This is a genomic window from Paenarthrobacter sp. TE3676, from assembly GCF_056279165.1.
This window is the reverse complement of the sequence record NZ_JBWBQU010000002.1, coordinates 1-57671: the sequence shown is the minus strand read 5'-3', so window position 1 is coordinate 57671 and position 57671 is coordinate 1. Positions and strand designations below refer to the sequence as shown.

Annotated in this window: 42 protein-coding genes, 3 tRNA genes and 1 riboswitch (1 of these 46 running past the window's edge); of the genes, 30 read left to right on the top strand and 15 right to left on the bottom strand. The window is 62.4% G+C overall.

Translation table 11 applies throughout. The features are described from left to right. Positions 1-1778 carry the 3' portion of a RecQ family ATP-dependent DNA helicase gene (locus tag ACZ881_RS04110; RefSeq protein WP_476112735.1) on the top strand. It extends 388 nt beyond the left edge of the window, so only the last 1778 of its 2166 coding nucleotides appear in the window; its start codon lies off the left edge, out of view; its stop codon occupies positions 1776-1778. Positions 1779-1920: 142 nt separating this feature from the next. Then, on the top strand, positions 1921-3351 hold the full coding sequence (locus ACZ881_RS04105; RefSeq protein WP_476112733.1) for an MFS transporter: 1431 nt from the start codon (positions 1921-1923) through the stop codon (positions 3349-3351). Between the two features lie 37 nt (positions 3352-3388). Here the strand turns inward: ACZ881_RS04105 and ACZ881_RS04100 are convergent. Further along, a tRNA-Ser gene (locus tag ACZ881_RS04100) sits at positions 3389-3476 on the bottom strand. 64 nt (positions 3477-3540) lie between these two features. Further along, entirely contained in the window at positions 3541-5751 is a 2211-nt protein-coding gene (locus tag ACZ881_RS04095) for a prolyl oligopeptidase family serine peptidase (protein WP_476112731.1), read from the bottom strand. Between the two features lie 59 nt (positions 5752-5810). Here ACZ881_RS04095 and ACZ881_RS04090 point away from each other — a divergent pair, with 59 nt between their 5' ends. Further along, positions 5811-7760, top strand: coding sequence for an FAD/NAD(P)-binding protein (locus tag ACZ881_RS04090; RefSeq protein ID WP_476112729.1), 1950 nt, complete (start codon positions 5811-5813; stop codon positions 7758-7760). Between the two features lie 74 nt (positions 7761-7834). After that, positions 7835-7933: riboswitch (glycine riboswitch) on the top strand. Between the two features lie 151 nt (positions 7934-8084). After that, positions 8085-9551: a D-serine/D-alanine/glycine transporter gene (cycA, locus tag ACZ881_RS04085; RefSeq protein WP_476112727.1), complete on the top strand. Its 1467-nt coding sequence runs from the start codon at positions 8085-8087 to the stop codon at positions 9549-9551. 89 nt (positions 9552-9640) lie between these two features. On the opposite strand, the gene ACZ881_RS04080 is transcribed toward cycA, so the two are convergent. From ACZ881_RS04080 to ACZ881_RS04070, 3 genes are all read right to left on the bottom strand, one after another. Then, a complete protein-coding gene (locus ACZ881_RS04080) occupies positions 9641-14161 on the bottom strand; it encodes an ExeM/NucH family extracellular endonuclease (RefSeq protein WP_476113841.1) in 4521 nt (1506 codons plus the stop codon). Between the two features lie 199 nt (positions 14162-14360). Then, positions 14361-15146, bottom strand: a complete 786-nt coding sequence (locus ACZ881_RS04075) for a VOC family protein (protein WP_476112725.1) — start codon at positions 15144-15146, stop codon at positions 14361-14363. 215 nt (positions 15147-15361) lie between these two features. Further along, positions 15362-15449: transfer RNA gene (locus ACZ881_RS04070), tRNA-Ser, on the bottom strand. A 101-nt stretch (positions 15450-15550) separates the two neighbouring features. On the opposite strand from ACZ881_RS04070, the gene ACZ881_RS04065 reads away from it, so the two are divergent. The 8 genes from ACZ881_RS04065 (at position 15551) to ACZ881_RS04030 (ending at position 22716) form a co-directional block, all read left to right on the top strand. Beyond that, complete coding sequence (locus ACZ881_RS04065) at positions 15551-16534, top strand: NAD(P)H-quinone oxidoreductase (RefSeq protein ID WP_054808554.1); 984 nt, start codon at positions 15551-15553, stop codon at positions 16532-16534. Positions 16535-16582: 48 nt separating this feature from the next. Next, the gene (locus ACZ881_RS04060; RefSeq protein WP_476112723.1) at positions 16583-17131 is read left to right on the top strand and encodes a PadR family transcriptional regulator; all 549 of its coding nucleotides are present in this window, start codon (positions 16583-16585) and stop codon (positions 17129-17131) included. 146 nt (positions 17132-17277) lie between these two features. Next, positions 17278-19548: a carbon starvation CstA family protein gene (locus ACZ881_RS04055; protein WP_476112721.1), complete on the top strand. Its 2271-nt coding sequence runs from the start codon at positions 17278-17280 to the stop codon at positions 19546-19548. Between the two features lie 15 nt (positions 19549-19563). Next, the gene (locus ACZ881_RS04050) at positions 19564-19755 is read left to right on the top strand and encodes a YbdD/YjiX family protein (RefSeq protein ID WP_091465449.1); all 192 of its coding nucleotides are present in this window, start codon (positions 19564-19566) and stop codon (positions 19753-19755) included. 91 nt (positions 19756-19846) lie between these two features. Beyond that, positions 19847-20500: a bacterial proteasome activator family protein gene (locus ACZ881_RS04045; RefSeq protein ID WP_476112719.1), complete on the top strand. Its 654-nt coding sequence runs from the start codon at positions 19847-19849 to the stop codon at positions 20498-20500. Between the two features lie 8 nt (positions 20501-20508). Further along, complete coding sequence (locus tag ACZ881_RS04040) at positions 20509-20949, top strand: hypothetical protein (RefSeq protein ID WP_091465453.1); 441 nt, start codon at positions 20509-20511, stop codon at positions 20947-20949. A gap of 138 nt (positions 20950-21087) precedes the next feature. Continuing rightward, the gene (locus ACZ881_RS04035) at positions 21088-21927 is read left to right on the top strand and encodes an aldo/keto reductase (RefSeq protein WP_178993401.1); all 840 of its coding nucleotides are present in this window, start codon (positions 21088-21090) and stop codon (positions 21925-21927) included. A gap of 357 nt (positions 21928-22284) precedes the next feature. After that, positions 22285-22716, top strand: a complete 432-nt coding sequence (locus ACZ881_RS04030) for a DUF3592 domain-containing protein (RefSeq protein ID WP_476112717.1) — start codon at positions 22285-22287, stop codon at positions 22714-22716. On the opposite strand, the gene ACZ881_RS04025 is transcribed toward ACZ881_RS04030, so the two are convergent. Beyond that, positions 22691-24001: an APC family permease gene (locus ACZ881_RS04025; protein ID WP_476112715.1), complete on the bottom strand. Its 1311-nt coding sequence runs from the start codon at positions 23999-24001 to the stop codon at positions 22691-22693. The genes ACZ881_RS04030 and ACZ881_RS04025 overlap by 26 nt on opposite strands. Before the next feature lie 145 nt (positions 24002-24146). After that, positions 24147-24219: transfer RNA gene (locus tag ACZ881_RS04020), tRNA-Thr, on the bottom strand. A gap of 233 nt (positions 24220-24452) precedes the next feature. Between ACZ881_RS04020 and ACZ881_RS04015 the strand changes: the two genes are divergently transcribed. Next, a complete protein-coding gene (locus ACZ881_RS04015; protein ID WP_476112713.1) occupies positions 24453-25199 on the top strand; it encodes an HAD family hydrolase in 747 nt (248 codons plus the stop codon). Here ACZ881_RS04015 and ACZ881_RS04010 read toward each other — a convergent pair. The 3 genes from ACZ881_RS04010 to tmk are packed head-to-tail and all read right to left on the bottom strand — an operon-like array spanning position 25196 to position 28688. Beyond that, positions 25196-26833: an alpha/beta hydrolase gene (locus ACZ881_RS04010; RefSeq protein ID WP_476112711.1), complete on the bottom strand. Its 1638-nt coding sequence runs from the start codon at positions 26831-26833 to the stop codon at positions 25196-25198. The two genes, ACZ881_RS04015 and ACZ881_RS04010, sit on opposite strands and share 4 nt — an antisense overlap. A gap of 8 nt (positions 26834-26841) precedes the next feature. After that, a complete protein-coding gene (locus ACZ881_RS04005) occupies positions 26842-27993 on the bottom strand; it encodes a DNA polymerase III subunit delta' (protein ID WP_429331302.1) in 1152 nt (383 codons plus the stop codon). Next, complete coding sequence (gene tmk, locus ACZ881_RS04000; protein ID WP_476112709.1) at positions 27990-28688, bottom strand: dTMP kinase; 699 nt, start codon at positions 28686-28688, stop codon at positions 27990-27992. Before tmk ends, ACZ881_RS04005 begins: the two co-directional genes overlap by 4 nt. Positions 28689-28761: 73 nt before the next feature. Between tmk and ACZ881_RS03995 the strand changes: the two genes are divergently transcribed. Together ACZ881_RS03995 and ACZ881_RS03990 are read left to right on the top strand one after the other, a co-directional pair. Then, entirely contained in the window at positions 28762-29946 is a 1185-nt protein-coding gene (locus ACZ881_RS03995) for a trans-sulfuration enzyme family protein (protein ID WP_476112707.1), read from the top strand. A 10-nt stretch (positions 29947-29956) separates the two neighbouring features. Further along, complete coding sequence (locus ACZ881_RS03990) at positions 29957-30298, top strand: DUF2516 family protein (RefSeq protein ID WP_476112705.1); 342 nt, start codon at positions 29957-29959, stop codon at positions 30296-30298. A gap of 22 nt (positions 30299-30320) precedes the next feature. Here ACZ881_RS03990 and ACZ881_RS03985 read toward each other — a convergent pair whose 3' ends face one another. Then, complete coding sequence (locus ACZ881_RS03985; protein WP_476112703.1) at positions 30321-31142, bottom strand: class I SAM-dependent methyltransferase; 822 nt, start codon at positions 31140-31142, stop codon at positions 30321-30323. A 110-nt stretch (positions 31143-31252) separates the two neighbouring features. On the opposite strand from ACZ881_RS03985, the gene ACZ881_RS03980 reads away from it, so the two are divergent. Then, positions 31253-31999 carry a phosphoglyceromutase gene (locus tag ACZ881_RS03980; RefSeq protein ID WP_476112701.1) on the top strand — a complete coding sequence of 249 codons (747 nt, stop codon included), beginning with the start codon at positions 31253-31255 and terminating at the stop codon, positions 31997-31999. A gap of 144 nt (positions 32000-32143) precedes the next feature. Here the strand turns inward: ACZ881_RS03980 and phoU are convergent, their stop codons facing one another. Continuing rightward, positions 32144-32797: a phosphate signaling complex protein PhoU gene (phoU, locus tag ACZ881_RS03975; protein ID WP_017198057.1), complete on the bottom strand. Its 654-nt coding sequence runs from the start codon at positions 32795-32797 to the stop codon at positions 32144-32146. 199 nt (positions 32798-32996) lie between these two features. Between phoU and ACZ881_RS03970 the strand changes: the two genes are divergently transcribed. Further along, the gene (locus ACZ881_RS03970) at positions 32997-34274 is read left to right on the top strand and encodes a sensor histidine kinase (protein ID WP_476113839.1); all 1278 of its coding nucleotides are present in this window, start codon (positions 32997-32999) and stop codon (positions 34272-34274) included. Then, positions 34271-34951: a response regulator transcription factor gene (locus ACZ881_RS03965; protein ID WP_091465482.1), complete on the top strand. Its 681-nt coding sequence runs from the start codon at positions 34271-34273 to the stop codon at positions 34949-34951. The genes ACZ881_RS03970 and ACZ881_RS03965 overlap by 4 nt, the downstream gene beginning before the upstream one ends. 162 nt (positions 34952-35113) lie before the next feature. Here the strand turns inward: ACZ881_RS03965 and ACZ881_RS03960 are convergent, their stop codons facing one another. Next, positions 35114-35656, bottom strand: a complete 543-nt coding sequence (locus ACZ881_RS03960) for a hypothetical protein (RefSeq protein WP_091465484.1) — start codon at positions 35654-35656, stop codon at positions 35114-35116. 293 nt (positions 35657-35949) lie between these two features. Between ACZ881_RS03960 and ACZ881_RS03955 the strand changes: the two genes are divergently transcribed. From ACZ881_RS03955 to rlmB, 6 genes are all read left to right on the top strand, one after another. Further along, positions 35950-36432, top strand: a complete 483-nt coding sequence (locus tag ACZ881_RS03955) for a CarD family transcriptional regulator (RefSeq protein ID WP_011690592.1) — start codon at positions 35950-35952, stop codon at positions 36430-36432. A 121-nt stretch (positions 36433-36553) separates the two neighbouring features. Next, complete coding sequence (ispD, locus tag ACZ881_RS03950) at positions 36554-37336, top strand: 2-C-methyl-D-erythritol 4-phosphate cytidylyltransferase (protein ID WP_364307967.1); 783 nt, start codon at positions 36554-36556, stop codon at positions 37334-37336. Beyond that, complete coding sequence (gene ispF / locus ACZ881_RS03945) at positions 37336-37893, top strand: 2-C-methyl-D-erythritol 2,4-cyclodiphosphate synthase (RefSeq protein ID WP_476112699.1); 558 nt, start codon at positions 37336-37338, stop codon at positions 37891-37893. The genes ispD and ispF overlap by 1 nt, the downstream gene beginning before the upstream one ends. Next, positions 37886-38239 carry a hypothetical protein gene (locus ACZ881_RS03940; protein WP_476112697.1) on the top strand — a complete coding sequence of 118 codons (354 nt, stop codon included), beginning with the start codon at positions 37886-37888 and terminating at the stop codon, positions 38237-38239. The genes ispF and ACZ881_RS03940 overlap by 8 nt, the downstream gene beginning before the upstream one ends. 35 nt (positions 38240-38274) lie before the next feature. Further along, on the top strand, positions 38275-39729 hold the full coding sequence (cysS, locus tag ACZ881_RS03935) for a cysteine--tRNA ligase (protein ID WP_476112695.1): 1455 nt from the start codon (positions 38275-38277) through the stop codon (positions 39727-39729). Between the two features lie 80 nt (positions 39730-39809). Continuing rightward, positions 39810-40799 (top strand): 23S rRNA (guanosine(2251)-2'-O)-methyltransferase RlmB, encoded by a 990-nt coding sequence (gene rlmB, locus ACZ881_RS03930; protein ID WP_091465492.1) that lies wholly within the window; start codon positions 39810-39812, stop codon positions 40797-40799. A gap of 747 nt (positions 40800-41546) precedes the next feature. Here the strand turns inward: rlmB and ACZ881_RS03925 are convergent. After that, positions 41547-42356 carry a carbon-nitrogen hydrolase family protein gene (locus ACZ881_RS03925; protein ID WP_420180209.1) on the bottom strand — a complete coding sequence of 270 codons (810 nt, stop codon included), beginning with the start codon at positions 42354-42356 and terminating at the stop codon, positions 41547-41549. 239 nt (positions 42357-42595) lie between these two features. Here ACZ881_RS03925 and glgX point away from each other — a divergent pair, with 239 nt between their 5' ends. The 3 genes from glgX to ACZ881_RS03910 are packed head-to-tail and all read left to right on the top strand — an operon-like array spanning position 42596 to position 45581. Beyond that, complete coding sequence (gene glgX, locus ACZ881_RS03920) at positions 42596-44710, top strand: glycogen debranching protein GlgX (protein WP_476112693.1); 2115 nt, start codon at positions 42596-42598, stop codon at positions 44708-44710. Between the two features lie 29 nt (positions 44711-44739). After that, on the top strand, positions 44740-45213 hold the full coding sequence (locus tag ACZ881_RS03915; RefSeq protein WP_476112691.1) for a guanyl-specific ribonuclease: 474 nt from the start codon (positions 44740-44742) through the stop codon (positions 45211-45213). A gap of 8 nt (positions 45214-45221) precedes the next feature. Next, entirely contained in the window at positions 45222-45581 is a 360-nt protein-coding gene (locus ACZ881_RS03910) for a barstar family protein (protein ID WP_309076129.1), read from the top strand. A gap of 1378 nt (positions 45582-46959) precedes the next feature. Here the strand turns inward: ACZ881_RS03910 and glgP are convergent. After that, the gene (gene glgP / locus ACZ881_RS03905) at positions 46960-49584 is read right to left on the bottom strand and encodes an alpha-glucan family phosphorylase (RefSeq protein ID WP_476112689.1); all 2625 of its coding nucleotides are present in this window, start codon (positions 49582-49584) and stop codon (positions 46960-46962) included. A gap of 125 nt (positions 49585-49709) precedes the next feature. Between glgP and ACZ881_RS03900 the strand changes: the two genes are divergently transcribed. From ACZ881_RS03900 to ACZ881_RS03890, 3 genes are read left to right on the top strand one after another with little or no spacing between them, the layout of a single operon-like run. After that, positions 49710-51794 (top strand): alpha-1,4-glucan--maltose-1-phosphate maltosyltransferase, encoded by a 2085-nt coding sequence (locus ACZ881_RS03900; RefSeq protein ID WP_420181122.1) that lies wholly within the window; start codon positions 49710-49712, stop codon positions 51792-51794. Then, positions 51794-53590: a maltose alpha-D-glucosyltransferase gene (gene treS, locus ACZ881_RS03895; RefSeq protein WP_178993423.1), complete on the top strand. Its 1797-nt coding sequence runs from the start codon at positions 51794-51796 to the stop codon at positions 53588-53590. The genes ACZ881_RS03900 and treS overlap by 1 nt, the downstream gene beginning before the upstream one ends. A gap of 1 nt (position 53591) precedes the next feature. After that, positions 53592-57254, top strand: coding sequence for a 1,4-alpha-glucan branching enzyme (locus ACZ881_RS03890; RefSeq protein ID WP_476112687.1), 3663 nt, complete (start codon positions 53592-53594; stop codon positions 57252-57254). Positions 57255-57671 lie beyond the last annotated feature (417 nt).

Genomic DNA, 57671 nt, shown 5'->3' with positions numbered 1-57671 from the left:
ATGTCCTTCTGGTGTCCCCGGAGCGGCTCACCAACCCCTCCTTCAGGGAGAACCAGCTTCCGGAGCTCATTCGTCGCACCGGGCTCCTGGTGATTGACGAGGCACACTGTATCTCGGACTGGGGACACGATTTCCGCCCCGATTACCGCCGCATCGCGGACCTCATTGCACAGTTGCCAAAGTCAGTTCCCGTTCTGGCCACCACAGCCACGGCCAATTCCAGGGTGGTCCATGACATTGAGGAACAACTTGGTGCCGGAGTCTTGACCATACGTGGCGCACTCGGGCGTGAATCGCTGCGGCTAGGTGTCCTTACCCTGCCCGATTCCAGGGATCGGCTGGGCTGGCTGCTGACACACCTCACCGACATGCCCGGCAGTGGCATCATCTACACCCTGACCGTCTCGGCGGCCGAAGACACTGCACGGCTTCTTGCAGAGGCCGGGCACAACGTCCTGTCCTACACGGGGAGGACGGACCCTGCGGACCGGGAACGTGCTGAACAACTGTTGAAGGACAACCAAGTGAAGGCCCTCGTGGCCACGTCCGCCCTGGGCATGGGGTTTGATAAGCCGGACCTGGGCTTCGTCATCCACCTTGGTGCTCCGTCGTCACCGGTTGCCTACTACCAACAGGTTGGCCGCGCCGGCCGTGGTGCAGCCAACGCAGACGTTTTGCTGCTGCCGGGCTCCGAAGACCGCGAAATTTGGCAGTACTTCGCCACAGCATCCATGCCGTCGGCCGAGAAGGCCGAGTCTGTGCTGAGGGTGCTTGGGGAAGCGGGCTCAGCCCTGTCCACCGTCGCGCTGGAAGCCAGAGTGGACCTTCGGCGCACGCCATTGGAACTCCTCCTCAAAGTCCTGGCAGTTGATGGGGCCGTAGAGCGCGTTGGAGGCGGTTGGCGATCCACCGGGAAGCCGTGGAACTATGACGCCGAGCGCTATGCCCGCATCGCCGAGGCCCGTGTGGATGAGCAGGATTCCATGGTGATCTACCAGGACACGGCCGGCTGCCGCATGGAATACATCACCTCGGTTTTGGACGACGAAACGGCAGCAGCTTGTGGACGCTGCGACAACTGCGCCGGCCGCTGGTTCCCGGTGGACGTGGCAGCGTCGGCGGCCGACGCCGCAGGCCAAACTCTCCGGCGTGCGGGTATAGCGGTGGAGCCGCGCCTTCAGTGGCCCAGTGGCATGGATCGGCTCGGTGTGTCCGTCAAGGGAAAAATCAAGCCCGATGAGAGCGTTTCCGAAGGGCGGATCCTGGCAAGGCTTACCGACTTGGGCTGGGGCGGTGCTTTACGGGAGCTGTTCGCGTCCGGGGCACCGGATCGCGACGTGGATCCTGCCATGCTGCAGGCATGCGTCCAGGTACTCCGCGAATGGTCCGGAGCCGAGGGCGGAACTCCGTGGAGCGGCGTCGGACGACCCGCGGCGGTCATCAGCATCCCGTCCCGGAGCAAGCCGCAGCTGGTCGAGTCCTTGGCACAGGGAATTGCCGGAATAGGACGGATGCCGTACCTCGGCCAGCTGCAGCCACAGCACGGAGGGCCGACGGGGGCACGCGGCGGCAACAGCGCTTACAGGCTGGCCGGTGTCTGGGACAGGCTTGTTGTTGGTCCCGAACTTGCCCAGGCCTTGGCGGGCACAGGAGGGCAGCCTGTGTTGCTGGTGGACGACCTCATAGACAGCCGCTGGACCATGACCGTATCTGCACGTGCCTTGCGCCAAGCCGGTGTGGGCGCGGTTCTGCCGCTGGCGCTGGCCCAAGCTGGATAGGGCCGCCCGCGAGCCAGTGCGAGCAGCTAAGGGGCGGTAGAACTACGTCATGTTGTGATCGCTCCCACCCTGCGTCTATAGGATCAAGCAAACACGCCTGCTTGCCTGTCGCGGGCCACCAGCCAGAACTTGGACCGGAGCCATGAGCACAAAACCCACCGCCGACGTCGAAGCTGCCGGCGAAACCAGTTGGCGGCCCCGCCTGGCCTTGTTGGTGGCGGCAACGTTCTTCATGGAGTTCCTCGACGGGACCATCCTCACCACTGCCATTCCCAGCATCGCCTCCGATTTCCGTGTAGCGCCGGCAGACATCAACATCACCATGACCGCATATTTGGTGACGGTGGCGATGGGGATTCCTTTGAGCAGTTGGCTTGCCGAGCGGTTCGGTGCCAGGCGGATCTTCTGCCTGGCGATATCGGTGTTCACCATCGCCTCCCTGCTTTGCGCCATCAGCACGGACCTGACCATGCTGACGCTGAGCCGCGTGGCCCAGGGCATGGGCGGAGCCATGATGGTTCCGGTCGGCACGCTGGTGGTGTTGAGGGGCACCCCCAAGTCGGAGCTTCTCCGCGCCACCGCGTATCTTGTGTGGCCTGGCTTGTTGGCCCCGGTCTTGGCCCCGATGGTGGGTGGTGCTCTCACCACCTTCCTGTCGTGGCACTGGATCTTCATCATCAACGTCCCTCTCGGCCTGGCCGCTTTCATTGCCGCCCTCAGGCTGGTACCGCGAACACAGTTTGATGCCCGGCGTCGACTGGACTGGTTCGGGCTGCTGCTCACCACACTGGGCGTGGGCGCCCTGGTAGTTGGGCTGGAGGCCTTGGGAGGCCACGCGTCCAATGTGCTTGCCGTGGCGGTGGTTGCTGCCGGGTTACTGTCCCTGGCCGGTGCCGTGTGGTGGATGCGGAAAGCCGGGGTTCCCCTGTTTAATCTCAGCGTCTTTGGGACCAGGACTTTCAGGGCGACTTCCACCGGTGGTTTCATTTACCGGCTGACCATCAGCTCGGTCCCTTTCCTGTTGCCTTTGATGTTCCAGGACGGCTTTGGTTGGGATCCCCTCAAAGCCGGAGTCATGGTCGCCGCAGTGTTCGTGGGCAACATCGGAATCAAGCCGGCCACCACGCCGCTCATAAGGCGCTTTGGATTCAAACCGGTGCTCGTCTTTGCATCGTTTGCCTCAGCCATCACATTCGCGTTGTGCGCCTTCCTGGACGCCCGAACACCCGAGCCACTGATATTCGCTTTGTTGCTGTTCAGTGGTGTGTTCCGCTCCATCGGTTTCTCCGCGTATGCCTCGGTGCAGTACGCGGACATCGTCCCGGGACAGCTGCCCTCAGCCAACGCTATTTCTGCGACGCTCGTTCAGTTGGCGGCGGCGGCAGGCATCGCCGTGGGTGCCCTGTTCCTGCGCCTGTTCGAAACCACCCAGGTGTTCGGGGCAGACCAAGTGGCGGCTTATAAGGGCGCGTTCATTGCCATGGCCCTCCTGATGCTGATCAGTACGGGGGATAGCCTTGCCCTCCATCGTCATGCCGGGGCGGAGGTCAGCGGCGGAGTGAAGCGGGCTTAACGCAAAAGGTCCCGGTTCGAAAACCGGGACCTATTCGCGGAGACGGGGGGATTTGAACCCCCGGTGGAGTTGTGCCCCACACTTCATTAGCAGTGAAGCCCATTCGGCCGCTCTGGCACGTCTCCCTTTGCTATTGCTAGCCCACCAAGGATACGCAGAAGGTGCCGTCTAGCGCAAAACAGCTTCTTGTCAGTTGCTTCCGGCCAAGGAACGCCACAGGAAGTGGTTGCTCCGGGCCTGGAGCGCTGCTGCCTGCCTGTTGTCGGAGGCGCCCGCGTGACCGCCTTCAAGAGCTTCATGGAACCAGACGTTCGGGATGCCCATGGCCTGCATGCGCGCCGCCATTTTGCGGGCCTGGACAGGTCCCACACGGTCATCGGAGGTGGCTGTCCAAATGAAAGTCTCAGGGTATTCCACACCGTCGTGTAGCAAGTGGTACGGCGAGAAAGTGCGGATGAACTCCCACTGGACCGGAACATCAGGGTCACCGTATTCGGCGATCCAGGAGTATCCGGCGGAGAGCTTGGTGTAGCGGCGCATGTCCAGGAGTGGCACCCCGCAGGAAACAGCCCCGAACAGTTCCGGGTACTGGGTCAGCATGTTGCCCACCAGGAGGCCGCCGTTGGAACCGCCTACGCAGCCGAGTCGACGGCGGCTGGTGACGCCTCGCGAGATGAGGTCCTTCGCCACGGCGGCGAAGTCCTCGTATGCCCGGTGCCGGTTCTCCTGAAGTGCTGCACGGTGCCAGGACGGACCGTATTCGCCACCGCCGCGGATGTTGGCAACAACGAAGACACCACCGCGTGAGTGTGCGGCAGCTCCGTCGTCGGAGGATACGCCCAGGGTGCGGCGTTCCAGCCAGGCCCGCCCGATTGTTCCGCTGTAGGCCGGAGTCCTGGAAACTTCGAAACCGCCATAGCCGGAAAGCTGGGTGGGGTTTTGGCCGTCCAAGACCAAGTCCTTGGACGCGACCTGGAAGTAGGGAACCTTGGTCCCATCGTCAGAAACAGCGAAGTGCTGCTGGACTTCGTAGTCGGCCTCGTTGAAGAACGACGGCGACCGCTTCACCTCGGCGTGCCGGCTCGCCGCCCCGGCAACAAGTGTCCCCCTGGTCAGGGTGGTGGGCGTGGTGAAGCCGGTGGCTACCAGCCAGAAGTCGTTGCCTTCAGCGCCAGGGTCTTCGTCATCCACGGCATAGGCATTGACGTCATGCAGTGGAGGGCAGGCGTCCAGGACGGTGGCGGCCCAGCCGCCTTCAGAATCGGGACGGGCCGGGTCCAACACCCGGATTTCGGAGGACACATCGCGCAGGAGGTTCAGCAGGAGGTAGTCCTTGGTCCAGCTCCACGACTGCAGCGACGTGTGGGCATCCGGCGTGAACAGGACCAGCAATGACCGGGAACCCGCCAGGTAAGACTCGAAGTCCGCGGCCAGCAAGGACCCGGCAGGGTAGAGAACACCGGCAACATCCCAGTCCTTCTGCGGACGGAACAGCAGCCAATCCCGGTGGGCGCTGATGTTCACATCCGTGGGGACATCGATGACCACCCAGGAGTCGTCTCGCAGCAGCGACGTATTCCGGTTGTAGAAGTCGATGTAGTCCACGGCGAAGGTCCGCTCATAGCCCGGGGTGGAATCGTGGGCCACCATGGCCAACATGTGGTCCTCGGGGATTTCGAAGAGGCGCTCTGCCTGGGCCAGCGTTTGGCCGCGGCGCAGCTTCACCCCGGTGCGGGCATAGGAGGACGTAGTTGCGGGGAGCCCATCCGCCGTGCTGGACACAAGCAAAGTGTCGGCATCCAGCCAGCTGACGTTGCCTTTGGCTGTCGGCACGTCAAAGCCACCCTCCACGAAGGTGCGGGACTCGACGTCGAACTCGCGGTGGCGGTCAGCGTCGCCGCCGTCGGGGGAGAGCGAAACCATGGCCAGGCGGTACTCGGAGCCGTCGGCAGGACGGAGGAAGCCGACACCATGGAAGACCCACTCAACGCCTTCGGCGGCGGCAAGGGCGTCGATATCCAGCAGGACGTCCCACTCCGGCTCCTCAGTGAGATAGCTTTCCCACGTAGTTCGACGCCAAAGGCCCTTGGGGTGTTCCTGGTCTTTCCAGAAGTTGTAGTAGAAATCGCCGCGTTTGGAGACCATTGCGATGCGATCGTTGGAGTCGAGGACCTCCAGGATGCCAGCCTCAACGGCCGCGTACTCGGCGTCCTCCAGTAACTCCTCGGTGCGGGCATTCTGCTCGCGGACCCACGCCAGCTGCTCTTCGCCGTGGATGTCCTCAAGCCAAACGTTTTCATCCGTCGGCTCAGGCGCGACGTCCGCTGCATGCCGCGGGCCGGGGGCCGGCGCGGTCTCATTCTCGGGAAGTGGCGACTGATCAGCTTCTGTGGTGGTCATCGCCCCATCCAAGCAACACTCTCCAACAGTAAGCAAGTCACAGGAAGTTAGGCTTGAGCGTGGCTAAATCGCAAACCAACCGTGTTGCCCTGATCGGGGCCGGCCCTCGGGGCACCAGTGTCCTCGAGCGGTTGCTCGCGAACTGGGCTGCGGACAGCCCGCCAGAAACCACCCTTCTCATCGATGTCGTGGACCCTTATCCGGCCGGGTCGGGGCACGTGTGGCAGCCGGAGCAGTCACGCCTCTACTTGATGAACACCCAATCGTTCTATCCCACCCTCATTCCTGAGGACCCTCAACTCGCCCCACCGCTCGCGGGTGGTTCGTTCGATCAGTGGCGCGAGGCCCGCCGCCGTGATGGCAGGGGACTGAACGATGCAGAGAAGGCGGAACTGGCCACCCTCGAATCGCACGACTTCCCCAGCCGCGCACTGTACGGGCGGTACCTGCGCCAAACTTTGGCGGGGCTGCTTGAACGGCTTCCCGACGGCGTCGAGGTCACCTTTCATAAGGCGCTCGCCGTCGCCGCGCAGCCTGTTAAGGGCGAAAAGGAAGACGGGTTCGACGTCGAACTCGACAACGGCGAGACGCTCACCGTCGGTTCCGTGGTCCTCGCTCTGGGCCATATCGAGTCCAGGTTGAACCCGGAGCAGCGGTCCTTTAAGAGCGCCGCGGAGGAGCAGGGCCTGAGGTACTTCCCGCCCGCGCCGCCTGCCGATGTTGATTGGCAGGCCGTGCCTGACAACGAACCCGTGCTGGTCCGGGGCATGGGTCTGAACTTCTTCGATGTCATGGGCCAGTTGACGGAGGGGCGCGGCGGTAAGTTCGTCGAGGCTGGTACGCCTGGCACGGGTATCCTCGAGTACCGGGCTTCTGGGCGGGAGCCCAGGATCATTGCAGCGTCCCGCAGGGGTACCCCTTACCGCGCGAAGGCCGGGTTGGCGGGTTATTACCCCAGCAGCATCACCATGCGCTACCTGACAGAAGATGCGGTGGACCGCTTCCGTGCAGCCGGTATCCAGCCGGGGTTCGATCATGACCTCTGGCCGTTGCTTCACCGGGATGCACTTTGGGCCTATTACTCAACACTTGCGCGGTCTCAGCCCGCCGCGATCAAGGACCCCGCACAGTTCCTCGCCGACCTTGAGGATGCGCTCCAACCGCATGCGCACACCACCGCGAACTGGGAAGTCGAGGTGGGAAACGTCGTGGAAAAACACGTCGTCGCTTCCCGCCGGCTGAACCTGAGGGGGCTCGCGGCGCCGCTCGCTGGGCGGACCTTCGCTTCCCGCCGCGAGCTGGACGCCACCATCACGGCCTACCTTGATGATGATGCCCGACGATCAGCACTGGGCGAGGCGGACCCTGTCAAGATGGCGATCGGTGCCCTCCACACCGGGCGGGCGATCCTCAAATCCGTAGTAGCGGACGGGGGCATCACCGATGAATCGTGGCTGGGTGGTTTGCGCGGCTGGTTCGAATCTTTTGTTGAAGGTCTGGCAAGCGGAGCGCCTGCACTGCGATCGGAGCAGCTGGCCGCTTTGGCGCGTGCCGGCGTCGTGAGTTTCGTGGGACCAGACCCGAAGTTCAGCGTGGACCGCGGTGCCAAAGTGTTCCGGGCGGTTTCGCCGTGGGTCCACGACGCTCCGGTTGAAGCAAGGACTCTTGTGGAGGCGATGTCGCCAGCCAACAGAGTGGGCATCAATCTGTCTCCCCTTCTGGAACAGCTCATGGCCGATGGGCTGGTGCGCACCAAGATCATGATGAGTGTTGAGGGCACGCCCATGCAGACCACGGGCCTTGACGTTGAACCGCATCCTTACAGGCCTCTGGCCGCGAACGGTTCCATCACCAGGAACTTGTATGTCCTGGGCCTCCAATTGTCTGCGTCGCAGTGGGGGACAGCCATTGCCGCTGAGGCCCGTCCGCGTACCGGACCTGCTTACGCGAGCGGCCAGCGAACCCTTCGCGATGCCGACGAGATAGCGCGTAGCATTCTCGGCCGCTAGCGACTCAAGGTTGCGCCGTTGCCCGGCCTTCGCTATGGTGTGAGCTGCATCACTGAGTTGGTGGTGCGCGCTACTGATCTGCGGCGGGAGAGTCCTGCCGGTACATCCCGTCAGGCGCCGTAGGAGCAAACCCTCCCCAGGAATCTCTCAGGCCCATGTACCGCCGCGGCGAGGCAACTCTGGAAAGCAGTCCGGTTACCGGGCTCACCGAAGGTGCAAGCCTTTCTGCCCTGCAGGAAGGCGGAAACTCTCAGGTCCACGTACAGAGCGGGGAGGAACCCGAATCAACGTGGCACCCTGTGCCGCCTGAACGATGGAGTTCCTTTGACGATTCAGCGCCCGCCATCCACTGGTCCAGATTCACCCCACCTCGAGCGACAGCTCAGCAACCGCCACATCCAGCTCATCGCCATCGGCGGAGCAATTGGCACAGGCCTTTTCATGGGATCCGGCAAGACTATTTCTGCTGCCGGCCCGTCCGTCATCTTCGTCTACATGATTATCGGCTTCATGCTCTTCTTCGTCATGCGTGCCATGGGCGAACTTCTGCTGAGCAACCTCAACTACAAGTCCTTTAGCGACTTCTCGGCCGACCTGCTGGGACCCTGGGCCGGCTTTTTCACCGGCTGGACGTATTGGTTCTGCTGGGTCATCACGGGGATCGCGGACGTGATCGCCATCGCCGGGTACTCCCAGGAACTTTGGCCGTCCTTGCCGCTCTGGGTGCCGGGCCTGATCACCATCGGGATCCTCCTGCTCCTGAACCTCGCCACCGTGAAAGCGTTCGGTGAGACCGAGTTCTGGTTCGCCCTCATCAAGATTGTCGCCATCGCGGCGCTCATCATCGTTGGCTTGTTCATGATTTTCAGCGGCTTCCAGTCCGACGCCGGACCGGCCGCCTTCTCCAATCTCTGGAGCCATGGCGGCTTCTTCCCCAACGAATTCATGGGCTTTGTAGCCGGCTTCCAGATCGCCGTCTTCGCATTCGTGGGCATAGAACTCGTGGGCACCACAGCGGCCGAGGCCAAGGACCCCGAGAAGAACCTGCCCAAGGCCATCAACTCCATCCCCATCCGTGTGCTGCTCTTCTACGTCGGTGCGCTGATCATCCTGATGTCCGTTACCCCGTGGACGCAGTTCGCTGCCGGACACAGCCCCTTCATTGCCATGTTCTCGCTGGCCGGTCTCGGCGCAGCGGCCACCATCGTCAACCTCGTGGTGCTGACCTCGGCAATGTCATCGGCAAACTCGGGCATCTACTCAACGTCCCGCATGGTGTTCGGGTTGGCACAGGAAGGTGACGCGCCCAAGGTGTTCGGCGCGCTCTCAGGACGCAAAGTACCCCGGAACGCCCTGTTCCTTTCCTGCGTCCTGCTGCTGTCCGGCGTCGTCCTCATGTATGCAGGCTCGGATATCGGCAAGGCCTTTGACATGGTCACCACGGTGTCCGCTGTCTGCTTCGTCTTTGTTTGGTCCATCATCTTGGCGAGTTATCTGGCCTTCCGGAAGCGTCGTCCGCACTTGCACGACTCTTCGGCGTTCAAGATGCCGGGAGGCGTGGTGATGGTCTGGGTAGTGTTCGCGTTCTTCGCCTTCGTCCTGTGGGCTCTGACCACACAGCCGGATACGCTCGCCGCCCTGCTGGCCACGCCGGTGTGGTTCGTCATTCTGGGTGTAGCCTGGTTGATCCTCCGCCGCCGGCCAGCACATGTGGTCCGTTATGAGGAGTTCAAGGCTGAGCTCCGGCGGGATGCTGACAGGGTCCAGGAACCGGAACCGGCCAACAAGTAGCCGCGCTCTCAACAAAACGCAGGGCCCCTCACGAAGAAGATCGTGAGGGGCCCCGCTGTTGCTTCCGGCAGGCCGGATGGCTCAGGGGGTTAGCCCCTCAGGCACTTCTGATAGTCCAGCCACGCAAAGGCGTACCGGAGCCATCCTGCGATGTCGTACCACTTGGACGGCTTGGTAGGGGCGGTGCACTGCGGCGGGTTCGGACCGCTCTCAGCCACTGTCACCAAGGCCTTCACCACGGTTCCACTTTCGACGGCGGTGAGCACCACTGTGCCGGTGCCTGCAGCCGCCGCGGCGGGAACCTTAAGGTCCACTGTGGCGGCCCCCGAGGTCACGGGGACCGAGCCGAGCGCCACGGCGGCGCCCTTAGCGTCCATGAAGACGGCGTTCAGCGTTGCGTTGGCGGGGCTGCCGATCGAGGTGAGGTTCAGTTTGGTGACGGCCAGGGTAATGGAGTCGCCGGCCTTGACCTCAGCCGCTGTGGTGTTGGCCACGGCAACGGAACGGCGTGCGAAGTCCGGTGAGACAGGATTGTGTTCGCGCAGGTACTTGATCCACGCATCGCGGTCCACCAGGCCTGTGTCCTTCGTGTCCGTGCCCTCCTTGAAGATCCGGAAATTGTCACCGCCGGTAGCCAGGAAGCTGAACGTCCCGATCCTGTACTGCTTGGCAGGATCGATCACAGCGCCGTTGACCCAAATGCCGGTGATGCGGTCACCCGCGGGGCGAGCGACGTCATAGGTGTAGTTGACGTTTTTGGACACGCCCAGCTGCTGGTAGGGACGGCTGGGGATGGTGCCGTCAGCGTTGGTCTGCCACTGCTGCTCCAGGAGGGTCTTGAACTGCGCACCTGTGAGGGAAGTGGTCCAGAGGTTGTTCACGAAAGGCAGGACCGCGTTGGCCTCGGCGTAAGTGATGGTGCCGTCCGGCGCGTAGTACAGCTCGTTACGCAGCCCGCCGGGGTTCACGACGCCGATCTCCGCGGAACCCAGTTCGGGCGCCTTGAGCGTATCCACCAGGGAGTCCGCCACCAGGTTGCCGAGCGTGGATTCGTTCGCGCGATCGTCCCGCTTGGGGGCGCCGCCGGCAGGATCCGGGGTGAAGGCTGTGGTGATATCAGCGGTCACGGCGCCCACCGGCTGGTTGCCGATGACGGCAGCCTCGGCGAGTGCCTTGTCCACGATGGTCTTCACAGTAGCCACCCGTGGGTAGGCAGCGACGAGGCTTTCAGCGGTATCGGTCGTCCGGTCCACGATGGCGGCCTTGTAAGCAGTGACTGACTTGCTTGCGGTATCCACGGTGAGGGTCACGCTGCCCACGTTCTCGCCGTAGTTGCCGGTCTGTACGATGGGTCGGGTCTTGCCGGTCGGCTGGCCGTTGGCGTCCAGTACCGGGGCGTCCCAGGCGTACTCCTTGTGCGTGTGACCCGTGAAGATCGCGGCGACGTCAGGAGTGGTTTCTTTGACCAGCTTTGCGAATGGTCCGCCGGCTGCAACTTCCTGCTCCAACGTGGCGCCCTCAGGCGTTCCTGAAGCGGCTCCGTCGTGGTTTTCCACGATGATGAGGTCGGCCAGGTTTTCGGCTTTGATCTTCGCGGCAACCCGGTTGATGGCTTCCACAGGGTCGCCGAACTCGAGGTCGGTAATGCCGGCCGGCGTCACCAGGGAGGGAACTTCCTGCGTGACAGTACCGATCACTGCGACCCGCATGCCGTTCATGTCCAGGACCTTGTACTCCGGCAGGACCGGCGTTGTTGTGCCCTTCTGGTAGACATTCGCACCCAGGTAGGCGAACTTCGCGTTGGCACCTCCGGCTGCGACGCGGTCGCGCAGGTCCGCCCAGCCGCCGTCGAACTCGTGGTTGCCCACTGCCGAAGCCTGCAGCTCGAGCGCGTTCAGGACGTCGATGGTTGGCTGGTCCTTGGCTACCGAAGAAGCGAAGAGGGAAGCGCCGATGTTGTCACCGGCGGAAATGAAAGCGGTAGCGCCGGGGGCAGCTGCAGCGCGGAGCTTCTCAACCGTTCCGGCGAAGAGGACTGTGTTGGAGTCGATCCGGCCGTGGAAGTCGTTGATACCCAGGAACTGCAAGTCGACTGTCGCCGGCTGGTCAGCGGTAAGGTTCAGGCCCACCACAACAGGATCGTGGTCGCTGGCCCGGAACTCGTCCCCGGCATAGTAGTTGGTCACATTGTTGTTATACCTGCTGTACTCCAGCGCGACGGACTCCACGGAGTTGATGTTCCAGATGTCGGTTCCGGTGACCACTTTGTGGGCGGCCGGGGAAGCCAGGATGTGGTCCAGGGAGCCCACCATGCCGCCGAAGAGGTAGGAGTGCTTGCCTGTACCCGCCTCGAGGTCGGTGTAGCCGGCTGTGGTGAGGACGTTGATGGGGTCTTCCTTGGCGTAGGCGTTGAAGTCGCCGATCAGGAAGACCTTGTCCGTGCCCTTGGAGGCCTGGAGGTCCTTGGAGAAGGTGAGGAGTGATTCAGCCTGCTTGGTGCGGGCAATGTTCGAGGCGCCCTGGCCCTTGTCCGTGTCATCCGGGGTGGCGGCGGAGCCCTTGGACTTGAAATGGTTCACGATGGCGATGAACTTCTTGTCATCGTCTCCGCCAACCGGCTTGAAGACCTGGGCCAACGGCTTGCGCGCACTGGCAAAGGCCACGGTGTCGTTGTGGATGATGGACTCACCCACGGGCTCGGCCACTGCCTTCTTGTAGATGAACGCGGTGCGGATCATGTCCTCGTCGCTGAGCGGGGGAGCGTTGGCGGGTGTGTGCACGTAGTCCCAGACCCCAGGGCCCTTGACGTTGAGGGCATCCACCAGCTTGGAGAGGGCGTCGTCGCGGTTCTTGCCGAACTGTGCGGAGTTTTCGATCTCTTCAAGGGATACGACGTCGGCGCCGGACTTGGTGATGGCAGCGACGATCTTGCTTTGCTGGCGCTCGAAATTCTCGGCGTTGGCAGCACCGCGGGCATTGCAGCCTTCCTTGACCGTGATGGGGTTGCCGTCTCGGTCGGTGTAAAAGACGCAGCCGGCGAGCTGGTCGCCTGTGGTGGGGAAGTAGTTCAGTACGTTGAAGGAAGCCAGCTTGAGGTTGCCCCCTACATCCGCAGGACCTTCAGGCCTGGTCGCGGTGAAGCTGGCAGGCTGAACCGACTCAGCATTGGCCGCGGTCAGGGCGGTAAGTGGCTGGAACTTCCAGGAGTTGTTGCCGTAGCCCAGGATGACGTCGGTCCGGAACTGCGCCGGGGAGCCAACGCGTACAGGATCCGACGTGGTCAGGTACGGCAACTGCTGGGCTTTGGTGGTGGCGTCCTTGAGGAAGTTGGTGGACGCGCCGTCGTCGAGCTTGATGCCGCGCAGAGCGTTATCCGCCACCACAGCGGCGTACTCCGCCGAACCGTAGCTGGCTACCGCCGTCGGCTGCACCAACGGTGACTTGCCGGCCGCGAGGCCGATCTCGCCGTACTGGTTCAGGGAGTAGTTGTCCGTGACCGTAAAGTCACCTTGGGGAGCCAGGAGCATGCCCTCCAGGCTTTCCCGTGCGGCCTCATTGGCGGGCAGCGCGAACGGTGTTGACTTCACCTCCGGCGCCGCTTCGGTGAGCTTCTGCAACCCTGCCGCCTCGACGGTGAGCTGGGTTTGGCTGGCGAACTCGCTGACGACACCGGTGAGTTGCACGTAGTCGCCGGGCTGGACCGCCGACGTCGTTGAGGGTGAATAGACGAACAAAGCGTCCGACGCCGTCCTCGCCGCCCCCGCGCTTTCACCGCCGCTTCCTGCGGTCTGCACGTAGTAGCCGTTGAAGCCGCCGGTTGCGTAGACAGCGGTGACCTTGCCGTTGGTGGTCACGGTGCTGCCAACAAACGGACTGGCCGTACCGGTGCCCTGGATCTCGGCAATGGTCTTGACGCCGGGCTCCGGCTGGGGGTCAACCGGCGGGGTTCCGCCACCGTTGGAGGCAGTGGGGGTGATGGTTGCGCTGAGGCTGAAGTCGGCGGCGTTGGAGTCGGTGTCCACACCATTGGCGCGGTTCAAGCTTTTGACGTCCGCGTTGCTGGTAGGTGCGGTGGCAGCGGCAGTCTCAAAGGTGTTGGAGCTGCCATAGCCCAAGAGGTCAGCGATGGCGGCGTTGCCCGTCACCGACCCCGCCGGAAGCGGAGAGACAGCAGTGGCCTGCTTGGCCAGGACGAGTGTTCCAGTGGTTCCGCTGGGATTCAGCGTTCCTGTGGCCTGCACATCGGCCGCGGGAAGCGCCGGTGCCGTGGAAGTACCGCTGTTGGTGGCACCCTGGACCAGGAAATACCCCTTCGCGGGAATGCTTCCCGTCAGGGGAGTGATTCCTGTGGGTGCTGCTGTGGCCGTGGCTGCCCGGTATTGCAGCGACCAGCCCGCCAAGCTGACCGGTGCGTCCGAGGAATTGTAAAGTTCAACGAACTTGTTCTTGAAGGCGGCACCGCTGCTGCCACCGCTGAGATACGCCTCGTTGATCACCACCGGGGAAGGGCCGACGGCGAGCTCATCAGCTGCAAAGGCCGGCGCGGCCGTCAACGGGGCGGTGATTAACCCAGCCGACAGGACAGTGCCCGCCAAGGATTTCCAATGCATAAGTTTCATCCGCTCGAACTTTCATCAGTGAGCCCTGTGGGGCTCCATGAATGGCGCCCACTGTCTTATGAAGTGGGCGGGTACCGGAAGTTACTCCCGGGTAAAGCTGCCTCGGGCCTAGCTGAACACGAACGGATGAATAGAGGGTTGACCCTGGGTCAACAATGAGGGTCCGGACAAGGACCCGGAAAGCGGCCGATTAGGCGGTCTGCCCCGAGTCCTGAATGACCTTGAAAACAGCTCCCGTGGGGTCGGACAATGTGGCCAAACGCCCAAACGGTGTGTCCTCGGCGGGCTGCATGACCGTGGCACCGAGGGCCGAGGCCTGCTCCACGGCGGCATCCGTGTCCTCCACCGCGAAGTAAACGCTCCACATGGAGGGGACCTGTTCCGGCAGGAATCCGGAAGCGTCCATGATGCCTGCCTTGGCGTCGTCACCGGCGCCGAGGGTCGTATAACGGAACTCGGGAGTGTCGCTCATGACCTCCGTGTCCCAGCCGAAGACACGCTGGTAGAACGTGACCGCGGAATCGTAGTCCTTGGCCAGTAGTTCATGCCAAGCGGGAGCTCCTGCCTCCGCCGCGATCTCGTAGCCCTTCATTTCACCGAACTGCCAGGCGCCTATAGCGGCGCCTGCGGAATCCCCGTACATGGCCATGCTGCCTTGCTCAGGGACCTCCATGGGTTCCAGGAACACCTGGCCGCCATTGGCGGCAGCGGCCTCAGTGGTCGCCTTGATGTCATCCGTGCGGAGGTAAGTGGACCAAACGTCCGGCATGGCTCCCATGTCCGCCTGCTTCTCCATGATGCCCGCGACCATCCGGCCGTCCTTGGAAGCCGTGATGTAGCCGCCGTACTTCTCCTGGTCTCCGGTTTCATAGGTCCAGCCGAAAAGAGCCGTGTAGAAGGTCTTGGCCTTCTCCGTATCGGACGTCATGAGGTCAATCCAGCAGGGGGAACCGGGAGTGATATCAGGCTTGGGCATAGGTGAGGCTCCTGTTGTTATTCCGCAGCCAAAGCTGCGGCCGATGTCAGTGGGGTGGCGACAGTCAGAACACTATGCGGGGCCTCTGACACTTTCAATGATTTTCCGGGTGTCAGTTCTCAGTTCCGGGCGGCATCGCCGCAGACACACGTCAGCAAGACAGGCCCCAAGAGACAAAAATGCCCCGGGTCCTGGAACCCGGGGCATTTCATTCGCGGAAGGTAAGGGATTTGAACCCTTGGTACGGGGTTACCGCACACTGGTTTTCAAGACCAGCTCCTTAGGCCGCTCGGACAACCTTCCTCGCCTAGTAGTGTTTCATAGGGAGTTGGCTGTTCCAAAACATCACGTATTCCAGCCCCTGCCCCGGGGCTGGAAAACAAGCAAGAAACCGGGAGTTCTTCATGAAAGCCGTCTATATCTCAGAGCCAGGCGGACCCGAAGTCCTCGAAGTCCGTGAGGTCCCGTCACCGGTGCCGGGCGAGGGCGAGGTCCTGATTGACGTAGTGGCCGCGGGTTTGAACCGCGCCGACGTCCAGCAGCGGCGCGGCTTCTACCCGCCGCCACCGGGAGCATCGGAAGTTCCCGGTCTGGAAGTCTCCGGCCGCATTTCGGCTTTCGGCCCCGGCGTAACCAAAGCGTTCTCAGTCGGCGACAAAGTCGTGGCACTGTTGTCCGGCGGTGGCTACGCCCAGCAGGTCGCCGTTCCGGCGGAGCAAGTACTCCGTATCCCCGAAGGCGTGGACCTGGTTACAGCCGCTGCCCTGCCCGAAGTTGCCGCCACCGTGTACTCGAACCTGATGATGACCGCACAGTTGCAACCCGGCGAGACTGTACTCATCCATGGCGCCACCGGTGGCATCGGCACCATGGCTATTCAACTGGCCAAAGCCTATGGCGCGAAGGTGGCCACCACGGCCGGCACTGATGAGAAGGTCGGCACCGCCAAGGCCTTCCTCGGCGCAGATATCGCCATCAACTACACCGAAGAAGACTTCGCTGAAAGCCTCAAGGCGCACAACGGAGGCAAAGGCGCCGACGTGATCCTCGACGTCGTCGGTGCCAAATATCTGCAACAGAACGTCGAGGCGCTCGCCGAGTACGGACGACTCATCGTCATCGGCCTGCAAGGCGGAACAAAAGCGGAGCTCAACTTGGGTCTGCTCCTCAGCAAGAGGGCAGCCGTTATCGGAACAGCCCTCCGGCCGCGGCCGGTCGCCGAGAAGGGAATCATCATGTCCGCCGTGCGCGAGTTCGTGTGGCCCATGCTCACCGACGGCAGGATCAGGCCACTCGTTGCCAAGTCCTTCCCCTTGGAGAATGTTCGGGAAGCGCACGAGTACTTCGACTCCGGGGAGCATGTGGGCAAGGTCCTCCTGCTCCTCTGATCCGCCGGTTCAACTGTATTTATCCGCCCGACTGCAGCGAGGAGCCACATGTCCATCCGGCACAGCCTGCTGGCCCTGCTCCAGGACCGGCCGAGGTACGGCTATGAGCTGCGAGTCGAGTTCGAGGACCGTACCGGTGCCGCCTGGCCGTTGAACATCGGCCAGGTTTATACAACCCTGGACAGGCTTGAGCGCGACGGTTTAGTCAGCAAGGACGGCGACGATGGCGGCGGGCACGTCGTCTACAGCATCACTGACGCGGGGGCTGAGGAAGTTGGGGCCTGGTTCGCTGGTGCAGTGGACCGGGGCAATCCTCCAAGGAACGAAATTGCCATCAAGCTGGCGCTCGCAGTGACGCTTCCTGACGTGGATACTTCTGCAGTGATCCAGTCCCAACGCGAGGTCTCGGTCAAGGCTCTGCAAGAGCATACGCAGGCGAGAAAGGCGGTCTCCGCCAACCAAAGATCGTCGGATACTGCGTGGCTGCTGGTGCTCGATTCATTGATTTTCCAGGCAGAGGCCGAAGTTCGCTGGTTGGATCTCTGCGAGGCCCGCATGGTGCAAGGGCGCGGCAACGGCGGGGCCGGCATTGCTTAGTCAACCGTTGGTCGCACAGTAGCTACCGTTCACCGCAGCGAATCCATCCTGCGGTGAGTTTCACCATGCATCAGGGAACCTCTTTGCTAGCTTGCCCGTGACGCGCGTTCGTGCCACGGCAGCGCAGCAGTTCTCAAGGAGGAGATATGGGCAAGATTCCTGACAAAGCCGGACTCGCGGAAGGACTCGATCCCACGCTGCCCGCCCCGGCTGTGGACGACTCGGTGCGCGAAGCGGAGGAACGCAGGTGGACCCCCGCCAAGATCGGTCTTTGGGTTGCTATCTCCCTGCTGGGAGCAGTGGCGTGGTTCATGCTCGCCCTGGTGCGCGGTGAAACCGTCAATGCCATCTGGTTCGTTTTCGCCGCTGTCTGCACGTACCTGATCGGTTACCGCTTCTACTCCAAAGTGATTGAGCGTTTCCTGCTCAAACCGGACGATCGCCGCGCTACCCCTGCCGAGTACAAAGCCGATGGCAAGGATTACGTCCGTACTGACAGGAACGTGTTGTTCGGCCACCACTTCGCCGCCATTGCCGGTGCCGGACCGTTGGTGGGACCCGTCATCGCGGCCCAGATGGGCTACCTTCCCGGCACTATCTGGATCATCATCGGCGTCGTTCTTGCAGGCGCCGTACAGGACTACCTGGTCATGTTCTTCTCCATGCGCCGCGGTGGCCGTTCACTCGGCCAGATGGCGCGCGAGGAACTTGGCGTTATCGGTGGTACGGCAGCCCTCGTGGCCACGCTGCTCATCATGATCATCATCGTGGCCATCCTTGCCCTGGTGGTGGTCAACGCCCTCGGTGAGAGCCCGTGGGGCGTGTTCTCGGTGGGCATGACAATCCCCATCGCGTTGTTCATGGGTGTCTACCTGCGCTTCATCCGGCCGGGCAAGGTGATGGAGGTGTCCATCATCGGCTTCGTGCTCCTGATGGCGGCCATCATTGGAGGCGGCGCCGTCGCCGGCACCGAGTGGGGTGCGGCCTTCTTCCACCTGGACAAGGTCACCATTGCCTGGGGCATCATCGTTTACGGGTTCATCGCCGCAATCCTGCCGGTCTGGCTGCTGCTGGCGCCGCGTGACTACCTCTCCACCTTCATGAAGATCGGCGTGATCGTGATGCTCGCGCTCGCCATCATCGTGGTGCGTCCGGAAATCACCGTCCCGGCGTTCAGTGAGTTCGCCAGCCGGGAGAACGGCCCGGTGTTCTCCGGCGCCCTCTTCCCGTTCCTGTTCGTCACCATCGCTTGTGGCGCCCTGTCCGGGTTCCACGCACTCATCTCGTCGGGAACCACCCCCAAGCTGATTGAGAAGGAACGGCAGACCCGTTTCATCGGTTACGGCGGAATGCTGATGGAATCCTTCGTGGCCATCATGGCCCTGGTGGCTGCGATCTCCATCGACCGTGGCATCTACTTCGCCATGAATGCGCCTCTGGCCCTCACTGGCGGCACCGTGGAATCCGCAGCCCAGTGGGTGAACAGCCTTGGCCTGGCCAATGTGAACATCACCCCGGACGTGCTGGCTCAAACCGCGAAGGACGTCGGCGAGGAAAGCATTATTTCCCGTTCAGGTGGCGCTCCCACGCTGGCAGTCGGTTTGGCCCACATCATGCAGCAGTTCATCGGCGGCCCGGGAATGATGGCTTTCTGGTACCACTTCGCCATCATGTTCGAGGCCCTGTTCATCCTTACCGCAGTGGACGCAGGCACGCGTGTTGCCCGCTTCATGCTGCAGGACTCCATCGGCAACTTTGTCCCCAAGTTCAAGGAAGCCTCATGGCGGCCCGGAGCGTGGCTGTGCACCGCAATTATGGTGGGTGCCTGGGGTGCTGTGCTGCTGATGGGTGTCACCGATCCGCTGGGTGGAATCAACACGCTCTTCCCGCTGTTCGGCATTGCCAACCAGTTGCTGGCAGCCATTGCACTGGCTGTTTGCCTTGCCATCACGGCTAAACGGGGAGTGTTCAAATGGCTGTGGATCGTGGCAGTTCCGCTGACTTTCGCGGCGGTTGTGACCATCACGGCCAGTTTCCACAAGATCTTCTCGCCAGTCCCGGCAGTGGGATACTTCGCCAACAATCAGGCGTTCTCCAAGGCACTGGCTGACGGCAAGACGGAGTTCGGCACGGCCAAGACCGTTGCAGCCATGGAAGCAGTGGTCCGCAACACCATGATCCAGGGCGTGCTTTCGGTGATCTTCGTGACCTTGAGCATCATCGTGATCGTCGCCGCCCTACTGGCAACCATCAAGGCAATCCGCGCCGGCGGCGGTCAGGACCACGAAGACCCGCCTGTACCTTCCAAGGTGTACGCACCGGCGGGGCTCTTCCCGACGGCTGCCGAGAAGACGTTGCTCGCAGAATGGAACGCCCTGCCTGCGGCGAAACGAACACAGAAGACCGGCCACCACTAATGAAGGCCAGCACTGATGAATACCGTCGTTAAGGGCCTTCGGGGCTTCGCCACCTACATGGGCTCGCTCATGGGTGCGGACGCGTACCGGAAGTACCTGGAGCATTTTGAAGCTACCGGCCATTCCGGTCCCGCCATGACTGAACGCGAGTTCTGGCGGGACCGGATGGACCGCCAGGACAGCAACCCCCAGGGAAGGTGCTGCTGAGGCGGCATGCACGGCGAAGTTTCGCTACGAACGAAGTCCAAAACCAGGGCATGGACAGGGGTTCGCGTGGAGCACGTGAGAGTATGAACGAATGAGCGATCTGAACAACATTCAGCCCACGGATGAGGCTTCGGACGACACCCCCGTGGAGGGAACAACGCTGGAAGAGGGCCTCGAGACGCCCAACGGACAGCAACCCCAGCCGGAAGAGGTGGCGAAGGGCGCCAAACCCAAGGGAGGTAACCTTCACGAACTCGTTGATGAGCCGGCCAAGGTGATGCGGATCGGCACCATGATCCGCCAGCTCCTGGAAGAAGTTAAGGCCGCGCCATTGGACGACGCCGCTCGCGGTCGCCTTGCTGAGATTCACGAGCGGTCCATCAAGGAACTTGAAGATGGGCTGGCTCCTGAACTCATCGAGGAGTTGGAACGGATCAGTCTGCCCCTCCCGGACGAAAAAGCCCCTTCTGATGCGGAGCTTCGCATCGCGCAGGCACAACTCGTTGGCTGGCTTGAAGGCTTGTTCCATGGCATCCAGGCGGCGATCGCCGCACAGCAAGCTGCCAAAGAGCACGCTGCCGCTCAGATGCAACTCCGTCAGCTCCCGCCGGGAACTGTGATTGCGCCGGGCATCGTCATCGGCGAAAACGGCCAACCGCAGCGGGCGGCTGCACCCGGTGCACCCGGCGCTGCCACCCAGGGCCGCAGGGAAGACCCCGACCACGGTCCGGGTCAGTACCTCTGAGTTCGCAGGTGGGTTTCTTTGGGGCCGTCCGGCAAGGGCGGAAAGATGATCTGGAGCTTGGCAAGGGGCTGTGGCGCCGTGCCCATGACCGTTTTCATCGGGGATTGGATCGGTACCACCAGGTCCTTGAGGGCGTGGATGACGAGCAGCTCTACAACGAGCTCGTGCAAATAGCCAACGAACTCGCCGAGTTGTCGCCTCGGGTCAGGACCATCTGCGTCGAAGCCCAGAAAAGGTCTCCCAGCGACGGCTTGGACGTCCCGGGAGGACTTGCCGGCGTTCACAGGGCCCTATCCAAAGCAGGAAATTCCCTGGCCACTACGGCTGAGGCCGCAGCTATGTTGAGGTTGGCCGTGGGACCCGTTCCAGTGGGCGCGTTGTCCGTTCGACGCCGGGCGGAATCAGTTTTCGAGCAGGTTGCTGACGCGGAGCGTCAACTGGGAGCCTGAACCCCAGCTGCGCTAAATGAGGCGCGTTAGCAACTACCCGCGCGCGCCCTTATTCCCTGCATGCAAGAAGTTAAGCGCATAGCTGATCTGCGTAATATTCGGCGCTTTTGGCGACTGCTTGCTGGCAGGATGGCAAACATGACTTCGTCACCAACACTTACTTTCAACGACGGCAACACCATCCCCCAGCTCGGCTACGGGGTGTGGCAAGTTGAAGACGATGTAGCCGAAAAGGTGGTGCGCCAGGCTTTCGAAGCCGGGTTCCGCCACATCGATACCGCCAAGATCTACGGCAACGAGGCAGGCGTCGGCCGTGCCATTGCTTCCTCCGGCCTTTCCACCGAGGAAATCTTCATCACCACCAAACTCTGGAACGCCGACCAGGGCTACGAATCCACCCTCGCTGCCTTCGAGGAGTCCATGGATCGCCTCGGCCTCGAGACGCTGGACCTGTACTTGATCCACTGGCAGCAGCCCAAGCAGGAAAAGTACGTGGACACTTGGAAAGCCCTCATCGAGCTCAAGAAGCGTGGCCGGGTCAAGTCCATCGGCGTCTCCAACTTCACCAAAGAAGGCCTGCAGCACATCATCGATGAGACCGGTGTTGTACCGGCCATCAACCAGGTAGAGCTGCACCCGTTCTTCAATCAGGCCGACCTTCGCGAATTCAACGCTTCCAAGGGCATCCTGACTCAGGCATGGTCCCCGCTGGGCCAGGGTGGCGAGCTGCTCGAAAGCGCCACCGTGGCTGAGATCGCCGCCAAGCATGATGCCACTCCGGCGCAGGTCATCATCGCCTGGCACTTGGCCATCGGCAACGTGGTAATCCCCAAGTCCGTCACCGAGTCCCGCATCCAGGAGAACTTCGCAGCGCTCAACGTGACACTGGACGCCACCGACGTCGAGGCCATCAACGGCCTGGACCGCGGCGCTGAAGGCCGCATCGGTCCGGACCCGGCAGTCTCCGACTTCGCCTAACCCCCGAGTTTTACCGCGGTGCCCCGTCCCCCTTGGGGGCGGGGCACCTGCCGTTAACGCTCGACGACGCCACTCGCGTCCGTGACCCAGCGCACCGGAGTCCGGAGTGAAATCGATCGACCCAGACGGACAGAGTTGGACTGGTGGTGTTTGACCCCTGGAGCGACAGGTCAACTGACTCCCTATTCCTGCGCTCCGGAGCCAAATAATCGCAGCCGCTTTAGGATGGGCCATGGGGAAATCGAAGGGCTTTTTGAGGGGGCTGCTTCAGGACTGCCAGCATCACTTTCCTGTGGGGTTCCCGCAGAGGGTGCTGCACCTGACCTGATCGTGAGGACCTGATGTGGGGGAGCAGTTGTGAAAATTGTGCTGTACGTGATCTGGGCGCTGTTTGTCGTCGCGGTCGTATGGTCGCTCTGGCGCACCGTCAAAGACATAAAGCGTCGGGAGGCATTGATGGCTGGGTGGCCAAAAGTCCTCGCGACGGTGACGGGCAGCCGGTCCGGCTGGACCAGCGGCGTGGGCAACTCCTCCCGCACCCGCCGTTGCTGGCCGCAATACCAGTTCAGCGATGGCCGAGGTGATGTGTACAGGGGAGAATCGGACGTCTCAACGGCAGTCGAAACTGAACCAGGGTCTCCGCTGGCTGTGGCTTACAACCCGGCAGATCCCGGTGAGTCCTACCAAGTGGCCGCGCAGTCCAAAATGGTTGTTGGTTGTTTGATTCCCGCATTTGCCGCATTTGCCGCGGGCTCACTGTGGTTCATCGGGATCTTTCCTGTGGGCTGACAGCAGGCACCACGACGCGCGCCGTGGGTGGCGCTGCAGGTTTCAACAACACGCGCCCCGCCCACACTGCAGCAAGGCCCAGGAATGCAGGAACCACCAAAGCCCAGCCGCTGAACAGGAGCACCGCGACCATCACAGCGGCGGCGACGATCACTCCATACCAGGCGGCAGTATTACGGCGCAGGAGAACAACTCCCGCAGCCAGGCCGAAAGCCGTCACGGCCGTGAAGCAAGAGGACGCTGCGCCGATCTGGAATTCCATGCTGAGTATTCCTGCAGCGGCCAGCGCGAAGGAAATCGACGCCATGACACCGAGTGCAGCAAGGCTCGCAGAAGGCACTTCACCTGGTCCCGCGCCACGAGCTAGAACCCGCGGCAGCACGCCGTCGGACGCCAAGCGCGCACCCAATTTACTGGCGCCGGCAAGGAAGGTGTTGAGTGGACCGAACGTCAGCACCGCTGCCGCCATGGCTGTCACCGGGGCAGCCGCCGAACCCAGTCCCTTCCCGAGGAGTTCGGCCACGGGGACACTGCTACCGGCGAGACCAGGACCAAGGACGGCAACGCATGCAGCCACGAGGCTGATGTACACAACACCCACGACGACGAGCGTCAGCCAAGTGGCCCTTTTCAGATCGCGCTCAGGGTTGCGGAACTCCCCGGCCAAGTGGGTCACGGCCTCCCATCCGGCGAAGCAGAAGAACAACAAGCTCGCAGCCCCGCCCACAGCCCAGTATCCGTTCGGGGCGAACGGCACGAAATTCTCTACTCTGGCGTACGGTGCCGAAACCGCGACGGCGAACGCCAGTAGCGCAACAAGCAGGGCCATCAGGAGGAGTTGCAGTTTGCTGGAGACCCGAATCCCCACGGCGTTGCTCACGAAACCTGCCGCAAGGATGAGCCCTGCCGCTAAGAGGGCCGTTTCGTGTCCACCGCCCACCGCATGGGCAATGTATTCGCCGCCGATCACAGCGGTTGCGGGTGCCCCGAACGGGATGGCGAAATAGAAGAGGTACCCGGCCACCACTGACGCTCGTTGACCAAAGGCACGGGTCACGAACGTGGCAATCCCACCCGCATCGGGTTGCTGCCTGGACATTTCAGCGAAGCTGAACGCAACAGGGGTGCAGAACAGCAACAGCAGCCCCCACGCTAGAAGCGATGCCGGGCCCGCCACCTGGGCTGCGACAGCCGGGAGGACCAGCACCCCCGATCCCAAGATCGCCCCAACATAAATGCCTGTTGCCCGGAAGACTCCGAAGCCCGAATTATTGCCAGCTTTCATCACTGTTCCACTGAACAGGGTTCGGGGCAGGGGCAACAAGGAGGGAAACTGCCGCAGGGTGACAAGATCCTGCCGAATTTGTCAGGGTGCCCGGGAGAAACGCGAAAACCCCCGGAAATCAATGATTTCCGGGGGTTTTCTACCGAGCTTCCTATCAGAATCGAACTGATGACCTTTTCATTACGAGTGAAACGCTCTACCGACTGAGCTAAGGAAGCACCGCGTTCATCACCGGTTTCCCGGGCGATCACGCAAGACATAACTGTAATAGAGGCACCGCACCCGGGTCAAAACGAGGGCAGTGGCGGCCGTTGCGGGGATGTTCACCCGCGCGTCGGACCGGGTTCAGGCCGTGGTTTCCCGGCAGCCGGAAGCTGGGGGATCAACTGTGGTGAGATCCATCCGCCATGCATACAAGCGAAGTCGCGTAACAAGCTGAAGGAGCCGCTCCATGACCGGGGACGCATTGAACGGGGACGAAATTAGCAGGGACGACAGCCATGCACCAAACCGGCTGAGGCTAGCCGTCGTGGACATGGTGGGCACCACCATCACCGATGATGGCCGCACAGAGCGGGCCATGTCCAAGGCACTTGTGGAGCACGGCATCGAACCGGGTAGCACCCGTTTCGAGAGCATGCTCGGCTATGCCCGGGACACCATGGGCTTCTCGAAATTGACTGTCTTTAGCCACCTCTTCGAGGACCTCGCTGTGGCCGAAAGCGCAAACAAAATCTTCGAAAAAACCTATGACGAGCTTATTGAGGACGGCGGTGTACGCGCCATTGCCGGGGCGGAAGACGCAATTCTGTGGATGCGTGAGTCCGGCATGCAGATTTGCCTGGCCACCGGATTCGGCCGCCACACGCAAAACATGGTGCTGGAATCGCTCGGGTGGATGGGCCTGGCGGACCTTAGCCTCTGCCCTGCCGATGCCGGGCGTGGTCGTCCGTACCCGGACATGATCCTGACAGCCGTGCTGGCACTGGACCTCGATGACGTGCGGGAGGTGGCAGTGGTGGGCGACACCAGCTCGGACATGCTTTCTGGCGTTCGTTCCGGAGCGTCCCTCGTGGCGGGCGTCCTGACCGGCTCGCACTCGGAGGCGACGCTACGCGCGGCCGGAGCCACCGTCGTCGTGGACTCCATCAAGCAGCTCCCGCTCCTGGTGGAGAAGCGGGACGCCAGGATCCTCTAGCATGTGAGACCGTCCTGCGGCAGCTTTCCGTCTACGAAGTAGTCGTCGACGGCGGTGCTGACGCACGAGTTCGCGCGGCCGTAGGCGGTGTGCCCCTCACCTTCCCACGTGACGAGGGAAGCATTCTCAAGCTGCTTGCGCAGCGACTGGGACCACTCGAGCGGGGTGGCAGGATCACCAGTGGTGCCCACCACCACAATGGGCGCAGATCCGTTGTATTCCACCGGTGCCGGGGTGCGGGTGCTGGAGTAGGGCCAGTCCTTGCAGGTGACACCGCCGTAGGCGAAGAACGCACCGAATGTGGGGGAGTCCTGCAAAAGGCGGACTTCCTCCGCCCGCATGCCGGCAGTGTCCGTAACCATCGGATAGTCCAGGCAGTTGATGGCCTGGAACGCGAAAGCGGAGTTGGAGCTGTATGTGCCGTTGGGGTCGCGGTCTGCACCCAAGTCCGCAAGCCGCATCATCTGGGAGACGTCACCGGAGAAGGCGCTCTCCAGGGCCTGAGTCAGGGCCGGCCAGCTTTGATCGTTGTAGAGGGGCAAAATGAGGCCGTTGACGAAGTCGTTGGCCGTTACCAAACGCCCGTCCTTGGCGGTTTGGGGATTCTGGTCAACGGCGTTGATGAGATCACGGATTTCCTGAACACCGTTATCTACGGATCCGCTCAAAGGACACTGTTGTTGTCCCTGGCAGCTGGCCACATAAGTGCGGAGGGCCCTTTCGAAGGCGCGTGCCTGGCCGGCTGTCAGTTCCTCGTTGCTGTTGGCTGGATCCACGGCGCCGTCAAGGACCACGCGGCCCACGTTGTCCGGGAAGAGCGAAGCGTAGGTGGATCCGAGGAAAGTGCCGTAGGAGAAGCCCAAGTAGTTGAGTTTGGCATCGTTCGCCACGGCGCGCAGGATGTCCAGGTCCTTGGCGGCGCTCACGGTATCGATATGGCCCAAGACATCACCGGTCTGCTGGGCGCATTGCTCAGCGAAGGCTTTGTTAAAGGCAAGTGCGGCAGCCAGTCCTTCGTCGGTGTTCTTGCGGAACACTTTTTCGCGCGCGGCGTCACGTTCGGCGTCGGTCATGCAGGTCACAGGAGCGGAGCGGCCCACGCCCCGGGGATCAAAACCGACCACATCGTAGTTTGCCCGCAGCTTCTCGGTGAAGTGGGTGTTGCCGGCATCCTTGATGAAATCGACGCCGGAACCACCAGGTCCGCCGGGGTTGACCAGGATGGACCCTTGCTTGTTCCCGGTGCTGGGCAACTTGATGACGGAAAGCGTGATGTCCCCGGAAGTCGGATTAGCGTAGTCCTTAGGCACCTGGACCTTGCCGCAGTGGTAGCCATCCTCGCACGAGTTCCACTCCACCGATTGCGAGTAGAACTTTTCCAAGCCTTCAGGAGCTGAGGCAGCGATGGACGGATCAACCGTGCTGGTGGAGGGCTTGGCCGTTGGGGTTGGCAGGAACGGAAGGGTGCAGGCGCTGAGTACCAGCATGGAAGCAAGGGCAACGCATAGCGCCGCAAACCCGCGGCGGGGCCCACGCCCCGCAACACCCCGGCTTGCCGAACCACCACCCGCATCAAGCTGGGCAGACCGGTCCCTTGAAGGGGTACCGGCGGACCGGCGGGGTGCGGACTTCATGCATTCTCCTATTGCTGGATGAGGCTCGTGGCCATGGACTCGACCGCCAATAGCGGCGCCACGTTGGTGGTGGTGATTCGGACACGGGCCTTGTTGATGGCGTCCATCCGGGCCAGGGTGGTTTCCGGCGTTGAATGGCCCGCGAATTCTTCCAGTTCGCTCTTGAGTTCAACGTTGACCAGTTCCACTGCGTTCCCCAGTTGGATGATCAGGACGTCCCGGTAAAAGGACAGCAGATCCGTCAGCGTGCGGTCCAACGAGTCAGTGATGGAGCGCTTGGCACGCCGTTTCTGGTCGTCCTCAAGTTGCTTGACCTGGCTACGCATGGACGGTGGGAGGGTGCCGGATTCGGGAGCGCCCAGGCTCGCCAGGAGTGCGATCTTCTCTGCGGCGTCGCGTTCGTCGTTGGAGCTGTTGGCTTCTTCGGTGGCGATCTTGACCAACTTTTCGGCCATCATCACGGCAGCGGTGACGCCTCGCAGGCCAAGCGGGATACGAACGGTATCCATCCGACGTTGCCGCGCATCGGCGTCGCGGGCCAAGCGCCTGGCAATCCCTATATGGCTTTGCGCGGCCCGCGCCGCACGGTCCGCGAGTTGGCGTTCGACGCCGTCGCGCCTCACCAAAAGGTCAGCGACGTCGGAAGCTGGCGGCAGTCGCAGGCTCACGGGACGGCATCGCGAACGGATGGTGACCAGGACGTCGGCGGGGGAGGGCGCACACAGCATCCAGATAGTCCTGGGGGTGGGTTCCTCGATGGCTTTCAGCAGAACGTTGGTGGTGCGCTCGGCCATGCGGTCAGCGTCCTCCACCACGATGATCCGCCACCGTCCCGTGGCTGGCCGGTCGCCTGCTTTGGACACGAGTTCGCGGGCTTCGTCGATGGTGATGGTGACCTTTTCGGTGCGCACGAACGTCACATCCGAGTGCGTCTCACCGAGGATCGTGTGGCATGCCGCGCAGTCGCCGCAGCCACGCATGGTGACGTCGTCCTGCTCGCAGTTCAACGCGGCGGCGAAGGCCTTGGCAGCGTTCGAACGGCCGGATCCCGGCGGGCCGGTGAACAGCCATGCATGGGTAAGTCCGGTCTCACCTTGCGCAGCCTGCTTGAGTTGGGCAACGACGGGTGCTTGCCCTTGGAGGTCGTCCCAGACGCTCACGGGCGGTCGCCAGAAACGGTTTCGCTTTCCAACGACGCGGAATCGGCAGGCACGCCGTTGTCAACGAGCAGCGACTCCACCCGCTCCAAAATCCGGGCGGCCAACGTTTCAATGTCGGCCTTGGCGGGCAGGACCAGGTAGCTGGTCGGTGAAGCTGCTGCAAGGTCCAAGAAAGCGTGCCGGATGGCGGAATGGAACTCGTCAGGCTCAGACTCCAGCCTGTCCTCGGTGGCGTCCCCTGCGGTGCGGCGTTGGCGGCCATCGGAGGGGTCGACGTCGAGCAGTACCGTCAGGTCCGGATGCAGGCCTTCGGTGGCCCATTCGTTGAGTGACAAAACACCCTCGGCGCCGAGGCCGCGGCCGGCACCCTGATAGGCAACGGATGAATCAATGTAGCGGTCCGTAATGACAACGGTTCCGTCGGCCAGTGCGGGACGAATCACCTGGCTGGCATGGGCTGCGCGGGCGGCCGCGAACATGAGGGCTTCGGTGCGGGGATCGATGGTGCCGTGCCCGTGGTCCAGGACAAGTGAACGCAGTTTCTCTCCGATGGGGGTGCCGCCTGGCTCGCGGGTGCGCAGCACGGAAAGCCCCCGTGACTCGAGGGCGTCCGAGAGCCGGGCTGCCTGCGTGGACTTGCCCGCTCCGTCTCCGCCTTCAAAGGCGATGAAAAGGCCTGGGCTCTTAATACTCACTCGACTAGCCTACCGATCACCGGCATACGAGACGCCTTTTATCCACAGCATTGCCCACGACTACGCTGAAACCATGAGCCTTTCCGATCAGCACGCCGCCGATTTGTCTCCGGAAACCGTCGTAGTTGCAGCCGGCCGCCCTGACCGCGCCCATGACGAGCCGGTGAATCCCCCCATCGTCCTGTCCTCCACATACTTCGGAACAGGCTCATTAGGCGACGGAGACCGCGGTTACGGGCGCTACGCGAACCCTACCTGGGATCCCTTCGAGGACGCGCTGGCCAAACTTGAAGGCGCCACCCTCCCGGGCCTGCTCTATGCCTCCGGCCTGGCAGCGGTCAGCTCAGCGTTGTCCCTTGTTCCTGCCGGCGGTGTGGTGGTAATGCCCTCGCACAGTTACGCAGGTTCCCTGGTCATGGCCACAGAATTGGCGGAGAAGGGTTTCCTTGAACTTCGCACCGTGGACATCACGGATACGGAGGCGGTGAAGGCGCTCATCAGCCCTGAAAACGGCAAGAACGCGGACCTGCTCTGGCTGGAAAGCCCCACCAACCCGATGCTCGGCATCGCCGACGTCCGCGCGCTCACTGAGGCCGCACACGCAGTTGGCGCAATCGTGGTCACGGACAATACCTTCTCCACGCCTTTGGTGCAGCAGCCCCTCAGCCTGGGTTCCGACGTCGTGCTTCACTCGGTGACCAAGTACCTGGCCGGGCATTCGGACGTTGTCCTTGGCGCGTTGGTGACGTCCAACCCGGAACTACGCGCAACCCTGCTCCATCACCGGATCATTCACGGCGGCATAGCCGGACCCTTTGAGGCCTGGCTGGCACTGCGCGGCCTCCGTACTTTGGCGCTGCGGATCGAGCGTTCCCAAGCCTCCGCATCAACCCTCGCTGAACGCCTCAGCAGCCACCCCCGCGTGGAAGCCATCCGATTCCCCGGCCTCCCCACGGATCCGGGACACGAGCGCGCCAAAGAGCAGATGAAGGGTTTCGGTTCCATTCTCTGTATCCAAATCGCCGGCGACGAACAACGCAGCGGTGCCGAAGCCGCAGACGAATTGGTTCGAGCATTACAGCTCTGGCTTCCGGCGACGTCCCTGGGTGGGGTCGAGTCGCTGATTGAACGCCGACGCCGGCACACGGCCGAGCCGCTCAGCGTTCCGGAGAATCTGGTCCGGTTGAGTGTCGGGATCGAGAACGTGGAGGACCTCTGGTCCGACCTTGAGCAAGCGCTGAAGTCGCTGGACGGTTAGGCTGGAGAGCGTGGACGGAAAATTCTTGATCGCGATTGTCACCAACGCGGTGTACTTCATCCTTGGCTTGGTTGCCCTTGCCTTGGAACTTTGGGCCTTCGCGGACTGCCTGCGCCATAAGCCGACGCTCTTCGTGGCGGCTTCCAGGCGCACCAAGACCTTCTGGCTTGCCCTCACCGGAGTGGCGCTTGCGATCGGCGCCCTGACCGTCCTCACCGGCGGCAGCGGCCTGGGGTTGTTCGGCATTGCGGCCGTCACCGCAGCTTGCGTCTACCTTGCCGATGTCCGTCCCGCCGTGCGTGAGGCCGGCAGTGGCGGCAACCGAAATGTCGGTCCGTACGGCCCCTGGTAAAGGCGCTACTGGTAAATCGGCCTTAGCGGGGCGCCACGGCGTCCCATGCCACGGTAACTTCGCCTAGACGCCACCTTGCCGGACCGTCCTGGAGCGGCCATCCGGTGTCGCGCAGTGAACGGCACATACCCGTCCAGCGTTGCCGGTTTCCGAACGACGCCAAGGGTGCCGCTTCCAGCCACGCCTTATCCATGGCCTGCAGGAACGCGTGGATCGGTTCGCCCGGCACATTTCTGTGAATCAGGGCCTTGGGTAGTCGCTCTGCCACTTCCGACGGCAGCTCAAAACTGCCGAACCGCACGGAAAAACTGAGGCTCAACGGGCGCTCCGCATCCAAGGCGACCCACGTGACGCGCCGGCCGATTTCGTCGCAGGTGCCGTCAATGAACAGACCGCCGGGTGCCAGGCGCGACTGCACCAATCGCCAAATCCCGGCGACGTCCGCTTCCTCATATTGCCGCAGCACGTTGAATGCCCGCACCAACACCGGGTCACCGGGTACAGGGACTTCGAAGCCGCCTATATGGAAGCTCAGCCCGGGCCGCTCCAGTGACTTGGCAGTTCGTACGCGCTCCGGTTCAATCTCGATTCCGCAGACCCGGACATCCGGCCGCACGGCTTGCAGCCGTTCGAAAAGCTCGACGGCGGTGGTCGGCGAGGCGCCATAGCCAAGGTCCACAACAAGGGGGTCGACGGCGGCGCGCAGCCGCCATGCTTGGGGTCCCGCCAACCAGCGGTCCAAGCGGCGCATGCGATTGGGATTCGTGGTGCCCCGCGTGATGTTGCCAACCGGCTTTCCGCCCCGACTGCGGGGAGAGCCCACCCGTTCCGCTTTTTGCACCACGGCCCCACTTTATCCCTGCCTGCTTTATCCCTGCCTGCTTCAGACCGCGGGGTCCGTTGCCGGACGTAACGCCGGGCAGGGCACGTAACTGCTCGGCTAGGATGAAAACCATGACTTACAAGCTGATTCTGCTGCGCCATGGCCACAGCGAATGGAACGCCAAGAACCTGTTCACCGGTTGGGTGGACGTTGACCTGAACGATCAAGGCCGCGAAGAAGCAGTGCGCGGTGGAGAGCTCCTGGTTGAGAATGCGATCCTCCCGGACGTCCTCTACACCTCGCTCCTGAAGCGTGCCATCAACACTGCCAACATGGCCTTGGACAAGGCCGACCGCGGTTGGATCCCCGTCAAGCGCGACTGGCGCCTGAACGAGCGCCACTACGGCGCCCTGCAGGGCAAGGACAAGGCCCAGACCCTTGCCGAATACGGCGAAGAGCAGTTCATGGAATGGCGCCGCAGCTACGACACCCCGCCACCGCCCCTGTCCGACGACAGCGAATTCTCCCAGGCACACGACGTCCGCTACAAGGATCTTGGTGACGCACTGCCGCGCACCGAGTGCCTCAAGGACGTCCTGGTACGCCTGCTCCCTTACTGGGAATCGGACATCAAGGAAGACCTCAAGGCCGGCAAGACCGTCCTGGTCACCGCCCACGGCAACTCCCTGCGTGCCCTCGTGAAGCACCTGGACGGCATCAGCGACGACGCCATCGCCGGGCTGAACATCCCCACGGGCATCCCGCTGGTCTATGAACTGGATGAGGACTTCCAGCCCATCAACCCGGGCGGAACCTACCTGGACCCCGACGCAGCAGCACAGGCCATCCTCGCAGTGGCCAACCAAGGCAGAAAGTAATTCCTCCGCTGCTGCCGCGGCGACTGCTCGGTCGTTCCTCCCTTAGACGCAGTTCGCCCGCGGCACCAGCTACGGAGCCGATTAAAACGGCGGCCGGTCACCTTGGGTGACCGGCCGCCGTCGTTTGTTCTGCAGTAGCGAAAGTTAGAAGCCTTCAGGCTGCCATTCGCCCGTCACCAGGTAGGTGACCTTGCGGGCGACCGAGACGCCGTGGTCGGCGAAGCGCTCGAAGTAGCGGCTTGCAAGGGCAACGTCCACGGTGGTGGAGGGGCTTTCATTCCACTCGGGGGAGGCGATGGCCTTGAAGACGCTGAGGTGGAGGTCGTCCACTGCGATGTTGATCTTGAGGATGTCGCGGGCTACCTCAAGATCGCGGGTCTCCAGAAGTTCAATCACCTTGGCAGTGATCTCGATGTCGTGCTGGGCCATGGCCTTGAAGGTCTGGGTCAGCGAAGCGGGGATTACGGTGGCTGGGTAGCGCAGGCGCGCCAGCTGGGCAACGTGGCGGGCAAGGTCACCCATGCGTTCCAGCGACGCGCTCATACGCAGCGAACCCACAATCATGCGGAGGTCGCTGGCGACAGGACCCTGCAGGGCAAGGATGTCGATGGCGCGCTCGTCGAGGCTGTTCTGCAGGAAGTCGATCCGGGCATCTGCCGCGATGACGTCCTGGGCAAGATCCACGTCGGCACCTTCGAAAGACGTAGTAGCCTTCGTGATTGCTTCGTGAACCAGCTTGGAGATCTCGATGAGGTCGTCACCTACCTGGGTGAGCTCCTCCTGAAAAACCTTGCGCACTAAGGCGTCCTTTCCTTGGAAATCCTGTTCCCATGATGGGGGTCGGATCTCAAAACCATTGACAGTCCAACCAGTAACTGTGTCAGGGGCCAGTGAACTGTTCGGCTCCTTTAGATGAACGTTAGTTGAACCGTCGGCGTTTGGCGCCGGATCACTGCTTGCCCGTGTTTCCACAGCATAAGCTGGACACGTGGATCCATTGCTCATAGGTGTCGTCGCAGGTCTCGTAGGCCTGTCGTTGGGCGTCTTTGGCATGCTCGCATTCAGGATCAGCGAGCGGCAACGCAGCATCGTGGACCTGGACGTTACTGAGCCCCTGCTTCCTGAGGGCGCAGCGGAAGTACTTGCCGTCGTCGGGCGCGCCTTTGTCGTGGTGGACGCCATCGACGGCGTTGTCCGTGCGAGTCCGGCAGCGTATGCGTATGGCCTGGTGCGTGGCCACACAGTGGTGCACAAGCAACTCCTGGACATGACCGCGAAGGTCCGCCGGGACGGCGTGATCCTGGAGGAACAGTACGAACTCCCGCGTGGCCCGCTGGGCAAGGGCACCATTGTGGTCCAGGTACGGGCAGCCATGCTCGGCTGGGAATACATCGTGCTTCTGGCCGACGACCGCACTGAGATCACCCGTACCGAGGAGATCCGCAACGATTTCGTGGCCAACGTGTCCCACGAACTCAAGACACCCGTCGGCGCCATCTCGCTGCTGGCCGAGGCCCTGGAAGCGTCGCCTGATGACGAGGAAGCCGTGCGCAGGTTCGCCAAGCGCATGCACAAGGAGTCCGGCCGGCTGGCGGCCTTGGTCCAGGACATCATCGAACTTTCCCGCTTGCAGGGCGCCAACGTTGCCCAGCAAGGTCACGCGGTGGATATCAATACGGTGATCACCGAGGCCGTGGACCGCTCGCAGCTGCCGGCTGAGAGCAAGAATATCCAGATCGTGGTGGGCGGGCACTCTGAGTCGCTGGTTTTCGGCGACCGCGACCTCCTGGTGACGGCCCTCCGCAACCTGATCGACAACGCCATTCGCTATTCACCGGAAAACACGCGTGTAGGTGTCGGTATCCGAACCCGGGAGGGCGTCGTCGCCATCTCCGTCACGGACCAAGGTGAGGGACTGACCCCCGAGGACCAGGAGCGCGTGTTCGAGCGCTTCTACCGCGTCGACGCGGCACGATCCCGGCATACCGGTGGCACAGGCCTAGGGCTCAGCATCGTCAAGCACGTGGTGTCCAACCATGGCGGCGAGGTGACCGTGTGGTCCCAGCCCGGCCAAGGATCCACCTTCACCATCCGCTTGCCCGAGATGGAAGGACAGGACGACGACGCCGGCCTTCCGGCTTCCGCTGCGGCCGCCTCTTCCGAACTTCCGGCGGCTTCTGCCGCCGTCGAGCCTCATCACGCGATTCAACAACCCCATCACGTGAATCATCAAGGGGGCGCCAGCGGCGCCCAAGAGCAAGGAGCCAGCGCTTGAGCCGGATTTTGATAGTGGAGGACGAAGAGTCCTTCAGCGACCCCCTGTCCTATCTCCTGGGCAAAGAGGGTTTTGACGTCGAGGTAGTGGACAACGGCAGCGACGCCTTGGTGGAATTCGACCGGAACGGTGCCGACCTTGTCCTCCTGGACCTGCAGTTGCCGGGAACACCGGGCACGGAAGTGTGCCGACAACTTCGCCAGCGTTCCAGTGTCCCCGTCATTATGCTGACGGCCAAGGACTCGGAAATCGATAAGGTTGTTGGCTTGGAGCTTGGCGCGGATGACTATGTCACCAAGCCCTATTCCTCCCGGGAGCTCGTGGCCCGCGTCCGGGCGGTGCTGCGCCGGCAGGGCGAGCCGGAGGAACTTATTACGTCCACCGTGCAGGCAGGACCGGTCCGCATGGACATCGAACGCCACGTGGTGAGCGTCAACGGTGAGCAGGTTTCGCTTCCGCTCAAGGAGTTCGAACTGCTGGAGATGCTGCTCCGCAACTCAGGCAGGGTACTGACACGCGGACAATTGATCGACCGTGTCTGGGGTTCGGACTATGTGGGGGACACCAAGACGCTGGACGTCCACGTGAAGCGGCTTCGCAGCAAGATTGAGCCGGACCCTTCAGTGCCGCGATACCTGGTCACAGTGCGCGGCTTGGGTTACAAGTTCGAGCCGTAAAGCTTTCCTTACCGGCGACGCGCATATTCGTTGGCACCACGGAAAGCGGTTGACGATGCCCGGATTTGGGTGTCGTCGGGGTCGGCAGCTACACACACATAAGGAAGGGTCCCGCCGCGGCGGGACCCTTCCTTATGTGTGTCGCTTGTGGCTTGCTGCCTGCTAGTGGCCGGCGGCCGGAGCCTCCGAGGACGTAGCCGTGGAAGTCGACGTCGGCGTTGCCGTCGGGGTCGGCGTGGTGGGCAGGTACTTGGCGTACTCGGGCAGCGTGCCGTCAAGCACCGGAACGTTGACGGTAGCTGAGTCGGAACCGCTGCGGACGGTGATCGGGACCAAGCCACCGGGGATGACACCGGCGGTGCTGAGGATCGCTGCATCCGCTGTGTCGTTCAGGAATGTCTCGCCATTGGCCTTGACCGGGATTTCAGTCTGTGCGCCGTTGGCACCACTCACGGTGAGGGTCGCGTCGGTGGCGGAGGTGTTGAATACGGCGCCGATAACGCGGCCGGGCTCGTTCTCGCCCGAGGCAACAATCAGGATGTTGCGCAACTGCAGGGGACCGAGATCAGCTTTGATCCCGTCCGATGCCGAGTACTGGTGGGTAGTCTGCTGGGCGTTGACGAATCCACAGCCGGTGACGGACAGAAGACCGACGCCGATTGCAGCCGCCGCAATTGCCAGCTTGCCGCGCTGGACAGGGTTCATCGCAGTATTGCGCACGACACCTACTCCTCAAGAGTCATTGGAACACTTTTCAGCCATAGCCTATCGGCAAACCCCCGGAAATATGGATTCGGGAAGGCTATGTGGCGCCGTCAACGAAGGAGATCTTGCTCGCACATTGCTTGCTCGAAGCATCTTTCCCCGAATACGTCAAGACCTTGGAGGAAGTCGTTTAAGGCCTTATTCCCTTTATTGGCGCGGGAGAAGGCCCTGTCCGATGCCAGTCGTATGCCTTAATCGTGATAGACTAATCTGCGGGAAAGGGGAAAGTCCACATGGTTTTTGAGGTCGGCGAGACAGTAGTTTACCCTCACCACGGTGCAGCAAAAATTGAGGAAATCAAGATGCGCACCATCAAGGGCGAAGAGAAGATGTATCTCAAGCTCAAGGTGGCTCAGGGTGATCTGACCATTGAAGTTCCAGCAGAGAATGTTGACCTTGTTGGGGTCCGGGACGTAGTGGGCAAAGAAGGCTTGGAGCACGTATTTGACGTTCTCCGCGCCGAGTTCACTGAAGAGCCTACCAACTGGTCACGTCGTTACAAGGCGAACCTGGAGAAGCTTGCTTCAGGCGATGTCATCAAGGTGGCAGAGGTCGTTCGCGATCTTTGGCGTCGTGATCACGATCGCGGCCTTTCCGCAGGTGAGAAGCGGATGCTGGCCAAGGCGCGGCAGATTCTGATTTCAGAACTGGCCCTGGCTGAGAAGACAGACGAAGAGAAGGCCGCAAGCGTTCTCGACGAGGTCTTGGCTTCCTAAGAATTGAGCCCGGTGGTGCGAAAGCGCCGCCGGGTTTCTTTTTGCCCGAAAAGTGGCCGCAGCCGTGCGGAGTTACCCGGCATGTGGGTTTTCCATGCACATTCCGCATAATCTTGGGCGCATGAGTATTCCTTCCAAGCGCGCCGTCACGGCCGTGATCGTGGTTGCTGCCGGCTCCGGTGAACGCCTCGGTTACGGCATGCCCAAAGCCCAGGTTCCGCTGGGTGGTGAAACCATCCTGATGCATGCCCTCCGTGGGGTGGTTGCATCTGATGTTGCGCGCCAGATCTGCGTCGCCGTGCCCAAGGGGGACACGGCGCTGCGCGAATCAATCTCCGAGTTCACCATTGACTTGGTGGACGGAGGCCCCGAAATTTCGGTAGTCGACGGCGGTTCCTCCCGCGCGGATTCCGTCCGGGCTGCCATGGCTGCGTTGGAGGACGGAACCGAACTGGTCCTGGTCCACGACGCCGCACGTGCCCTTACCCCCGAGCGGGTTTTCCAGCGCGTCGCCGATGCCCTGGCCTCAGGCGCGAAGGCCGTCATTCCCACCATGCCTGTGGTGGACACCATCAAAACTGTTGCCGAGACGAATGGCTCAGACTCCTCCATCGCCCCGGAAGTTGTCACGGGAACAGCTCCCCGCGAGCAGCTGCGCGCCGTTCAGACCCCGCAAGGTTTCGAACTGGCGGTCCTGCGGAGGGCTCACGAAGCTGCCGGTCTCTTCGACGACAAGCAATCCGCAGCTGTCACCGACGACGCCATGCTGGTGGAGCTCCTCGGAGTTCCGGTCCATGCTGTCCGCGGGGCCAGCCAGTCGCTGAAGATCACCACGCCCTTGGATCTCATCATTGCCGAGGGATTGCTGGAAGGGCCGCTGGGAATTCGTTGGGTGGAAGGCTGATGACTCCTAACCAGAACATGGTGCTTCCCCGCACGGGCGTTGGTATCGATGTCCACGCATTTGCGGCAGAAGATGACCCGCAACCGCTGTGGTTGGGCGGGCTTTTCTGGGAAGGCGAACAGGGGCTTTCAGGGCATTCCGACGGCGATTGCGTTGCTCACGCCGCTGCCGACGCACTCTTTTCTGCGTGCGGAATCGGTGACCTGGGCACCCACTTCGGCACTGACCGCCCCGAGTTCGCAGGTGCCTCAGGGGTCACGCTCCTTGGTGAAGCGGCACGCATTGTGCGCGCGGCCGGATTCGAGATCGGCAACGTGGCAGTGCAGTTCGTGGCCAACCGTCCCAAGTTCGGTCCGCGCCGGGAAGAATCCCAGAGGGTCTTGAGCGAAGCTGCCGGCGCGCCGATCAGTGTCACGGCAACCACCAGCGACGGCCTCGGCTTCACCGGTCGCGGCGAAGGTATCTCCGCTGTTGCCACGGCCCTGGTGTACCCGGTCTCCGGACACGAGACGACGGCAACCGAGCCCGGTCCCGCAAAAGGTGCGCCCCATGGTTAAGCCGCGTGCCGGCGTCGTGCGTTCCGCTATGGTGTCCGCAGGCTTGGCTGCATCGCTCCTGCTGAGCGGCTGCAGCGGGGCCCAAACGATGGACGTGACAGCCAGCTGCGAGTTCCTGAACAGCGACACGTTCAAGCCCGACGGCAATCAGCAGCAGCAGTCCAAACAGATCGCTGAGCACTACCACGAGATCGCGGGCAAACTCGCTCCGGAGATCGGCAACCCCATCAAAGAGATGGCTGCGATCATGGACGAAGCGGCGTCGTCGTCCCTCGGCGCGGCCACCCAGGACCAGCAGGAGAAGCTCAAAGTGCAGTTCAACAAGATCGGCGAATACTGCAAGTAGGCAGGTCACGCCGCGTCATCGGCTAATCTGGAGCGGTGACCCTGCGCTTCTATGACACCGCCTCCGCCGAAGTCCGCGACTTCGTTCCCCTCGAAGACGGCAAGGCCAGCGTGTACTACTGCGGGGCCACCGTCCAAGGAATGCCGCACGTGGGCCACGTCAGGTCGGCCATCGCCTTCGACCAACTGACCCGCTGGCTCGAATTCCGTGGCCTCCGGGTTACGGTGGTGCGCAACGTCACGGACATCGACGACAAGATCCTGGCCAAATCCGCTCAGTCGTTCGGTCCGGACTGGGACGCTGAACCGTCGGCGCGCCAAGCCGAAGAGTGGTGGGCCCTGGCGTACCGCTACGAGCAGGAGTTCGAGAACGCCTACGAATCCCTCGGAGTCCAACGGCCCACTTATGAACCCCGTGCCACCGGCCACATCCCGGAAATGCACGCGCTCATCCAGCGCCTCATCGACCGCGGCCATGCCTACCCCGCACTGGACGATTCCGGCGACGTCTACTTCGACGTCCGTTCCTGGAGCAGGTACGGCTCGCTGACGCGGCAGAATATCGATGACATGCAGGGAGCGCCCGACGCCGACCCACGCGGCAAGCGCGACCCTCGCGACTTCGCGCTGTGGAAGGGCTTCAAAGACGGCGAACCCGTCACCGCAAAGTGGGAGTCCCCGTGGGGTGCCGGCCGTCCCGGATGGCACCTCGAGTGCTCAGCCATGGTCACCAAGTATTTGGGTCCGCGGTTTGATATCCACGGTGGAGGACTGGATCTTCGCTTCCCGCACCACGAGAACGAGATGGCCCAGTCCCAGGCTGCCGGTGACGAGTTTGCCAACTTCTGGATGCACAACGGCATGGTCACGTACGAGGGCGAAAAGATGTCCAAGTCCATCGGCAACACCGTGAGCCCGGCCGAAATGCTGGAGCTAGCCTCACCGCGAGTGGTTAGGTACTACCTCGGTCAGGCACACTACCGCTCCATCCTGGACTACCGGCCTACCTCGCTGCAGGAGGCTGCAGCCGCCGTCGAGCGCATTGACGGTTTCATTCACAAGGCATCCGCCAAGGTGGGTACGGACGCCTCGGACGTTTCCCCGCAGGCCAACATGCCCGCTGCTTTCATCGCGGCCATGGATGACGACCTCAACGTGCCCCAGGCCCTCGGCGTGCTGCACGAAACCGTGCGGGCAGGAAACACGGCGTTGGCTGGCGGCGACCTGGAGAGTGCGAAGACTGCTCTCTACAGCGTGCTGTCCATGACCGAAGTTCTAGGCCTGGATTCGGTGAAACGCCCGGAGGCTGTACAAGGGCGCGAGCATGCCGCTCTGGAAGTGCTGATCGAAGCCCAACTCGAAGCCCGTGCCGTTGCCAGGGCCAACAAGGACTGGGCAGCATCCGATGCTATCCGCGACACACTCGCCGCGGCCGGCGTCGTCGTCGAAGATGGTGCGGATGGCGCCAGCTGGAGCCTCAAACGCGACTGACGAACCGGCGCGGCGGCCGAATTGCATCGGGTCAGTAGACTTGATTCCAGACTTACTCACAAAATCAAGGATGGAATCACATGGCCAACAATGGTCGCCGGTCGGTCAAGCAGAAGAAGGGCCCCACCACCGGAACCGGTGGCCACGGCCGCAAGGCCCTGGAGGGCAAGGGTCCCACGCCCAAGGCGGAGGAACGCACCTACCACAAGGCATACAAGAACAAGCAGCTGGCTGAGCGCTCGGCTGCCAAGCGCGGAACGGGCACCCGTCCCGGTGGCGCAGGCGCCCGCTCCGGTCCCAAGGGCCGTGCCACTGAAGAACTGGTGACGGGCCGTAACTCGGTGGTCGAAGCGCTCCGCGCCGGTATCCCAGCCAAAGCCCTGCACGTCGCCATCCGCATTGAGATGGACGACCGCGTCAAGGAATCCCTCAAACTCGCGGCTGAGCGTGGCATCCCGCTTCTCGAAACCGGCAAGGCTGAGCTGGACCGCATGACAGAGGACGCCGTCCACCAGGGCCTCGTTCTGCAGATCCCGCCGTACGAATACGAGGATGCTTACGACCTCGCCGAGCAAACCCTCGCCAAGTGGAAGAAGGGGCACATCTCCAACGCCCCCATCTTCGTTGCGCTGGACGGTATCACCGACCCCCGCAACCTCGGCGCGATCATCCGCTCCGTTTCGGCCTTCAGCGGCCACGGCGTCATCGTGCCTGAGCGTCGTTCCGTCGGCGTCACAGCGTCCGCGTGGAAGACCAGTGCCGGCGCGGCTGTCCGTGTCCCCGTTGCCCGTGCTGCGAACCTCAACAACGCGCTCAAGCAGTTCAAGAACATGGGCATCTACGTCCTTGGCTTGGACGGCGACGGCGACGTCTCGCTGCCCGACCTCACCGTTGCCACCGAACCCGTCTGCATTGTGGTCGGTTCCGAAGGCAAGGGCCTCAGCAGGCTGGTCCGCGAGAACTGCGACCAGATCGTCTCGATCCCGATCGACTCCGCCATGGAGTCCCTCAACGCATCCATGGCCGTTGGAATCTCGCTGTACGAAGTGTCGAGGCAGCGCGCCAGCTAGTTCTCAGTCAAGGCGCCGCAAGCGCCATCCTCCGCGTGCTGCTCCTTCGTCGCTTTGACGCACGCTTCCGGATGGCCCTCGCGGCGCCTTTCGCCTGCCTGAGTTGCACGCTCTCTCACGTCCCGCGGGTTTGGGTGGGTCGCTCTCTCACGTCCCGGGTGTTTGAGTGGGTCGCTCTCTCGCGTCCCGCGTGCTTGCGCCTAACGCTCGCTCACGTCCCGCGGGTTTGGCCCGGACGTTCTCTCACGTCCCGCGGGCTTGCGGCCGATGTTCTGCCGGATACCTTCAACGCCGGCACGGCGGCCCCGGATTGGTTGGCCTTCTCCGCTTAGTTGTACTCGTAGAAGCCCTCTACTTTTGCTTCACGGCAAAGAAGGCGCTGACCTTTCCTCACGAAACGCCGCACCGTATTTTCTTCTGGGCGTGTTCATCCGAAGCGCAATTTCCCCTCACGCTGTCCCAGAAAACCATACGACCGCACCGCGGAAGGGCTAGGGATGTGAGCGAGCGTTGGTGGGAAGGGCTAGGGATGTGAGCGAGCGTTGGTGGGAAGGGTTAGGGATGTGAGCGAGCGTTGGTGGGAAGGGTTAGGGATGTGAGCGAGCGTTGGTGGGAAGGGTTGGGGATGTGGGTGAGCGTTGGTGGGAAGGGTTGGGGATGTGAGCGAGCGTTGGTGGGAAGGGTTAGGGATGTGAGCGAGCGTTGGTGGGAAGGGTTGGGGATGTGAGTGAGTTTTGGTGGGAAGGGTTAGAAGTCGCGGCGGTTGGCCAGCACTGGGAGTTTGGTACGGGCTTCTTCCACGACTGCGGGGTCGAGATCGTAGAAAATGACGCCCGGTTCCCCCTCCAGGGCTTCCAATACCTGGCCGAACGGGGACACGACGGCGGAGTACCCCACTCCGGTGGGCGCGGTGCCTTTGACCTCAACGCCCTGAGTGGCGGGATCGCCCTGGCCGCAGGCGAGCACGAACGTGGTGGTGTCCACTGCGCGGGCGCGGGCCAGAAGTTGCCACTGCTCGGCCTTACCCGGTCCGGATCCCCACGAGGCGGAAACGATATTCACAATGGCTCCGCGCTGTGCGTTAGCCGTAAACAAGGCAGGGAAACGGATGTCGTAACAGGTGGCCAACCCAAAGGTGAGGCCACCGGCGTCGAACGTTACCGGATCCGTACCGGCCTCAACGGTGTCCGATTCCGCGAAGCCGAACGCGTCGAAAAGATGTATCTTGTCGTAGCTCGTTTCCACGCCGGGTCCGGTGGCGAGGAGCGTGTTCCGCACGCGCGGGGATCCCGAATCGGAGGGAGTGCCCGGCGTGAACATGCCAGCCACGATCACCAACTGAAGTTCGTCAGCGAGGGACCGCACCCGGCTCGCCCACGGCCCAGCCAATGGTTCGGCAATGTCCAGCAGCGAGTTTCCGAACGCGCGCATCATTGCTTCCGGGAAGACCACCAGCTCGGCACCGCCGTCCTTGGCCCGGCGGGCGTACTCCTCAAGGAGCCGCAGGTTCTCGGCCAGATCCCGGCCGGTGATGACTTGGGCGAGTGCCACGCGCACGATAAAACCTCCAGTTGTTTCCGTCCCAGTATGCCAAGCGGACTGATCCGGGGCAGTAGAACGCGACACAATCGATGAGAACCAGCTCAATCGCGGAGAGTGCGAAGGCAGCATTCCAGCACGTGAGCGGCGGATGAAATCCCGCCAGTTTCGGGCAAGTAATGAAATCACGACGCTGAACGTCGTCACATGGCAGGCCCGCGCGGTACATACTTGGCGTGGAACTAAACTTGCAAGCAATGGTTATGCCTATTTTTGACACAGAAGCTGCCCTGGACGCGTCGCAGCCCAGGCCCCTCGGACTGAGCACGCCCCAGCCCGGGGTTTTCGACGCCGAAACCACGCAGAACCATTCGGTGAACGTGGCCGTTTTCGCTCCCGACCTGGAACGGGTGGAAGTGGTGTTCCAAGCACCAAGCGAACCTTGGCGCGCGCATATTCTGTCCAATGTGCAGGACGGCGTGCACTTCGGCCTTGTGGACGGCATGCCGCCGGGCACCCGCTACGGCTTCCGCGCTGCCCCCAGCGAGGGCGGCCTCCCTCTTTCCATCCCGGCTTTGGACCTGGACGACGACGGCGACCAGCCGCTGCTGCTCGATCCCTACGGCCGCGCAGTGGACCAGCGGGGCGAGTTCCTGACAAGCGTTCACGTGGAGACTGGCTTTGACTGGGGCGATGACCAGGCGCCGCGAACGCCTATGCGCACTTCGGTGATGTATGAGGCACACGTCCGTGGCCAAACGATGCTCCACCCCGACATCCCGGAGCATCTTCGCGGAACGTACGCGGGCATGGCGCACCCGGTGATGATCCAGCACCTGACTGAACTCGGCATCACTGCTGTCCAGCTGCTTCCCATTCATTTCCACTTGGATGAGTCGCACCTCCAGGACCTGGGCATGACCAACTACTGGGGCTACAACACCGCAGCCTTCTTCGCCCCACACTCGGACTACGCAACGGAAGCGGCGCGGACTGCGGGCCCCCACGCGGTGCAGGATGAGCTCAAGGGCATGATCAAACTGCTCCATGCGGCGGGGATCGAGGTCATCCTGGACGTGGTGTACAACCACACCGCCGAGGCCGGCCCTGACGGACTGCCGCTGAGCTTCCGCGGTTTGGCGGAGAAGCGTTATTACCGGCACGATGCCCACGGACGCTACCTGGACACCACCGGATGCGGCAACACCCTGGATTTCAGTGATCCCGTGGTGGTGGATCTCGCACTGGATTCCCTGCGGTACTGGGTAAATGACTTCCATGTGGACGGTTTCCGTTTCGACCTCGCAGTGACACTGTGCCGGGATGCCAGCAACACTTTCGATCCCCAGCACCCGTTCTTGCAAGCAATTGCCGAGGACCCGGTGCTCTCTGAGGTCAAGCTGATCGCCGAACCTTGGGATGTTGGCTACGGTGGCTGGCAGACCGGCCGTTTCCCGCAGGGATGGTCTGACTGGAATGACCACTTCCGCGACGGAGTCCGAAGCTTCTGGCTGTCCGACCGGGCCGCTATGGAGGCCGGTGGACATGGTGGCTCGGTGGCGTCTTTGGCTGAGCTCATGGCGGGTTCTGCCAATCTCTTCGCATCATCCGGCCGCACCCGCCTTGCCAGCGTCAACTTCATCACCGCCCATGACGGCTTCACGCTGAAGGACCTGGTCAGCTACGACCGCAAGCACAACGAGGCCAACGGCGAGCAGAACCGCGACGGACACGGCGACAACCGAAGCTACAACCATGGTTTCGAGGGCCGCAGCGAGAACGAGGCCATCGTGGCTGCCCGGTCACTGTCCATCCGCAACCTTATGGCGACGCTGCTGCTGTCCTTTGGCGTTCCGATGATCACAGCCGGTGACGAGATCGGCCGTACACAGCAGGGCAACAACAACGCCTACTGCCAGGACAATCCCACGGCATGGCTGGACTGGAGCGGGACCCAGGAAGCCAACGCCATGTTCAGGACTACTCGTGAACTGGTCCGGCTCCGACGCTGGTTCCTGCGTCACCAACCTGAAAGCTTCCCAGGGCAAGCCAACGACTCGAGCCTTCAGTGGTTTGACGACAAGGGCAAGAAGATGACTCCGGCGCGCTGGAATGATCCCACCGTCCGCTCGGTCCAGCTGCTGATGGGCCACGAGGACAGTGAAATCCGGGGCTTGATTGTGGTGAACGGAAGCAACCAAGACGTAAAAATGGTCTTGCCGGAGATCCTGAGCGAGTCGGGCATCGGGAAGCGCATGTTTGAACTTCGCTTCACCACTTCGGTTTTGCACGACCGACGGAAAGGCGCGTTGGTGGCCTCCGGCGAGCGGGATATCCTGCAAGCCAACACCATCAACATCTACCGCACGTAGCCAGCCGAGCATCGAGGGGAGCCCACCGGATGAACCGCAACCGCAACAAGCTGGTGGCCTTCGCGGGACTGGTAATCGCCGTCGTCGTGCTGGTGGTCGCCATGGTCGGCGGCGGCTCACTGACGACACAAAGCACGACGCCGACACCTGGCTCCGCGGCAGCGTCACCAGCGGTTGCCAATCCGGCAGCTACTAGCCCGGCTGTCGCCAACCCTTCCACGCTGCCCACCATCAATGCTTCGCAGTTGCCCGAGGAAGCGCGCCAAACCCTTGCCCTGATTGCGAAGGGCGGCCCGTACCCTTACGACCGTGACGGCGTGAACTTCGGCAACTTCGAGGGTTTGCTGCCCAAGAAGTCCGGCGGTTTCTACAAGGAATACACCGTGCCCACGCCGGGAGAGTCTGACAGGGGTGCCCGCCGGATCATCGTGGGCAAGGACTCCGCCAAGTACTACACCCCTGACCACTACGAGTCGTTCATGTTTATCGTCGAAGGCAAATAGAGGAGCCCATGAAAATCTACTCCGCGGACACCTGGACCCTCGAAGAACTGCAAGAGCAGATCTCCGACGCCGGCCGCCGCACACTTCTGGTCCCGCCGGCAACCACAAAGCAGGCAGTCCTGGAGGTCTTCGGCCAGGTCCTCGACTTTCCCGAGTACTACGGCGTGAACCTCGACGCCCTGAACGATTCCCTGCACGACTACGCGGATGCCCTCTCGGAGGATGATGGCAGCCCCGTCACCATGATCTGGCAGGTCCCCGCGGCCTACCGTACGGACCGGTCCTTCGGCGTCGTCTGCGAAATCCTCCAAGACGCAGAGCGCTACGCCGGACGAGACCTGGCAGTCATCGCGGTCTTCGAGAATTAGTCGGTCCAGCGGGCGCTAACTTCACCGGCGTCCTACCCGTGTGGGCAGGCGCCCTAAGAGGCAACTTCCTTGGCTGGTATTACGGACAGCTGAGATGTAATCAGCGTTGGTTCCCACATGAGCTATGACTACCGCCGAAACCCGCTAAGCGGCGCATGCAACTCAATCGTGATGCGAAACATTGAACATTTCTATAATTATTGCGATTATTTCAAAAGTTTGAAATTGAAGTTTCCAGTGCAAGGCTGGCCCAGTGAACTAATGCATATTATCAACGAAGTGCGTCGTTTCATGCGGGCCTGCACTGGAGTACTTTATCCATTTTGACTTGTATCATTCGAAGCAAATTAACGATGTGGCTACAAACTCTGAGACCGGATTCCCAAGGGCAACTACTGTGGGGAGAATCAAGAAATGATGTTCTCTTCCATCCGTCCTCTTCGAGTTCAAGGCTTCCTTCGGGCACCAGTTGCCGCGTTGAGTGTGCTGATGATTGCCGCGGCATTGTCAGGATGCAATTCCTCCTCCCAAGGGCGGCCCCCGTGTCTCCCCCCTGATTTTTCCGTTACTCCCTCGCCCACAAGAATCGGCGAAGAGGTCACCGTGAAGGCACAAGATGCGAGATGCGATCCCCGCTACGGAAAGAACGCCCGAATTCTGATAACAATTAAAGATTCATCCGGACGCAAAGTCCTTGACGCTTTGGCGCCAATGAATGACGCTGGTGGATTTACTTATACTTTTAGGGTTCCACCCGAGACTGCGCCAGGGGAAGCCGCCGTCGTGGCTTTCCCATTCGACATCGACTGGTGCGACGACACAGGCAAGAACAGACGTGCAGGACAGGTAGTCTCCGCTAGTCAGCATGCAAGTTGTACGCCTCCGACGCAGACGATCACGATCGCTATATAAGCCCCTTAGGTTCCCTCTGGGGTCTTGTCCTTGTTGTGGCCGGACCTCTGAACGCGAAAAACCTCCGCAGCGCGCCACGGACGAGGCCCTCTTCGTTGGACAACAACCTTCACCGGCCCGTTTCTGTGGGATGGCCGTGTCCGGCTGTCTTCAACGGTCACGATCAACGGGGCTGATTCCTGCTGGAGCGCTTTCACGCTGACCCAGCAGACGGCTAGGAGTGGGACTTTTCAAAGTGCGATACATCGAACGGTGGTCCCAGAACAGATTGTCAAGCACGGCTTTCTCGGCTTCATGTCACGCCAGTTGTTAGCATCCCGGTCGGGATCAAGGCTGCGAATCGCCACGATTGAAGCCGACGGTAATCAGGAAGTACGTGGAGCCAAGCTCCGACGTCGCTGGCCCGCTGTTCCGTTGTTGGGCAACAACGGAACAGCGGGCCAGGAACGTCCGGGCGGACATCGGCTTAGGCGTTCGCGATCAATCCCAGCTCAGCTTTGGAAGCCAGCGCAGAGTGCTTCGGGAACACGCGGACGGTATAGCCGAAGGACCCTGAGCGGTTGATCACCAGGGAGCCGCTGAACAGGTGGCGTCCGCCGCCGAGGTCTTCCAAAGAGTCCAGTTCGGCCACCACGATGTCCTCGAGCTCGTCGGTGTCTTCCGCGCGGCCGAAGGCCACTTCCACGGAGACGTCGTCCGGGGTGAGGTTGTTGAGGGCCACGTAGGCGTTGACTTGGAGTGAGTCGCCTACCTGGGGTTCCTCGGAGACGCCTACGGAGTCAACGTGTTCCACCACAACTTCTGGCCAGGCGTTCCGAACCTTGGTGGTCCAGGCCGCGAGTTCCTTGGCTTCCTTGAAGGACTCGGCAACAGCCCTGCGCCCGGATACAGCGGCCGGGCAGTAGAGGTTGTTGACGTAGTCGTGGAGCATGCGTTCGGCCGAGACTGCAGGGCCAAGGTTAGCCAGCGTGTGCTTGATCATGGACACCCAGTGCGTGGGCACGGTTTCACGGCTGGATTCGGACGGTCCTGCTGCTCCGGCGCCTTGGGCAACGGTGGTGCCGTAGAAGCGCGGCGCCACCTGGGTTTCCAGCAGCTCGTAGAGTGCTGATGCCTCGATGTCGTCGCGCTCCTCGGAGGATGCGTTGTTGTTGGCTGTGGGGATCGCCCAGCCGTTTTCGCCGTCGTACATTTCGTCCCACCAGCCGTCCAGGACGGAGAGGTTGAGCGAACCGTTGATGGCGGCCTTCATGCCGGAGGTGCCGCAGGCTTCCAGCGGCCGGAGGGGGTTATTGAGCCAGACGTCGCAGCCGGGGAACAGCGTCCTCGCCATGGCGATGTCGTAGTTGGGCAGGAACACGATCCTGTGCCGAACCTGGGGGTCGTCCGTGAACCTGACCAGGTCCTGGATCATCTTCTTGCCGGCGTCGTCTGCGGGGTGGGACTTGCCCGCGATGACCAGCTGGATGGGGTGTTTGGGGTCCAGCAGCAAGGCCTTCAAACGGGCAGGGTCGCGCAGCATGAGGGTGAGCCGCTTGTAGGTGGGCACACGCCGCGCGAATCCGATGGTGAGGACGTCGGGGTCCAGTACGGAGTCGGTCCAGCCGAGTTCGGCATCGGCAGCGCCGCGCTTCTTCCAGGAGGCCCGGAGCCGGCGTCGAACGTCTTCTATGAGTTGTGCGCGGAGCTCCCGGCGGAGGGCCCAGACGTCTTCGTCGCTGACGTTGTACGCGAGGTCCCAGCGTCCCAGGGCTTCGGCTTCCGCGCCGAACTGGTTTCGCGCCAGGGAGGAGATGCGGGGGTCCACCCACGTGGGCACGTGGACGCCGTTGGTAACGGAGGTGATGGGGATTTCGGAGTGGTCGAATCCCGGCCAGAGACCGGCGAACATTTCGCGGGAGACCACACCGTGCAGCTTGGCCACACCGTTGGCACGCTGTGCCAGCCGAAGGCCCATGACTGCCATGTTGAACACGGACGGGTTGCCGCCGTCGAAGTTTTCACGGCCGAGGTCCAGGATGCGGTCCGTGGGCACAGCGGGCGCGAGGCCGGCTTCGAAGAAGTGCTTGATCTGCACGGTCTCGAAGCGGTCGATGCCGGCGGGTACGGGCGTGTGCGTCGTGAAGACAGTGGACGCGCGGCCGGCGGCGAGGGCCTCGTCCCAGCTGAGGGGCGAGTTGGCGTCGGACATGGCTTCCTGGATGCGTTCGATCCCCAGGAAGCCTGCGTGGCCTTCGTTGGTGTGGAACACTTCCGGAGCAGGTGTGCCGGTGAGTTCCTGGTAGACGCGCAGCGCCTTGACGCCGCCCATGCCCAGGAGGAGTTCCTGCTGGAGCCGGTGGTCGCCGCCGCCGCCGTACAGGCGGTCGGTGATGCCACGCGCGGCTTCGTCGTTGGAGGGGACGTTCGAGTCCAGCAGCAGCAGCGGAACGCGTCCGACGTCGGCACGCCACACGTGTGCGTGAAGCTCGCGGCCGTTGGGCAGCGGGAGGGAAATGTGGACCGGCTTGCCTTGGGCGCCATCCTTGGCCGGGTGGCGCAGCAGCGTCAGCGGCAGGCCGTCAGGGTCCAGCACAGGGTAGGTTTCCTGCTGCCAGGCGTCGCGGGAGAGCGATTGCTTGAAGTATCCGGCCTGGTACAGAAGCCCGACGCCGATCAGCGGCACACCGAGGTCGGAGGCGGCTTTGAGGTGGTCGCCGGCGAGGATGCCGAGGCCCCCGGAATATTGTGGGAGTACTTCGGTGATGCCGAATTCGGGCGAGAAGTACGCGATGCAAGCTGGAGCGTCTTCGCCGAGGCCTTGGTACCAGCGCGGTTCGCTGAGGTATCGGTCCAGGTCGGCTGCGGCGTGCTGCACGCGCTCCACAACCTCGCCGTCATTGGCCAGGTCCTGTAACTGCTCGCGGCTGATCGACCCCAGCAGGGCTATGGGGTCGTGCTGCGATGCCTCCCAGAGAGCCGGGTTAAGGCTCGCAAAAAGTTCCCGTGTGGGCCGGTGCCAGGACCAGCGCAAGTTGGTTGCCAGACGGGCCAGGGGCCTGATGGGCTCGGGGAGGACGGTACGGACTGTAAACCTTCGAATAGCCTTCACGAGCGCCACACTAACGGACTCACATGGCAGCCGGAACTGGATTGGGTTTCTTTTAGGTAAAAGTCATCTTGCGTCGAGGAGATAGGTCGTGTGCTTAGCATTCTGTGATTTTTGTCGCTAACGTCGTGGTTGTGACGAAAACCGCGCGAACCATCACCGCTCTGAAATCCAAGACGACTACGGACATCACCGAGGGACTTCGCTTCGGCCGGTTCCCCATCACGGCCGTGCAGCCGGTGGTTGAGGGTGGCCGTTTCCCGGCGAAGGCCTTGCCAGGCGAGGACCTGGTTGTTGGCGCCACGGTCTTCCGTGAAGGCCATGACCAGCTCGGCGTCTCCGCTGTGCTGCTCGATCCCAAGGGCAAGGAGCGTCAGCGAGTCCGCCTGACCCCGGCCCAAGGCGAGCAATGGAAGGGCCTGGACCGATGGGAAGGCCTGATCACCCCCACCGGCACCGGCGCCTGGTCCTTCGTCATTGAGGCCTGGCATGACCGGTATGGCACTTGGCATCACAACGCCGAGGTCAAGGTAGGGGCCGGCATTGACGTCGAGTTGATGCTCGCCGAAGGCGCTGCCCTCCTCGCGGAAGCCGCCGACGACGCCGGGCGCAGCGCCGTGGAGAAGCGCACCTTGCGTGCCGCTTCCGTCGTGCTGGCCGACACCACCAAGACTGCCGAGGAGCGCCTTGGCGCCGGTTTCAGCCCCGAGGTGCTGGCCGCCGTCGGACGCGTTCCGATCCGCGAACTGGTGACCGTTTCCGAACGTTTCCCGCTGCAAGTGGAACGCGACCTCGCGGGCCGCGGTTCCTGGTACGAGTTCTTCCCCCGCTCAGAGGGCGCCGTCCTGGACCACTCCACTGGCGTGTGGACCTCCGGCAACTTCCGCACGGCAGCCAACAGGCTCGACGCCGTCGCGGAGATGGGCTTCGACATCATCTACCTGCCGCCCATCCACCCGATCGGTTACCAGCACCGCAAGGGGCGCAACAACACGCTGACGCCGGGGCCGCAGGATCCGGGTTCGCCGTGGGCCATCGGTTCCAAGGACGGCGGACATGACGCCATCCATCCGGAACTGGGTACGTTTGAGGACTTTGATGCGTTCGTGGCGCGCGCCAACGAGCTGGGACTCGAAGTTGCCCTGGACCTGGCGTTGCAGGCAGCTCCGGACCACCCTTGGGTGACGTCCAACCCTGAATGGTTCACCACGCGCGTTGACGGTTCCATCGCCTACGCAGAGAACCCGCCGAAGAAGTACCAGGACATTTATCCCCTGAACTTCGACAATGACCCGGCCGGCCTTTCCAAGGAAATCCTGCGGATTGTCCAACTGTGGATCAGCCACGGCGTCAAGGTGTTCCGCGTGGACAATCCCCACACCAAGCCTGTGTGGTTCTGGGAATGGCTGATCGGCAAGATCAACAAGAAGAACCCCGAGGTTGTCTTCCTGGCGGAGGCCTTCACACGCCCGCCGATGATGCATGCTTTGGGCCGCGCAGGATTCCAGCAGTCCTACACTTACTTCACGTGGCGGAACACCAAGACCGAGCTGGAGGAGTACTTCCACGAGGTCAGCCACGAAACAGCGGCGTTCTTCCGGCCGAACTTCTTCGTGAACACTCCGGACATCCTCACCGAGTACCTGCAGTACGGTGGTCCGGCCGCGTTCCGCATCCGGGCCGTATTGGCTGCTACGGCAAGCCCGTTGTGGGGCGTCTACGCCGGTTATGAGTTGTACGAACACGTGGCCCGTCCGGGCGCCGAGGAGTACATCGACAACGAGAAGTACGAGTACAAGGCAAGGGACTGGGAGGGTGCGGCTGAGTCAGGGCGAACCTTGGCGCCGTACATCACCAGGCTTAACACCATTCGCAAGAACCACCTGGCCTTGGGCGATCTGCAGAACCTGACGCTGCACAGCAGCACCGATGACGCCACGATTGTGTACTCCAAGCACAAAACGCTCCCGGACGGCACCAAGGACACTTTGATCATCGTGGTCAACGTGGATCCTCACAGCACCCGTGAAAGCACGGTGTCCCTGAACTTGGAAGCCCTGCAACTGGCCCCCTCGGACTTCAACGAGGACGGCCGGTTCCGGGTGGACGACTTGATCAGCGGCGAGAGCTGGGAATGGGGCGAGCACAACTACGTCCGCCTGGATGCCCACGTTGAGCCGGCACACGTACTTAGCATCCGGAGGCAGCCTTAGTGAGTTTTTCTCCGCAGAACCCCAGCCAGTACTTCACTCCGAAGAACACCTTCGAGTTGAACGCCCCAGGTCTCCAGCACGATCCGCACTGGTACCGCAAGGCAGTCTTCTATGAGGTACTGGTGCGGGCCTTTGCGGATGCCAACGGGGATGGTTCCGGTGACTTCCACGGCCTGATCGAGAAACTGGATTACCTCCAGTGGCTGGGCGTTGACTGCCTGTGGTTGCCGCCGTTCTTCCATTCCCCGTTGCGCGATGGCGGTTATGACATCGCCGACTATACGTCCGTGCTGGACGAGTTCGGCACCATCAGCGATTTCAAGCGCTTGGTTGCCGAGGCCCACGCCCGTGGCGTCCGGGTGATCATCGACCTGCCGTTGAACCACACCTCGGACCAGCACCCCTGGTTCCAGGAGTCGCGCAAAGATCCAACTGGTCCCTACGGTGATTTCTATGTGTGGAGCGATACGGACGAGAAGTACCAGGACGCACGCATCATCTTCGTTGACACCGAAGAGTCCAATTGGACGTTCGATCCCATCCGCCGGCAGTTCTTCTGGCACCGCTTTTTCAGCCACCAGCCAGACTTGAATTTCGAGAACCCCAAGGTGATTGAAGCCCTCTATGACGTGGTCCGTTTCTGGCTGGACCAGGGCATCGATGGCTTCCGCGCGGACGCCATTCCCTACCTGTTCGAAGAAGATGGCACCAACTGCGAGAACCTGCCTGCCACGCACACCTTCCTGCAGGACCTCCGCCGGATGGTGGACTCGAACTACCCCGGCAGGGTGATCATTGCTGAGGCAAACCAACCTCCGCATGAAGTGGTGGAGTACTTCGGCACCGAGGAAGCCCCGGAATGCCATATGGCCTTCCATTTCCCCATCATGCCGCGGCTGTACTATGCCCTGCGGGACCAGAAGGCAGCTCCCATTATTGAGACCCTGCGGAACACCCCGGAGATTCCGAAGGGTGCGCAATGGGGAACCTTCCTGAGGAACCATGACGAACTGACGTTGGAGATGGTGCCCGCTGAAGAGCGCGCCGCCATGCTCGGTTGGTACGCCCCGGATCCCCGGATGCGGGCCAACATAGGCATCCGACGGCGTTTGGCGCCGCTGCTGGATAACTCCCGCTCCGAGATCGAGCTCATCAACGCGTTGCTGCTTTCCTTGCCGGGAAGCCCGTTCCTGTACTACGGGGACGAGATCGGTATGGGCGACAATATCTGGCTCGATGACCGCGATGCCGTCCGCACCCCGATGCAGTGGAACCCCGACCGCAATGCCGGCTTCTCAGGGGCCGACCCGGGCAAGCTTTACCTGCCGGTCATACAGTCGCTGGTTTACAACTACAGCATGGCCAACGTCGAGGCCCAGGCCGCGCACTCCGGTTCGCTGCTGCGCTGGACCCGCCAGATCCTCAGTGTCCGGAAGAACCACCCTGTGTTTGGCTTGGGCGGCTTCCGGCATATTGAGGCAGACCATGAGGTGGTGTTGGCCTACGTCAGGGAATTGCCGGCCGGCAACCCTGAAGGAGAGGACGCGGAGACCATTCTGTGCGTTTTCAACCTCTCCCAGCACCCCGTCGCGGCAACCTTGGACGTGCCTGAGTTTGCAGGCCGCGGCCTGCGCGATATTTTCGGCGGCCAGCCTTTCCCGGCCGTCGGCGACAACGGTCACTTGACCGTGATGCTGGGGAGCCACAGCTTCTATTGGCTGCGGGTCCGCTCGGCATTTTCGAATCCCTCGTCGCCTTTTACCCAGGCGATTCCCGTGGTGACCTCCAAAGGATGAGATGAGCAAGGAAAACTTGAACCCCTCCATTGAAGGACTTCTCCGGAGCTGGCTGCCAGGCAAGCGCTGGTTCCCGGTCAAGAGCCCCGACTTTGCGCTGGAGCAGGTGGGCGCTTTCAGGCTGCCGGCTACCGGCGGAGATACCGGGCTGGAAGTTGTGCTGCTGGCGGTGACCCACAGGACAGCCGACGGCGGTTCCCGGACCGACGTCGTCCAGGTTCCGTTGAGTTACCGAAGCAAGCCCCTGGCGGATGCCCCCGCCGCTTTGTTGGGCGAATTTACGGATCCTGACCTAGGGCTACAGCTCGTGTACGACGCCGTCTACGATGCGGACTTTGTTACTGCCTGGCTGGAACTCATGCGAACTGAAGGGAAAGTGGGCGGTGCCCAGGGGCACCTCTCGCGTAGCCGTGTGGCCCTTCCGAAAACACCCCTCGCCGTCAAGGTCCTGTCCGGCGAGCAGTCCAACACATCCGTCATTATTGACGACGGCGACTCCGCAGCGATCGTCAAAATCTTCCGGGTGCTCGCCGCCGGCAAGAATCCCGAAGTGGAACTTGGGGCGGCCCTGACAGCAGCGGGAACCAGTGAGGTTCCCGCGACGCTGGGCTGGGTTACCGGCTCGTGGCACGAGCCGGTGTCGAGCGGTTCCATAGCGGCCACGGGCGAGCTGACTGTCGCCCACGAATTCCTTGCCGGCGGGATGGATGCCTGGCGCCTGGCCGTAGAGGCAGCCGCAGCCGGCAAGGATTTCACGGCAGAAGCCCGCGGTCTGGGCGCTGCTACTGCCACGGTTCACGCCAGGCTCGCAGAAACCTTCGGCACCCAGGACGGACAGGAACAGGGGCCGGACATCATCGCGACTGTAGCGAGGCGTGTCCGCGGCTCCTGGGCGGAAGCCTCGTCCGCCGTCGGGCCTTATGACGAGAACCTCGATGAACTGCTGGCGGCCCTGGATCCACGGGACGTCGGCCAGTTGCAACGCGTCCACGGCGACCTCCATCTGGGACAGATCCTCTTGGTTCCCGGCGCTGAGGGGCAGCCGGGACGATGGGCCATCCTCGACTTCGAAGGCGAGCCGCTCCGGACCATCGATGAACGCAATACTCCCGATTTGCCGCTGCGGGACGTCACGGGCATGCTGCGTTCATTCGATTACGCAGCCGGTGCCGCCACGCGCGAAAACGAAAAAGCGGCCGTCAAAGTGCCTGAAACCTGGGTGGATGACTGCGCTGCCGCGTTCCTTGAGGGTTACAGCGAAGTCACCCCCGGAACCATAGACCGCCGCTCGCCGCTCTTTGTGGCATTGTGGCTGGACAAGGCCTTATACGAGGTTGTTTACGAGTTGCGGAACCGGCCCGACTGGCTGTCGATCCCGGTGAACGCATCGCGACGAATCCTCGACAACACAAGCCGCGGCAAGCATGCGGCAGCTACAGCGGAAGGTAATGACATGACTGGCTCTGCACGCACCGAACGGCCCCGAGTTCCCCTGCACGTGGACTCCGAGACCTTGGAACGCGTGGCCGCCGGCGCTTACCACGCGCCACATTCAGTACTTGGCGCGCACCTGGACGATCATGGCCACGTCACTATCCGTACGGTGAAACACCTGGCAAAGTCCGTGGTTGCAGTGACTGAAGCCGGCCGCACGGAAATGACCCATGAGGCCCACGGCGTCTGGACTGCAGTCCTGGAACCGCTGCAGGCCGGCCACGTGCCGGACTACCGTTTGGAAGTGGTGTACGACGTCGAACCCGTCACCATCGATGACCCGTACCACTACTTGCCTACCGTAGGTGAGGTGGACCTGCACCTGATCGGCGAAGGTCGCCACGAGCGCCTATGGGATGTCCTCGGCGCGCACGTCCAGCACTACCGCTCTGCGTTGAGCGAGGTGGACGGAGTCTCGTTCGCTGTCTGGGCTCCGAACGCCCAAGCCGTGCGTGTGAAGGGCGACTTCAACGGGTGGGATGGCCGCTCCCACGGGATGCGCTCCCTAGGTTCCTCCGGCGTGTGGGAACTCTTCATCCCGGGCGTTGTAGCAGGGGCGTGCTACAAATACGAGATCCTCACCAAGGCCGGCCACTGGGTGGAGAAAGCAGACCCGTTGGCTTTCGGCACGGAGGTCCCGCCGCTGACTGCTTCGCGCGTGGTTGACGCCAGCTACCGGTTCAAGGATGCGGAATGGATGAGTGCCCGTGCCCAGAAGGACCCGCACAACTCGCCCATGAGCGTTTACGAAGTTCACCTGGGCTCCTGGCGGCTTGGCCTTGGCTACAAGGAACTTGCCAAGGAACTCGTGGACTACGTGAAGTGGCTTGGGTTCTCCCACGTTGAGTTCATGCCCGTCGCGGAGCACCCCTTCGGTGGTTCGTGGGGTTACCAGGTGACGTCCTACTTCGCGCCGACCTCACGATTCGGGCACCCGGACGAGTTCCGGTTCCTCGTGGATTCACTGCACCAGGCCGGCATCGGCGTCCTCCTCGACTGGGTGCCTGCACACTTCCCCAAGGACTCCTGGGCGCTCGCCCAGTTCGACGGCCAGCCGCTGTACGAGCACTCAGACCCAGCCTTGGGCGAACACCCCGACTGGGGAACCTTGATCTTCGACTTCGGACGCAGCGAGGTCCGCAACTTCCTGGTGGCCAACGCCCTGTATTGGCTGGAGGAATTCCACATTGACGGCCTACGCGTGGATGCCGTTGCCTCGATGATCTACCTGGACTACTCCCGTGAAGAAGGGCAGTGGAGGCCCAACAAGTTCGGCGGCCGCGAGAACCTCGAAGCTATTTCCTTCATGCAGGAAGTCAACGCCACCGTCTACAAGTCCCACCCAGGCGCCATCATCATCGCCGAGGAATCCACGGCCTTCCCCGGTGTCACGGCGCCCACCAACCACGGCGGGCTGGGCTTCGGCCTCAAATGGAACATGGGCTGGATGCATGACTCGCTCAAGTACATCTCCGAAGACCCCATCAATCGCAAGTGGCACCACGGCACCATCACGTTCTCCATGGTCTACGCCTTCACAGAGAACTTCCTGCTGCCCATCAGCCACGACGAAGTAGTTCACGGTAAGGGCTCCATGCTTCGCAAGATGCCAGGTGACCGCTGGCAGCAGCTGGCAAACCTGCGTGCGTTTTTTGCCTACCAGTGGGCGCACCCGGGCAAGCAACTGATCTTCATGGGTACGGAGTTCGGCCAGGAAGCCGAGTGGTCCGAACAATACGGACTGGATTGGTTCCTTGCCGATATCCCTGCGCACCGTGGACTGCAGCTTCTGGTCAAGGACCTCAACGAGCTCTACACGTCCACGCCGGCGCTTTATCAGCGGGACAACGAAGCCGGCGGGTTCCAGTGGATCAATGGCGCAGATGCCGATCACAACGTTCTGACTTTCATCCGCTGGGATCAGGATGGCAAGCCGCTGGTTTGCGCAGTGAACTTCTCGGGCGGTCCGCACAAGGACTACATCCTCGGAGTGCCGGCAGCAGGGGAGTGGACGGAAGTCCTGAACACGGATTCTGAAACGTACGGCGGCTCGGGAGTTGTCAACGCTGGGGCCTTGAAAGCTTCAACGCCCGGAACTGATGGCCAGCCGGCAGCTTTGACTGTCACGCTTCCCCCGCTTGGGGCTTCCTGGTTCACACCGGCTGAGTAGTTCCTGAGGACAGGGGAGGGCCCGAGGCATTGGCTTCCGGGCCCTCTTCCCTGTGTTTTTTGGGACGTTCCGCCCGTGTTTCCGGGGATTTTGCTTGACGGAGGGAGCGTGTCGCTGCCGGGTTTTGCCATCTCGGGGAAGTAGGGGTATAGTTAGTACCCGCGCTGGTCCCCGAGTGGAGATCGCCACGCAGACAAGATACCGCAAGGAAAAAATCAAGTCATGCTGGCCGATTTGACTCCGAGAGATCCAGCCGGTAACTTTGAAAAGTTGCTCCGGAGCGATCCAGTGAAGACTGGTGGTACGGCTTTGGAATAGTGACCTGTTGTTTGAGAACTCAATAGTGTGCCAAGTTTGTTGATACCGATTGTTTTTCAATTGGTTGAAATTATGGCCGGATCATTATGCACCCCCGTG

Excerpts from the sequence above, each read along its gene's own strand:
- ispF (WP_476112699.1), top strand. The coding sequence starts at position 37,336 with ATGACTCCTAACCAGAACATGGTGCTTCCCCGCACGGGCGTTGGTATC.
- ACZ881_RS04105 (WP_476112733.1), top strand. The coding sequence starts at position 1,921 with ATGAGCACAAAACCCACCGCCGACGTCGAAGCTGCCGGCGAAACCAGT.
- ACZ881_RS03940 (WP_476112697.1), top strand. The coding sequence starts at position 37,886 with ATGGTTAAGCCGCGTGCCGGCGTCGTGCGTTCCGCTATGGTGTCCGCA.
- ispD (WP_364307967.1), top strand. The coding sequence starts at position 36,554 with ATGAGTATTCCTTCCAAGCGCGCCGTCACGGCCGTGATCGTGGTTGCT.
- ACZ881_RS04080 (WP_476113841.1), bottom strand. The coding sequence starts at position 14,161 with ATGCATTGGAAATCCTTGGCGGGCACTGTCCTGTCGGCTGGGTTAATC.
- glgX (WP_476112693.1), top strand. The coding sequence starts at position 42,596 with ATGGTTATGCCTATTTTTGACACAGAAGCTGCCCTGGACGCGTCGCAG.
- ACZ881_RS03910 (WP_309076129.1), top strand. The coding sequence starts at position 45,222 with ATGAAAATCTACTCCGCGGACACCTGGACCCTCGAAGAACTGCAAGAG.
- ACZ881_RS04055 (WP_476112721.1), top strand. The coding sequence starts at position 17,278 with ATGGGCAAGATTCCTGACAAAGCCGGACTCGCGGAAGGACTCGATCCC.
- ACZ881_RS04010 (WP_476112711.1), bottom strand. The coding sequence starts at position 26,833 with ATGAAGTCCGCACCCCGCCGGTCCGCCGGTACCCCTTCAAGGGACCGG.
- ACZ881_RS04060 (WP_476112723.1), top strand. The coding sequence starts at position 16,583 with ATGTCCATCCGGCACAGCCTGCTGGCCCTGCTCCAGGACCGGCCGAGG.
- ACZ881_RS04025 (WP_476112715.1), bottom strand. The coding sequence starts at position 24,001 with ATGAAAGCTGGCAATAATTCGGGCTTCGGAGTCTTCCGGGCAACAGGC.
- ACZ881_RS03995 (WP_476112707.1), top strand. The coding sequence starts at position 28,762 with ATGAGCCTTTCCGATCAGCACGCCGCCGATTTGTCTCCGGAAACCGTC.
- ACZ881_RS03955 (WP_011690592.1), top strand. The coding sequence starts at position 35,950 with ATGGTTTTTGAGGTCGGCGAGACAGTAGTTTACCCTCACCACGGTGCA.
- ACZ881_RS04045 (WP_476112719.1), top strand. The coding sequence starts at position 19,847 with ATGAGCGATCTGAACAACATTCAGCCCACGGATGAGGCTTCGGACGAC.
- ACZ881_RS03960 (WP_091465484.1), bottom strand. The coding sequence starts at position 35,656 with ATGAACCCTGTCCAGCGCGGCAAGCTGGCAATTGCGGCGGCTGCAATC.
- ACZ881_RS03915 (WP_476112691.1), top strand. The coding sequence starts at position 44,740 with ATGAACCGCAACCGCAACAAGCTGGTGGCCTTCGCGGGACTGGTAATC.
- ACZ881_RS03980 (WP_476112701.1), top strand. The coding sequence starts at position 31,253 with ATGACTTACAAGCTGATTCTGCTGCGCCATGGCCACAGCGAATGGAAC.
- ACZ881_RS04075 (WP_476112725.1), bottom strand. The coding sequence starts at position 15,146 with ATGCCCAAGCCTGATATCACTCCCGGTTCCCCCTGCTGGATTGACCTC.
- ACZ881_RS04050 (WP_091465449.1), top strand. The coding sequence starts at position 19,564 with ATGAATACCGTCGTTAAGGGCCTTCGGGGCTTCGCCACCTACATGGGC.
- ACZ881_RS03890 (WP_476112687.1), top strand. The coding sequence starts at position 53,592 with ATGAGCAAGGAAAACTTGAACCCCTCCATTGAAGGACTTCTCCGGAGC.
- ACZ881_RS04065 (WP_054808554.1), top strand. The coding sequence starts at position 15,551 with ATGAAAGCCGTCTATATCTCAGAGCCAGGCGGACCCGAAGTCCTCGAA.
- ACZ881_RS04015 (WP_476112713.1), top strand. The coding sequence starts at position 24,453 with ATGACCGGGGACGCATTGAACGGGGACGAAATTAGCAGGGACGACAGC.
- rlmB (WP_091465492.1), top strand. The coding sequence starts at position 39,810 with ATGGCCAACAATGGTCGCCGGTCGGTCAAGCAGAAGAAGGGCCCCACC.
- ACZ881_RS04035 (WP_178993401.1), top strand. The coding sequence starts at position 21,088 with ATGACTTCGTCACCAACACTTACTTTCAACGACGGCAACACCATCCCC.
- ACZ881_RS04095 (WP_476112731.1), bottom strand. The coding sequence starts at position 5,751 with ATGACCACCACAGAAGCTGATCAGTCGCCACTTCCCGAGAATGAGACC.